Source organism: Micromonospora sp. BL1 (assembly GCF_003667485.1).
Classification (GTDB): domain Bacteria; phylum Actinomycetota; class Actinomycetes; order Mycobacteriales; family Micromonosporaceae; genus Micromonospora; species Micromonospora tulbaghiae.
This window is the reverse complement of the sequence record NZ_RCVK01000286.1, coordinates 1-41,019: the sequence shown is the minus strand read 5'-3', so window position 1 is coordinate 41,019 and position 41,019 is coordinate 1. Positions and strand designations below refer to the sequence as shown.

General features: G+C 72.3%; 35 protein-coding genes. 10 read left to right on the top strand and 25 right to left on the bottom strand.

The features are described from left to right. Positions 1-14: 14 nt before the first annotated feature. Positions 15-1,622 carry an ABC-F family ATP-binding cassette domain-containing protein gene (locus EAD96_RS21390; protein ID WP_121685548.1) on the bottom strand — a complete coding sequence of 536 codons (1,608 nt, stop codon included), beginning with the start codon at positions 1,620-1,622 and terminating at the stop codon, positions 15-17. A 247-nt stretch (positions 1,623-1,869) separates the two neighbouring features. Between EAD96_RS21390 and EAD96_RS21385 the strand changes: the two genes are divergently transcribed. Continuing rightward, positions 1,870-2,784, top strand: a complete 915-nt coding sequence (locus EAD96_RS21385) for a neutral zinc metallopeptidase (protein WP_120573680.1) — start codon at positions 1,870-1,872, stop codon at positions 2,782-2,784. Between the two features lie 70 nt (positions 2,785-2,854). Here the strand turns inward: EAD96_RS21385 and EAD96_RS21380 are convergent, their stop codons facing one another. The 12 genes from EAD96_RS21380 to EAD96_RS21325 form a co-directional block, all read right to left on the bottom strand. Further along, a complete protein-coding gene (locus EAD96_RS21380; RefSeq protein WP_121685547.1) occupies positions 2,855-4,072 on the bottom strand; it encodes a hypothetical protein in 1,218 nt (405 codons plus the stop codon). A gap of 159 nt (positions 4,073-4,231) precedes the next feature. Further along, a complete protein-coding gene (locus EAD96_RS21375; protein WP_199733253.1) occupies positions 4,232-4,870 on the bottom strand; it encodes an acVLRF1 family peptidyl-tRNA hydrolase in 639 nt (212 codons plus the stop codon). 86 nt (positions 4,871-4,956) lie between these two features. After that, positions 4,957-8,652, bottom strand: coding sequence for a M12 family metallo-peptidase (locus EAD96_RS21370; RefSeq protein ID WP_233586120.1), 3,696 nt, complete (start codon positions 8,650-8,652; stop codon positions 4,957-4,959). A gap of 352 nt (positions 8,653-9,004) precedes the next feature. After that, a complete protein-coding gene (locus EAD96_RS21365) occupies positions 9,005-9,727 on the bottom strand; it encodes a LysE family transporter (protein ID WP_121685545.1) in 723 nt (240 codons plus the stop codon). Positions 9,728-10,132: 405 nt separating this feature from the next. Further along, the gene (locus EAD96_RS21360) at positions 10,133-10,570 is read right to left on the bottom strand and encodes a metal-sulfur cluster assembly factor (RefSeq protein ID WP_120568934.1); all 438 of its coding nucleotides are present in this window, start codon (positions 10,568-10,570) and stop codon (positions 10,133-10,135) included. Continuing rightward, entirely contained in the window at positions 10,567-11,040 is a 474-nt protein-coding gene (gene sufU / locus EAD96_RS21355) for a Fe-S cluster assembly sulfur transfer protein SufU (RefSeq protein ID WP_121685544.1), read from the bottom strand. The genes EAD96_RS21360 and sufU overlap by 4 nt, the downstream gene beginning before the upstream one ends. Further along, positions 11,040-12,344 carry a cysteine desulfurase gene (locus tag EAD96_RS21350; RefSeq protein ID WP_121685543.1) on the bottom strand — a complete coding sequence of 435 codons (1,305 nt, stop codon included), beginning with the start codon at positions 12,342-12,344 and terminating at the stop codon, positions 11,040-11,042. Before EAD96_RS21350 ends, sufU begins: the two co-directional genes overlap by 1 nt. Before the next feature lie 8 nt (positions 12,345-12,352). Continuing rightward, positions 12,353-13,126 (bottom strand): Fe-S cluster assembly ATPase SufC, encoded by a 774-nt coding sequence (gene sufC, locus EAD96_RS21345; protein ID WP_120568931.1) that lies wholly within the window; start codon positions 13,124-13,126, stop codon positions 12,353-12,355. Continuing rightward, a complete protein-coding gene (locus tag EAD96_RS21340; protein ID WP_120568930.1) occupies positions 13,126-13,470 on the bottom strand; it encodes a non-heme iron oxygenase ferredoxin subunit in 345 nt (114 codons plus the stop codon). The genes sufC and EAD96_RS21340 overlap by 1 nt, the downstream gene beginning before the upstream one ends. Further along, the gene (sufD, locus tag EAD96_RS21335; RefSeq protein ID WP_121685542.1) at positions 13,470-14,612 is read right to left on the bottom strand and encodes a Fe-S cluster assembly protein SufD; all 1,143 of its coding nucleotides are present in this window, start codon (positions 14,610-14,612) and stop codon (positions 13,470-13,472) included. The genes EAD96_RS21340 and sufD overlap by 1 nt, the downstream gene beginning before the upstream one ends. Before the next feature lie 56 nt (positions 14,613-14,668). After that, positions 14,669-16,099, bottom strand: coding sequence for a Fe-S cluster assembly protein SufB (gene sufB / locus EAD96_RS21330; protein WP_013287447.1), 1,431 nt, complete (start codon positions 16,097-16,099; stop codon positions 14,669-14,671). Then, the gene (locus EAD96_RS21325; RefSeq protein ID WP_091420402.1) at positions 16,096-16,872 is read right to left on the bottom strand and encodes a metalloregulator ArsR/SmtB family transcription factor; all 777 of its coding nucleotides are present in this window, start codon (positions 16,870-16,872) and stop codon (positions 16,096-16,098) included. The genes sufB and EAD96_RS21325 overlap by 4 nt, the downstream gene beginning before the upstream one ends. Positions 16,873-16,970: 98 nt before the next feature. On the opposite strand from EAD96_RS21325, the gene EAD96_RS21320 reads away from it, so the two are divergent. Further along, on the top strand, positions 16,971-17,933 hold the full coding sequence (locus EAD96_RS21320; RefSeq protein ID WP_199733252.1) for a heme A synthase: 963 nt from the start codon (positions 16,971-16,973) through the stop codon (positions 17,931-17,933). 74 nt (positions 17,934-18,007) lie between these two features. Continuing rightward, the gene (locus EAD96_RS21315) at positions 18,008-19,675 is read left to right on the top strand and encodes a right-handed parallel beta-helix repeat-containing protein (protein ID WP_121685540.1); all 1,668 of its coding nucleotides are present in this window, start codon (positions 18,008-18,010) and stop codon (positions 19,673-19,675) included. A 47-nt stretch (positions 19,676-19,722) separates the two neighbouring features. Here EAD96_RS21315 and EAD96_RS21310 read toward each other — a convergent pair whose 3' ends face one another. From EAD96_RS21310 to EAD96_RS21300, 3 genes are all read right to left on the bottom strand, one after another. Beyond that, positions 19,723-20,637, bottom strand: a complete 915-nt coding sequence (locus EAD96_RS21310) for a RimK family alpha-L-glutamate ligase (protein ID WP_121685539.1) — start codon at positions 20,635-20,637, stop codon at positions 19,723-19,725. Between the two features lie 10 nt (positions 20,638-20,647). Further along, positions 20,648-20,980, bottom strand: a complete 333-nt coding sequence (locus EAD96_RS21305; RefSeq protein WP_013287454.1) for a hypothetical protein — start codon at positions 20,978-20,980, stop codon at positions 20,648-20,650. A gap of 219 nt (positions 20,981-21,199) precedes the next feature. Continuing rightward, positions 21,200-22,159: a heme o synthase gene (locus EAD96_RS21300; protein ID WP_120568925.1), complete on the bottom strand. Its 960-nt coding sequence runs from the start codon at positions 22,157-22,159 to the stop codon at positions 21,200-21,202. 263 nt (positions 22,160-22,422) lie between these two features. On the opposite strand from EAD96_RS21300, the gene tkt reads away from it, so the two are divergent. From tkt to pgl, 6 genes are all read left to right on the top strand, one after another. Beyond that, the gene (gene tkt, locus EAD96_RS21295) at positions 22,423-24,561 is read left to right on the top strand and encodes a transketolase (protein ID WP_121685538.1); all 2,139 of its coding nucleotides are present in this window, start codon (positions 22,423-22,425) and stop codon (positions 24,559-24,561) included. Positions 24,562-24,577: 16 nt separating this feature from the next. Further along, the gene (gene tal / locus EAD96_RS21290; RefSeq protein ID WP_121685550.1) at positions 24,578-25,756 is read left to right on the top strand and encodes a transaldolase; all 1,179 of its coding nucleotides are present in this window, start codon (positions 24,578-24,580) and stop codon (positions 25,754-25,756) included. Between the two features lie 101 nt (positions 25,757-25,857). Next, a complete protein-coding gene (locus EAD96_RS21285) occupies positions 25,858-27,429 on the top strand; it encodes a glucose-6-phosphate isomerase (protein ID WP_121685537.1) in 1,572 nt (523 codons plus the stop codon). Between the two features lie 50 nt (positions 27,430-27,479). Next, the gene (gene zwf / locus EAD96_RS21280; RefSeq protein ID WP_091331180.1) at positions 27,480-28,994 is read left to right on the top strand and encodes a glucose-6-phosphate dehydrogenase; all 1,515 of its coding nucleotides are present in this window, start codon (positions 27,480-27,482) and stop codon (positions 28,992-28,994) included. Between the two features lie 31 nt (positions 28,995-29,025). After that, the gene (locus tag EAD96_RS21275; RefSeq protein ID WP_091331179.1) at positions 29,026-30,042 is read left to right on the top strand and encodes a glucose-6-phosphate dehydrogenase assembly protein OpcA; all 1,017 of its coding nucleotides are present in this window, start codon (positions 29,026-29,028) and stop codon (positions 30,040-30,042) included. 69 nt (positions 30,043-30,111) lie between these two features. After that, positions 30,112-30,882: a 6-phosphogluconolactonase gene (pgl, locus tag EAD96_RS21270; protein WP_120568921.1), complete on the top strand. Its 771-nt coding sequence runs from the start codon at positions 30,112-30,114 to the stop codon at positions 30,880-30,882. A 140-nt stretch (positions 30,883-31,022) separates the two neighbouring features. Here the strand turns inward: pgl and EAD96_RS21265 are convergent, their stop codons facing one another. The 8 genes from EAD96_RS21265 to rapZ all read right to left on the bottom strand — a co-directional run bounded on the left by EAD96_RS21265 (position 31,023) and on the right by rapZ (position 38,084). Continuing rightward, the gene (locus EAD96_RS21265; protein WP_091420426.1) at positions 31,023-31,367 is read right to left on the bottom strand and encodes an RNA polymerase-binding protein RbpA; all 345 of its coding nucleotides are present in this window, start codon (positions 31,365-31,367) and stop codon (positions 31,023-31,025) included. 130 nt (positions 31,368-31,497) lie between these two features. Then, positions 31,498-31,758 carry a preprotein translocase subunit SecG gene (gene secG / locus EAD96_RS21260; RefSeq protein ID WP_013287463.1) on the bottom strand — a complete coding sequence of 87 codons (261 nt, stop codon included), beginning with the start codon at positions 31,756-31,758 and terminating at the stop codon, positions 31,498-31,500. Positions 31,759-31,853: 95 nt separating this feature from the next. Beyond that, complete coding sequence (tpiA, locus tag EAD96_RS21255) at positions 31,854-32,645, bottom strand: triose-phosphate isomerase (protein ID WP_120568920.1); 792 nt, start codon at positions 32,643-32,645, stop codon at positions 31,854-31,856. Next, positions 32,646-33,845, bottom strand: coding sequence for a phosphoglycerate kinase (pgk, locus tag EAD96_RS21250; protein WP_121685536.1), 1,200 nt, complete (start codon positions 33,843-33,845; stop codon positions 32,646-32,648). 52 nt (positions 33,846-33,897) lie between these two features. Then, on the bottom strand, positions 33,898-34,902 hold the full coding sequence (gene gap, locus EAD96_RS21245; RefSeq protein ID WP_120568918.1) for a type I glyceraldehyde-3-phosphate dehydrogenase: 1,005 nt from the start codon (positions 34,900-34,902) through the stop codon (positions 33,898-33,900). A gap of 264 nt (positions 34,903-35,166) precedes the next feature. Further along, positions 35,167-36,147, bottom strand: a complete 981-nt coding sequence (whiA, locus tag EAD96_RS21240; protein WP_018788213.1) for a DNA-binding protein WhiA — start codon at positions 36,145-36,147, stop codon at positions 35,167-35,169. A 54-nt stretch (positions 36,148-36,201) separates the two neighbouring features. Beyond that, positions 36,202-37,206, bottom strand: a complete 1,005-nt coding sequence (gene yvcK / locus EAD96_RS21235) for a uridine diphosphate-N-acetylglucosamine-binding protein YvcK (protein WP_120568917.1) — start codon at positions 37,204-37,206, stop codon at positions 36,202-36,204. Further along, positions 37,203-38,084, bottom strand: a complete 882-nt coding sequence (gene rapZ, locus EAD96_RS21230) for an RNase adapter RapZ (RefSeq protein WP_120573677.1) — start codon at positions 38,082-38,084, stop codon at positions 37,203-37,205. The genes yvcK and rapZ overlap by 4 nt, the downstream gene beginning before the upstream one ends. A 229-nt stretch (positions 38,085-38,313) precedes the next feature. Here rapZ and recQ point away from each other — a divergent pair, with 229 nt between their 5' ends. Further along, entirely contained in the window at positions 38,314-40,167 is a 1,854-nt protein-coding gene (gene recQ, locus EAD96_RS21225) for a DNA helicase RecQ (protein WP_121685535.1), read from the top strand. Positions 40,168-40,324: 157 nt separating this feature from the next. On the opposite strand, the gene EAD96_RS21220 is transcribed toward recQ, so the two are convergent. After that, positions 40,325-40,975, bottom strand: a complete 651-nt coding sequence (locus EAD96_RS21220; RefSeq protein ID WP_121685549.1) for a C39 family peptidase — start codon at positions 40,973-40,975, stop codon at positions 40,325-40,327. Between the last annotated feature and the right edge of the window lie 44 nt (positions 40,976-41,019).

Sequence of the window (41,019 nt, the reverse complement as noted above, 5' to 3'; positions counted from 1 at the left end):
GGGCGGGGACGGGGTCAGGCCAGCTCTACCAGCTCCAGGAGGTCGTCGGACCAGGCGTCCTCGTCGCCGTCGGGGAGCAGGATGGCGCGGTCCGGCTTGAGCGCGGTGACCGCGCCCGGGTCGTGCGTGACCAGCACGATCGCGCCCGGGTAGCGGGCGATGGCGTCGAGCACCTGCTCGCGGCTGACCGGGTCCAGGTTGTTCGTCGGCTCGTCCAGCAGCAGCACGTTGGCGCCGGAGCAGACCAGCGTGGCCAGCGCCAGCCGGGTCTTCTCGCCGCCGGACAGCACACCGGCCGGCTTGTCCACGTCCTCGCCGGAGAACAGGAACGCGCCGAGGATCTTGCGCAGATCGGTGTCGGTCTGGTCGGACGCGGCACTGCGCATGTGCTCCAGGATCGTCCGGTCCACGTCGAGCGTCTCGTGCTCCTGGGCGTAGTAGCCCAACCGCAGCCCGTGCCCGGGGCGCACCTCGCCGGTGTCCGGCTCCAGCAGCCCGCCGAGCATCCGCAGCAGCGTGGTCTTGCCGGCGCCGTTGAGGCCGAGGATGGCCACCCGGGAGCCGCGGTCCACCGCCACGTCGACGTCGGTGAAGATCTCCAGCGACCCGTACGACTTGGACAGGCCGGTCGCGGTCAGCGGCGTCTTGCCGCACGGCGCGGGGCTCGGGAACCGTACCTTCGCGACCTTGTCCGCGACGCGGACCTCGTCCAGGCCGGAGAGCAGGCGCTCGGCGCGCCGGGCCATGTTCTGCGCGGCGACGGTCTTGGTGGCCTTGGCCCGCATCTTGTCCGCCTGCGCCATCAGCGCGCCGGCCTTCTTCTCGGCGTTGGCCCGCTCCCGGCGGCGGCGCCGCTCGTCGGTCTCCCGCGCCTCCAGGTACGCCTTCCAGCCCAGGTTGTACGTGTCGACCACGGACCGGGTGGCGTCCAGGAACCAGACCTTGTTGACCACGGCCTCCAGCAGCGAGGCGTCGTGGGAGATCACGATCAGGCCGCCCTTGTGGTTGGCGAGGAAGCCGCGCAGCCAGGTGATCGAGTCGGCGTCGAGGTGGTTGGTGGGCTCGTCGAGCAGCAGGATGCCGCCGCCGTTCTCGCCGGCGTCGCGGAACAGGATCCGGGCCAGCTCGATACGGCGGCGCTGACCACCGGAGAGCGTGCCGATGGTCTGCGCCAGGGCCCGGTCGGGCAGGCCCAGGTTGGCGCAGATCCGGGCCGCCTCGGCCTCGGCCGCGTAGCCGCCGAGCGAGGCGAACTGGTCCTCCAGCGCGCCGTAGCGGCGGACCAGCCGCTCGTCGTCGGCGCCCTCGGCGAGCTTGTCCTCCAGCTCCTTCATCTGCGCCATTAGCACGTCCAGGCCGCGGGCGGAGAGCACCCGGTCCCGGCCGGTGACGTCCAGGTCACCGGTACGCGGGTCCTGCGGCAGATAGCCGATGGCGCTGCGCCGGTCGATCTGGCCGCCGTACGGCTGGCCCTCCCCGGCGAGCACCTTGAGTGTGGTGGTCTTGCCGGCGCCGTTACGGCCGACCAGGCCGATCCGGTCCCCCGGCTGCACCCGCAGGGTGGTGTCGGACAGCAGGATCCGGGAACCGGCGCGCAGTTCCAGGCCGGTGGCAGTGATCATCTCGGAGTACTCGCTCTCGGGTCCGGCAAGGCTGATTCAGGGCACGCGAAAGCGCCGGCGGGTGGTGATTTCCCGTCGGCGCGGGGCCGTTCAGCCTTCGCAGCGCAGCACGGGAGCAAGTGTACCGGGCTCCGCGGACCCCTTCCGCCGGATTACCGTTCAAGATCATCGGGTACGGAAACCGCCGTCCGGACCCGGTCCGGTACCGCAACCACCACAAACGGACACATCGGTGATCGGGGTCAACATGGAGCTGAACGAGAACGCGCGGGTCGACACCAGCCAGGTGGACGACCGGCGAGGGTCCGGCGGAGGCGGCGGGATGGGCATTCCGATCCCGATCGGCGGCGGCCGCGGCGGGATCGTGGGCATCATCATCGCCGTGCTCGTCGCCCTGGTGGGCGGCGGGTTCGGCCTCAACGCCGCCACCAACGGCGGCGGCTCCGAGCAGGGTGACAACACCTCGCTGGAGCAGAAGTGCTCGGCGCAGGACGCGCTGGAGCAGCTCGACTGCCGCAACACCCTCTACGTCAACTCGATCCAGGCGTACTGGCGTACCGCCATGCCGGAGGCGTTCGGCGAGCAGTACAAGCCGTCGAAGACGGTGTTCTTCAGCCAGAACGTCAGCACCGCCTGCGGCGCCGCCGACTCCGGGGTGGGCCCGTTCTACTGCCCGGCCGACGACCAGGTCTACATCGACCTCACGTTCTACCGGCTGCTCGCCGACCAGCTCGGCGCCAAGGGCGAGTTCGCCCAGCCGTACGTGCTGGCCCACGAGTACGGCCACCACGTGCAGGACCTGCTCGGCACCGAGGCGCAGATGCGCCGCCAGCAGCAGCGCGACCCGCAGAGCGCGAACGCGCTGTCGGTGAAGCTGGAGCTGCAGGCCGACTGCTACGCCGGCGCGTGGGCGAAGAACGCCACCGGCACCGCAGACGAGCGCGGGCAGAAGATCTTCAAGAGCATCACCGAGGAGGACATCTCGCAGGCCATCGACGCCGCCGAGAAGATCGGCGACGACGCGATCCAGGAGCGCTCCGGCCGGCCGGTGAACCCGGACGAGTTCACCCACGGCACCTCGGAGCAGCGCAAGCAGTGGTTCACCAAGGGCTTCACCACCGGTGACCCGAAGTCCTGCGACACCTTCGGTTCGGGGGCCTGAGCCGCTCCGTGCACCGGCCCGCACCGCTGACGAAGTCGGCGGTGCGGGCCGATGTCGTTTCCGGGGCCGGTCAGGCCGGCAGGGTCACCTGACCCGGGGTGGACCGGTTGACGGTCGTCCCGTCACCGAGCTGGCCCCCGCTGTTGTCACCCCAGCACCACAGGCCGGCGTCGGTACGGATCGCGCAGCCGTGATCGGTGACCGCGAGTCCGCCGGTCCAGCTGGTGGCCGTACCGACCTGGGCGGGCGCGGACCGGTGGGTGGTGCTGCCGTCGCCCACCTGGCCGGCCGAGTTCTTGCCCCAGCACCACAGGCTGCCGTCGGTGCGGGACGCGCAGGTCGTGTCGCTGCTGGCGGCGATCCGGTTCCACGTGGTGGCGGTGCCGATCTGCACCGGCGCGGTCCGGTACGTGCCGCTCACGCCGAGCTGCCCGTACCCGTTCTCACCCCAGCACCACAGCGCGCCGGAGCGGACCCCGCAGGTGTGCGCGTACCCGGCCGCCACGCCGGTCCACCCGGTCGCGGTGCCTACCTGCGCGGGCGCCGTCTGGGGCGCGAGGTTGCCGAGCCCGAGCTGGCCGTCCGAGCTGGACCCCCAGCACCAGAGCGTGCCGCCGGTCCGGATACCGCAGGTGTGCCCGTAGCCGGTCGAGACGCTCACCCAGTCGGTGGCCGCGCCGACCTGCAACGGGGTGTTCGCGACGTACGGCGAGGCGCCGACGCCCAGCTGGGTGGTCCGGTTGAAGCCCCAGCACCAGAGCGTGCCGTCGGTGCGTACCGCGCAGGTGTGCTGAGGGCCGGCGTCGACCCGGGCCCAGGTGGTCGCGGTGCCGACCTGCACCGGGGCGCTGCGGCTGGTGGTGGTCCCGTCGCCGAGCTGGCCCCGGAAGTTCGAGCCCCAGCACCACAGCGTCCCGTCCGCGCGGACCGCGCAGGTGTGCCCGGAGCCGGCGTCGACGCCGGTCCAGGTGGCGGTGCCGACCCGCGCCGGGGCGCTGCGGTTCGTGGTGGTCCCGTCGCCGAGCTGGCCGCCGTAGTTCGAGCCCCAGCACCACAGTCCCCCGTCGGTGCTGATCGCGCACGTGTGCGCGCCGCCCGCGGTGACGCTGGTGACGGTGGGCGCGGCGAGCGCGGCGCGCTCGACCGGGCCCGCGGCCGCATTCGCCGTACCGGCCGTCAGTGTCGCGGTGAGCACGAGGCTTCCGGCGCTCATCGCCGCCGCGGCGACGAGGAGCCTCGTCGCACGGCGCCACCGGGCCCGCAGCCGGCCGTCCTGATATCCGCTCATGAAGTTGTTCTCTCCCAACGATGTCGGATGGCGGAGGCGAAGCGGGCCCTGCGGGTCGCCCGGAGACCCGCCGCTTCGTGACACCGACCTTATGCATCGAGTCGATTCGATGCATCATCGACGAGCGGGATTGAGCCGTCTTGAGGTGATCTTTCCTGTTCAGCGGACCAGGATGTGGACCGCCCGGGCGGCGGCGACGGCGGCCACCAGCACCGCGTGCCGGGGCTCCGGCACGTCGAGCAGGCGCGGCGCGCGCAGCGCCGCGAGCGGGGCCAGCCGCCGGTCGGCCAGCACCGTGTCCACCGCGCGCCGGTCGCCGCCGCACACCAGCGCCGCCAGCGTGCCCGCCTCCGGCAGCAGCAGGCGTACGGCCAGCTCGGCCGCGTCGCCCAGCGCGGCCTTCGCCTGGTTGTCGCGCCGCCGGGCGAACCGCTGCTGGGACCAGCCGCCCGCCGCGGTGCGGCCCTGCACGTACCGGGTGTCCACCTTGGAGATCACCAGATCGGTGCCGTCGGCGACACCGACCGCCACAGCGCCCTTGCGGGCCAGGAGCAGACCGAGCCGGCGGGCCGCCGTGGCGGAAGCGACGAATCCGGGTACGTCAGCCGACGCGCTCGCGCCGGGCGGGGTGTGCAGCTCGGCGGTGGCGTCGTCCGGGGCGGTGAGCAGCAGCCCGTACTCCTGGACCGTCGTGGTCGGCGGGCCGTGCCGGTCGGTGAAGCCCTCGACCCAGCGGGCGACGCGGCCGGGGTCGACCTCGACCCACCGGCCGCCCCCGGCGGCGGGTCGGCTGCTCATGGCCCGACGGTACGCCATCGACGGAACCCGAGACGCAACGCGGGAGGACACCGGTGCCGGTGCCCTCCCGCGCGTCTGCCGCGTGATCAGTGGACGGTCAGGTTGCCGCCCTTCAGCTTGACCTCGGCGGTCGCGCCGCCCGTCCAGTCGGACGAGAAGAGCAGCGAGCCGCCCCGCCACAGGGTCACCCCGACGGTGTCGTTCCTGCCGGGTGCGCCCCGGTCGGTCACCGTCACGGCCAGGGTCAGACCGGAGGCCACCAGCTTGCCCCTGTTGTCGTACAGGGCGGCCTGGTAGCGCACCTGGGCGGCCTTGCCCGCCGAGGTGACGCCGAGCGCGTCGACGGCGCCGGCCTCGATCGTGTACGACTTCCCGCCGGAGCGGAACTCGACCTCGGCCTTGCCCGTGGCGGGCTTGTTCGCCTTGCCCGGCTTCGCGTTCAGCTCCACCTCGACCGTGGAGTTCACTTCGGCCGGGTAGGTCCCCGCCGAACGGGAGGCGGTGAACTCGCCGCCGCCGGTGAGGAACCCGCCGTCGGAGACGGCGACCGTCACCTGGGCGATGGTGCTGCCCGTGTAGTTGCCGCCCACTGTCGCGGTGACCGTGTGCGTGCCCTTCGGCAGGGTGGCCGTGCACGCCGCGGACGCGGTGGTGGTGGCCGTGCCGAGCAGGTCGAGCACACCGGTGCAGAGCGCCACGCCACCCGAGGTGAAGGTGACCGTGGCGGTACGGATGTCACCGGCTGTGGTGTCCGTCGCACCGGGCAGCACCGAGCCGTCCCGGACCACGGCTCGCAGCAGCGCCTGGCCGGACGCGCCGCCGGCCGCCGTGTTGACGAGCGTGTCACCGGCCCAGCTGACCGCCGCGTCCTCGGCGGCCACGGTGACGGTGAACGACGTGCTGCCGGTCAGCCCGGAGCCGTCGGAGACGGTCACGGTGACCGGGTAGTCGCCCGGGACCGCCGTGGTGGTGCCGGCGACCGTCCAGGTACGCGTACCCGGGCGGGCGTCGGCCGCCGAGGTGCTCGTGACGGCCAGGGACAGGCCGGCGGGCAGCCCGGTGGCCGCAGCGCTCAGGTCCGCGCCGGCGGTGTCGCCGTCGATCGCGGTGACCGTGACGGCCGGCGAGAGCGCGTCGCTGTACTGGACGTGTACGCCGCCGGCCGGGGCGGTGCTGGTGACGGCCGGGGCGGACCGGATGGTGAAGTCGGCGTCGTTGACGTCGAAGAAGACGTTGCCGACCGCCTCGATCTTGATCCGGGCCTTCCCGGTGGCCACGTTCGGCAGCGTCACCGTCGCCGAGCCGGTGTTGGCGGTCTGCTCCGCCAGCACGTACGGGAAGGTCAGCCCGCCGTCGGCGGACAGCGAGATCTTCACCTGGGCGGCGTTCACCGGCGCCACGTCGGTGCCGGCCACGTCCCACGTCACGGTCTGGGTCGAGCCGCCGTCCAGGACGGCCGCGGTGTCCTGCGAGGTCACCAGGAACGGACCCGCGTCCGGCGCCAGCACCACGGCGACGTCGGCGCTGCCGATGCCGCCGCCACCCAGTCGCCCGTCCCGGGCGGTGAGCTTGAAGTGCAGGGTCCGGTCACCGGCCATGCCGACCCAGTCGCGGGTGGGCAGGAACTCCGAGTAGCAGTCGACCAGTTCGGCGGGCACGTTCGAGGCGCCACCGGTGGCCGGCGGCGCAGGCGGGGCCGGGCAGGTGCCGTTGGCGGCGTTGGTGTTGCCGGCCAGGATCTGCGCCATGTCCGGGAAGACCCGGGTCGAGTCGGTGGTGACCGAGTTCAGACCCGGCGAGTGGTACTTCAGCGTGTCGGTCGGCGACACGATCGCCGCCTCGCCGAACACCCGGAACAGCGGACCGTTGACCTTCGTGTTGTTCGTCAGCGCGGTGCCGGTCGTGGCGCCCCTGTCGTTCTGCTCCCACAGGTACGTGACCGTGTCGCCGTCGGCGTCGGTGGCGCTGCCGGTCAGCGCGAACGGCGTACGCACCGGAATGGTGACGGTCTCCGGGACGGTGACCACCGGGGCGTGGTTGGTGGTCTCCTCGACCAGCCAGCCGCCGTTGTCGATGGCGCCGCCCTTGGCCGTCTCGCCGACGAAACCGGAGGCGCCGGAGACGTTCGTCAGCTCCAGCGACGCCACGTTCGTGGTCGCCAGCGTGCCGCCGAAGGTCACCTGGAAGCCGTTGTCGTTGAGCGTGCCGCTGCCACCGAACGCGGCCACGGTGACCGTCGCACCGGCCGGCCAGCCGGCGATGCCCTCGATGGCGGCCTTGATGCCGGCGGTGGTGTAGTTGACGCCCCGCACGATCGGCGCCGAGTCGCTGCCCGCGTAGCTGACGGTGAACGAGTCGCCGTCGGCGTCGAACCCGTACAGCGAGACGTTCTGCACCTCGTTGATCGCCGGACGGTTCGAGGTGACGTAGTTGGTGATCTCGGTGTAGCTGCGGTGCGACCAGTACGGGTCGCTGTGCGGCTGGAGGTTGTCCTGCTGGCAGATGCCCGCGTACGCCATGATCGACGAACCGCTGCCCGGCTCGTACGAGTTGGCCGCGCTGCGGTTGCCGCCCGAGCAGTTGTACTGCGTGCCGTTGAACGTGTGGTTGCCGGCGAACTGGTGACCCATCTCGTGCGAGACGTAGTCGACCGCGTAGAAGTCGCCGACCGGCGTCGGCAGGCCGGTGCAGCCCTGCGCCTTGCCGTTGCCGCCGATCACGCCGAGGCTCGCCACGCCGCCACCGTTGACGCCCAGGCCGACGTGGCCCACGTCGTAGTTGCTCGCACCGACGAGCTGGCCGAGCACGATCCGGTTACGGCTGAGCGTGCCGCTGCCGCAGGACGTGAGCTGCGCCGGCGTGAAGCAGGCCGCCGCACCGCACGGGCCGTTCGGCTCGGTGGCCAGGGCCGGCGTGTTCAGGTTCGTCTTGTCGGTGTCGTTGATCAGCACGAGCCGGATCGCGGTCTCGTCCTCGTAGATCTGAGTCACCCGGTTCATCAGCGTCACCTTCGCGGCGGTGACGTTCTCCGCGCCGAAGTAGGTGGCGTACGACGGGTCGGTCACCAGCGCCACCCGGTAGGTGCGCAGCTTCACCAGCGGCCCGGCCGGAACCTCCGCCTCGGCGATCTCCTCGGCCAGCGCGTGCGCCTCCTGCGTGACGTCCTCACGCTCGACGAACTCCCCCTCGGGGTGCTCCAGGTCGCGGGCGAAGTAGCTCGCGTAGAGGCTCTGGTCGCGCTGGTAGTACGGGTCGATGTACCAGTTGCCCTCGGCCGAACGGACCGAGGCGTGGAACCCGAGCGGGGTGAGGTCCGCGCGAATGGCCGCCGTCGGGTCGTCCAGGCCCTTGCCGGCGTACGTGGTGATCTCCGGGTGCTTCGCGGCCAGGCCGGCCTCCATGACCGGCGAGTCGACCAGCTCGAAGCGCTGGAACGTGCCGTCCGGAGCGGGCAGCGACACCACCTGCTTCGCCACCCGGGCCACCGCCACGCGGTCCTCGGCCGGCGCCTTGTCCAGCAGGCCCTTCATGGTGCCGCGGTCCAGCTTGTACGCGGCCAGCCGCTTGGCCTTGACGGCGGCGTTGCGGCCCGCCCTGGTGGCCGCCGGTTTGCCGTCCACCTTCTGCCACGGTCCGTGGACGGCGGGCGCCGCGGAGACGGGCGCGGGCGCCGCGAGAACGGGAAGCGTCGCCGCGGCCAGCGCGGCGACGAGGAGGGCAGCGGTCCGTCCGCGCCGGGCGGGTTGCCGGTCGCGCGGCGGGCGCCCGAGGGTGATCCTCAAGTCTTCTCCCTGTTCGGTCGGGTGTGGACCGGCACACGACCGGCGGGGATGACCGGACGTACGTGAACGGTCCACGGATTGTTCCGTGACCCTAGGACCACTCGGGAGCCCGAACATCACCCGCAAAGACGATGTGGTTCTACCTGGACGGTGATCCGGCTCGTCCCGGCCTACGGGATCCGCGCTTCGCGCAGCCAAGACGGCCGACCTGACGGCCGAGCACACCTGTGGTCGGACGCGGGACCGGAACGGTGCCTTCCGTCAGCCGCAACCGCCGGTTCGGCCGATCCCCGGGTAACGGATCATGAACCGGTCCGCAATCGGCCCGACACATTGGCCGTGTCCACGTCGGTCACACGCCGAGCACCGTGGCGACGGCGAGAGCGGCGATGATGACGCTGGACAGCAGCGCGGTGACCCGCCGCCCCCGGGCGCCGGTGAGGGCCCGGCCGATCAGCGAGCCGCCCCCGGCGATCAGCACCTGCCAGCTCGCCGAGGCGAGGAACACGCCGAGGGTGAAGGCGGCGGCCGGCGGGCCGGAGTCGAGCACTTCACCACGGCCGAGGACGAGCGCCACGAAGTAGACCACAGTGGCCGGGTTGAGCAGGGTCAGCGCGAGAACCGCGCCGAACGCCCGTACCGGCGTGTCCAGGCCACCCCGCGCGCCCGGCTCCTGCGTCGTGCCCGGCGGGTGCGTGGTGGCCGACGGGCTCGGCGGGTGCGTGGTGGCCGACGGGCTCGGCGGGTGCGTGGTGGCCTGTGGGCTCGACGGGTGCGTTGTGGCCGGTGGGCGCAGCGCGCGCCAGGCGGTGAGGCAGGCGAGAGCCAGCAGCACCCCCGCGGCGACCAGCCGCAGCGGACCCGCGAACGGCGCGAGCCCGCTCGCCACCGCGGCCCCGCCGAGCGCCGCCACGGCGGCGTAGAGCCCGTCGGCGGTGGCCACGCCGAGCGCCGCGGCCGCACCGACCCGGAACGAGGTACGCGCGCTGAGTCCGAGAATGAGGATCGCGATCGCGCCGACCGGAATGGCGACGCCGTAGCCGGCGACCAGACCGGCCAGGAACGCCCCGGTCACGACGACGGGTGATGGGTCGAGGCGGCCGAGTGCAGGGTGCGCTGTCGACGCGCGGCGGTGGCCGCACGGACAGGAGCCTGCTTCGGGTACGCCTCGATCACCCGCTCATCCTGCGCCCCACTCCCTCACCCCGCGACCGCTTTTCCCTCGCGCCCGCACGCGCACCCCGCGGCTGGGCTGGAGACCTTGGTACTCGTCGTTCCCGGTCCCGCCGCCCACGGTCCCGCCGCCGGTGGCAGTGCCGTCAGCCCACCTTGATCGACACCACCACACCGAGGTGGCGGCATCAGACCCACTCCGACCACACCACTTCGGCGTAACGGTGTCGATCAAGCCCGCGAACACCACGGGCGCGGCACCCCCTTGTCAGGGGTGCCGCGCCCGTGGCGGTGACCGGGAGAACGGTCAGACGTTGAAGCCGAGCGAGCGGAGCTGGTCGCGCCCCTCGTCGGTGATCTTGTCAGGGCCCCACGGCGGCAGCCAGACCCAGTTGATCCGGATGTCGTTGACCAGGCCGCCGCCGGGACCGGTGGTCAGCGCCTGCCGGGCCTGGTCCTCGATCACGTCGGTCAGCGGGCAGGCCGCCGAGGTCAGCGTCATGTCCAGGGTGGCGACGTTCTCGTCGTCGACGTGGACCCCGTACACCAGGCCCAGGTCGACCACGTTGATGCCCAGCTCGGGGTCGACGACGTCCTTCATCGCCTCCTCGATGTCACCGATCGCGGCCTTGCCGCCGGCCGGCGCCGCCGCACCCGCGGCCGCACCGTCGGCAACAGTCCCGTTGACGGCGGTGCCGTCCGTCGCCACCGCGCCGGCCTCGGGGGTCATGTTCTCGTCGCTCATGCCTTCACCTCCGGGCTCACGCCCACCCCGGCGCGTGCCGCGGCGTCCTTGAACGCCATCCACGACAACAGCGCGCACTTGACCCGGGCCGGGTAGCGCGCGACACCCGCGAACGCCACCCCGTCTCCGAGCACGTCCTCGTCCGGCGTGACCTGGCCCCGCCCGGACATCAACTGCACGAACGCCTCGTGCACCACGGCGGCGTCGCTCGCGGCCCTGCCGCGCAGCAGCTCGTGCAGGATGCTCGCCGACGCCTGGCTGATCGAGCAGCCCATCCCGTCGTACGAGATGTCGGTGAACACGCTGCCGTCGGTCGCCACCCGTACGGTGATCTCGTCGCCGCAGGTCGGGTTGACGTGGTGCGCCTCGCCGACCCGGGCCGCCGGGTCCGCCGCGTCCCGCAGACCACGGCCGTGCGGGTGCTTGTAGTGGTCCAGGATGATCTCCTGGTAGAGGGATTCAAGTTGCATCAGTCGAATACCTTCCGCACCTGCTCCAGACCCGCCACCAGGGCGTCGATCTCCGCGGTGGTGGTGTAGAGGTAGAACGACGCCCGCGTCATGGCCGGCACCCCGAACCGGGTGCACACCGGCTTGGCGCAGTGGTGCCCCACCCGCACCTGCACGCCGAGCGAGTCGAGCACCTGCCCGACGTCGTGCGGGTGCACGTCACCGAGCGCGAACGAGATCGTCCCGCCCCGGCCCACCGGCACGGTCGGGCCGAAGATCCGCAGGCCGGGCACGGTGGCGAGGGCGTCCAGCGCGTACGCCGTCAGCTCCTTCTCGTGCCACTGGACGGCCGGCATGCCGATCGCGGTGAGGTAGTCCACGGCCGCGCCGAGCGCGACCGCCTCGGCGATCGGCGGGGTGCCCGCCTCGAACCGGGCCGGCGGCGCCGCGAACGTCGAGCCCGCCATCGTCACCGTCTCGATCATCGAGCCGCCGCCCATCACCGGGGGCATCGCGGCGAGCAACTCGCCCCGGCCCCACAGCACGCCGATGCCGGTCGGGCCGCACATCTTGTGCCCGGTGAAGACGATGAAGTCGGCGTCGTAGTCGACCACGTCCATCGGCAGGTGCGGCACCGACTGCGAGCAGTCGAGCAGCAGCAGCGCGCCGACCTCACGGACCCGCGCGGTGATCCGCGAGGTGGCGTTGACGGTGCCGAGGATGTTCGACATGTGCACCAGCGAGACGATCTTCGTCCGTTCGGTGACCAGGTCGTCCAGACCGGACTCGTCGAGCCGGCCCTGGTCGGTGACCGGGAACCAGCGCAGCGTCGCGCCGGTGCGCTCCGCCAGAAGCTGCCACGGGACGATGTTCGAGTGGTGCTCCATCTCGGAGATCACGATCTCGTCGCCGGGGCCCAGCCGGAACCGGGGGTCGCCGTCCGCGCGCAGCGAGGCGTTGGAGAACGCGTACGCCACCAGGTTGATCGCCTCGGTGGAGTTCTTGGTGAACACCACCTCGTCCACGCTCGGCGCGTTGATGAACGCGGCGATCTTCGCCCGCGCGCCCTCGTACGCCTCGGTCGCCTCGGTGCCCAGCGTGTGCACCGAGCGCGACACGTTGGCGTTGTGCAGCGCGTAGTGCTCGGCGAGCACGTCGAGCACCTGCCGCGGCTTGTGCGAGGTGTTCGCGCTGTCCAGGTAGACGAGCGGGTGACCGTTGACCTCCCGGTCGAGGATCGGGAAGTCGGCCCGCACCTTCGCCACGTCGAAGCGCGGCACGTCGTCGTACTGCGGCATGCCCGCCGGGATGGCCATCGAGGTCATGTCGAGTCTCAGGCCCGCGCCGCGCCGGCCCCGGCGACGTACCGCTCGTAGCCCTCTTCCTCGAGCTTGTCGGCCAGCTCGCGGCCGCCCTGCTCGACGATCCGGCCGGCCACGAAGACGTGCACGTAGTCGGGCTTGATGTAGCGCAGGATGCGGGTGTAGTGGGTGATCAGCAGCAGGCCGGTGTCACCGGTGTCGCGCACCCGGTTCACGCCCTCGCTGACCACGCGCAGCGCGTCGACGTCCAGGCCGGAGTCGGTCTCGTCGAGGATGGCCATCTTCGGCTTGAGCAGCTCCAGCTGCACGATCTCGTGCCGCTTCTTCTCGCCGCCGGAGAAGCCCTCGTTGACGTTGCGCTGGGCGAACGCCGGGTCCATCTGGAGCTTCTCCATGGCGCCGCGCAGCTCGCCGGCCCAGGTGCGCAGCTTCGGCGCCTCGCCGTCGATGGCGGTCTTGGCGGTACGCAGGAAGTTGGCCACCGACACGCCGGGGACCTCGACCGGGTACTGCATGGCCAGGAAGAGGCCGGCGCGGGCGCGCTCGTCGACGGACATGGACAGCACGTCCTCGCCGTCGAGGGTCACCTCGCCACCGGTGATCTCGTACTTCGGGTGACCGGCGATCGAGTACGCCAGCGTGGACTTGCCGGAGCCGTTCGGGCCCATGATGGCGTGCGTCTCGCCGGAGCGCACGGTCAGGTCGACCCCGTGCAGGATCGGCTTGAGCTCACCCTCGGGCAGCTTGACCGACACCTTCAGGTCGCGGATCTCCAGGGTGCTCATCAGCGGGTCACTCCATTGCTCGGCAGCGGACGGCCGTCGCCGTCCACGGAAAGGTAGATGTCACCGTCACGGACTTCGACGGCATAGACGGGTACGGGTTCGGTCGCGGGCAGTCCGGTGGGCTCACCGGTACGCAGGTCGAAACGGGATCCGTGCAGCCAGCATTCCAGCGTGCAGCCCTCGACCTCGCCCTCGGACAGCGCCACGGCGGCGTGCGAGCACTCGTCGTGCACGGCGTAGAACACGTCGTCCTCGCCGTGCACGATCGCGACCTGCACGCCGTCCACGTCGGCGCTGATCGCGGTGCCCTTCGGCACGTCCTCGGTGGAGCAGATCTTGAGCATCAGGCGCCGGCCTTCGCCAGCCGGGCCTCGATGGCGTCGCCCAGGCGCTCGCGCAGGTCCTCGACCGGGATCTTGTTGATCAGCTCGGCGAAGAAGCCGCGCACCACAAGGCGCCGCGCCTCGGCCTCCGGGATGCCCCGGGCCATCAGGTAGAACAGCTGCTCGTCGTCGAACCGGCCGGTCGCGCTGGCGTGCCCGGCGCCGGCGATCTCGCCGGTCTCGATCTCCAGGTTGGGTACGGAGTCGGCCCGCGCGCCGTCGGTGAGCAGCAGGTTCCGGTTGATCTCGTACGTGTCGGTGCCGGTGGCCTCGGCGCGGATCAGCACGTCGCCGACCCAGACCGTGTGCGCGTCGTCGCCCTGCAGCGCGCCCCGGTAGCCGACGTTGCTGCGGCAGTCCGGCACGGTGTGGTCGACCAGCTGACGGTGCTCCAGGTGCTGGCCGGAGTCGGCGAAGTAGACGCCGTACAGCTCGGCCTCGCCGCCGCGCTGGGTGTACTCCACCGACGTGTACTGCCGGACCAGGTCGCCGCCGAGGCTGACCTGCACGTGCAGGATCCGGGCGTCGCGGCCCAGCCGCACCTTGAGGTGCTGCGCCTGCACCGCGTCGTCGGCCCAGTCGGCGACGGTGACCAGGGTCAGCTTCGCCCCGTCGCCCACGGTCACCTCGACGTTGTCGGCAAGCGTGGCCGAGCCGACGTGCTCGATCACCACGGTGGCCTCGGCGAACCGGTCCACCTCGACGAACGTGTGGCCGAAGGCGAGCGCCTCGGCGTTCTCGCCGACCACCCGCAGGCGCACCGGCTGCTGCACCACCGCGTCGCGGTCGACGCGCACCAGCAGCGCGCCGTCGGCCCCGCCGTACGCGAGCGCGCTGACCCGGTCGAACGGGGTGAGCACGCTGCCCATCCGGGGGTCGTCCCGGCCGATCCGGTCGACGGTGACGCCCTCGGGCAGGTCACCGTACTCGTGCCGGACCGCGCCGGTCGCGCCCTGCGCCGACCCGGTCAGGCCGCGCAGGCGCTTGAGCGGGGTGAAGCGCCACTCCTCCTCCAGGCCGGTCAGGGCCGGGAAGTCGGCGACGTCGTACGAGCGGAGCGCCTGCGACTTGGTCGTGGGCGGTGCGGAAGCCTGGGTAGTCATCTCTTCCTTGGTCTGTTCTACGACGAGGTGTCAGGTGAGGCGGAGGGCGGGCGGCGTCAGCCGACCGCGCCCTCCATCTGCAGCTCGATCAGGCGGTTGAGCTCCAGCGCGTACTCCATCGGGAGCTCCTTGGCGATCGGCTCGATGAAGCCGCGCACGATCATCGCCATCGCCTCGTCCTCGCTCAGGCCCCGGCTCATCAGGTAGAAGAGCTGGTCCTCGCTGACCTTGGAGACGGTCGCCTCGTGCCCCATCGACACGTCGTCCTCGCGGATGTCGACGTACGGGTAGGTGTCGGAGCGGGAGATCGTGTCGACCAGGAGCGCGTCGCACTTGACGGTGCTCTTGCTGCTGGTCGAGCCCTCCAGCACCTGGACCAGACCGCGGTACGAGGTGCGGCCGCCGCCCCGGGCGATCGACTTCGACACGATGGTCGAGGAGGTGTGCGGCGCGGCGTGCACCATCTTGGCGCCGGCGTCCTGGTGCTGGCCCTCGCCGGCCATGGCCACCGAGAGCACCTCGCCCTTGGCGTGCTCGCCGGTCATGTAGACCGCCGGGTACTTCATGGTGACCTTGGAGCCGATGTTGCCGTCGACCCACTCCATGGTCGCGCCCTCGTGGCACACGGCGCGCTTGGTGACCAGGTTGTAGACGTTGTTCGACCAGTTCTGGATGGTCGTGTACCGGCACCGGGCGTTCTTCTTGACGATGATCTCCACGACGGCGCTGTGCAGCGAGTCGGAGGAGTAGATGGGCGCGGTGCAGCCCTCGACGTAGTGCACGTACGCGCCCTCGTCGACGATGATCAGCGTCCGCTCGAACTGGCCCATGTTCTCCGTGTTGATCCGGAAGTAGGCCTGCAGCGGGATGTCCACGTGCACGCCCTTCGGCACGTAGATGAACGAGCCACCGGACCAGACGGAGGTGTTCAGCGCGGCGAACTTGTTGTCGCCGACCGGGATGACCGTGCCGAAGTACTCCTTGAACAGGTCCTCGTGCTCCTTGAGCGCGGTGTCGGTGTCGAGGAAGACGACGCCCTGCTCCTCCAGGTCCTCACGGATCTGGTGGTAGACGACCTCGGACTCGTACTGCGCCGCGACGCCCGCGACCAGGCGCTGCTTCTCCGCCTCCGGGATGCCGAGCTTGTCGTAGGTGTTCTTGATGTCCTCGGGCAGGTCCTCCCAGGAGGTGGCCTGCTTCTCGGTGGACCGCACGAAGTACTTGATGTTGTCGAAGTCGATCCCGGTGAGGTCGGCGCCCCAGTTCGGCATCGGCTTGCGGCCGAACAGGCGCAGGCCCTTGAGCCGCAGGTCGAGCATCCAGGCCGGCTCGTTCTTCTTGGCCGAGATGTCCCGCACCACCGCCTCGCTGAGGCCGCGCTGGGCGGACGCCCCGGCGACGTCGGGGTCGGCCCAGCCGTACTCGTAACGGCCGAGGGCCGCGAGCTGCTCCTCCTGGGTCAGGGGCTGGACGATCTGCTCGGTCATCTATCTGTCCTCACAGTGGTGACGGTGGAACCGGACTGGGCGGGAATGTGCGTGGTGCACACGCCGTCGCCGTGCGCGATGGTGGCCAGGCGCTGTACGTGAGTGCCGACCAGACGGGAGATCACTTCGGTCTCGGCCTCGCACAGCTGAGGGAACTCGGCGGCCACGTGCGCCACCGGGCAGTGGTGCTGGCAGAGCTGGCCGCCGGAGGCGATCGTGGACGCGTTGGCAGCGTAACCCTCGGCGGTCAGCGCGCCGGCGAGTGCCTCCGCCCGCGCGAGCGGGGCGTCTCCGGCGTCCTCCATGGCCGCCCGGCAGCGGGTCTCCAGCGCGGAGACCTGCTCGGCCGCGAACGCCGCGACCGCCTCGGTGCCGCCGGTGCGGGCGATCCACCGCAGCGCGGCGGTGGCCATGTTGTCGTAGTGGTGGGTGCCACAGCGACCGCGGCCCGCCTCGGTGAGCGCGAAGACCTTGGCCGGGCGGCCGCGCCCGCGACTGCCGCGGACGGTCTGGTCGCGGGCGACCACGTCACCGTCGGCGAGCATCGCGTCGAGGTGGCGGCGGATCGCGGCCGGGCTCAGGCCGAGCGCCGTGCCGAGCTGCGCGGCGGTGGTGGGACCACGCTCCAGCAGCAGCTGGGTGACCCGGTCCCGGGTCGACAGGTCAGCCGGGGCGGTCTCCCGCTCGCCGGGCCGTACGCCGCGACGTGCGCGCGAACCACCGGCGACCGGACCGGTCACCGGCGTTCGGGAGAGCGCCGCCGCGTTTTTCACAACAGCAACGTTACGTAATTCGCGGAGGGCCCGCAAACCCGGGGTCCGGTGATTCCGACCACCGGGGTGCCGGAGTCACCCGATCGGGATCAACTACGGTGCGTAGGATTCGCTCCGTGAAGCGATCCGTCCGGTTTCCGGTCTCCGCCACGCTGCTGCGCCGCCTCGCGCTCGCCTCGATCATCGCGAACGTCGCGATCGTGGTCACCGGCGGGGCCGTCCGGCTCACCGCCTCCGGCCTCGGCTGCCCCACCTGGCCCCGGTGCACCGAGGACTCCTACACCACCACACCCGAGATGGGCGTGTACGGGGTGATCGAGTTCGGCAACCGGCTGCTCACCTTCGCGGTCGGGATCATCGCGCTCGCCGTGGTGCTGGCCGTGCTGGCGCACCGTCCGCGCCGCCGCGGGACGCTGCCGCTGGCCGTGGGCGTGCTGTTCGGCATCCCGGCCCAGGCGATCATCGGTGGCATCACCGTGCTCACCAACCTCAACCCGTGGGTGGTCGGGCTGCACTTCCTCGCCTCGATGGCGGTGATCGCGGTCGCGTACGCGCTCTGGCGGCGCATCAAGGACCCGGACGGGCCGGTGTCCCCGACCGTGCCGGCGCCGCTGCGTACGCTCGCCTGGATCACCACGGCGGTGAGCGCGTCGGTGCTGGTGGTCGGCACGTGGGTGACCGGCAGCGGACCGCACGCCGGCGACCACGGCGCGGCCCGCAACGGCCTGGACCCGGCGGCGATCTCCCAGGTGCACGCCGACGGCGTCTTCCTGCTGATCGGCCTGTCGGTGGCGCTGTACTTCGCGTTCCGGGCGGTCGGCGCGGCGCGGGCGGCGCGGGCCGCCGCGGTGCTGATCGCGGTCGAGCTGGGCCAGGGCGTGATCGGCTTCGTCCAGTACTTCACCCACCTGCCCGCCGTGCTGGTCGGCGCGCACATGCTCGGCTCCTGCCTGGTGCTGCTGGCCACGCTGGGCGTGCTGTGGGCGACCCGGGAGCGGCTGCCGGCCACCCCGGAGGCCCCGGCCGTGCCCGCCGAGCAACGGGTGGGCGCCGCCGCCTGAGTGCGGGCGTTACCGCACGGCTGGAGCGGGAAAGCGGTCCGGGCCACCGACCGTCCGCCCGAGGGGAGCTCCCCGTGTCCCGCAAGAGCCTCTCCACCACCACCCCGCAACGGCTGACCCCGGTCGCCGGCGCGCCGCTGTGGTGCGACGCCCGCGAGTACGGCCTCACCGGCGACGGGGTCACCAACGACCAGCCCGCCCTGGCGGCGCTGGTGGACCGCCTCGGCGCCGGGTACGACGCCGACGGCCGGGCCCGGGTGATCTACTGCCCGCCCGGCCTGTACTCGATCCGCGACGCGGGCACCGTCTGGCGCAGCGGCGTCTCGCTGCTCGGCGCCGGTCCGGCGGCGACCCGCTTCCTGCTCAGCAACGAGGGCAACCGCAGCGCGCCGGTCCCGCTCGCCTACTGGACCACGGTGCAGCACGGCGCGGACCGGGACCGGCACATCGCCGACTGCTCGTTCACCGACTTCGAGATCGACGGCTCCGGCGTGGCCCAGACCGCCTACGACTACCTGGCCAAGGGGCTGGGCCTGCAGTACGTGGTGCGCGGCGTGTTCCGCAACCTCTACATCCACCACACCGGGGCGACCGGCCTGGGCTGCGACTTCCTCCAGGACAGCCTGATCGACGGGGTGGTCGCGGTGGGGTGCGGCCGGCTGGACAACGGCGACCAGATGGGCGGCGCGGGGATCGGCGTCGGCATCGGCGGCTGGGGCGACGTGGAGCGCCTCACCATCGCCAACTGCACCACCATCGGCAACGGCACCAACGGCATCTTCCTGGAGCTGCAGAAGGACTACTGGACCCCGCCCCGTGGCATCCGGATCATCGGCTGCCACAGCCAGGCCAACCGGTTCGGCATCTCTGACTGGGGCGCGGACGGGCTGATCGTCTCCGGCTGCACCATGACCAACAACCTGGAGGCCGGCTTCGACGTGTCGGGCAACGGCACCGCCGGGGTGGCCGGGCGCGGCGGCCTGGTCACCGGCTGCGTGATCGACTACAACGTCGGCGACGGCATCAGCATGGGCAACACCCCCGGCCCGTACGCGGTCCAGGCCAACCGGATCAGCCGCAACGGCGGCTTCGGCTACCACGAGCACGACCTGGGCCACGGCTACCGGGGCGCGGCGGCCGACGTGGTGATCCAGGACAACGACATCCGGGAGAACGCGCTGGACGGCATCCGGATCGACCGGCCGATGCTCGACACGTCGATCGTCGGGAACCGGATCCGGGACAACGGCCGCCGCTCCGCCCCGGCCGGCACCGGCTCCGGCGAGGCGGTGCGGTACGGCCCCCGCGAGGTCACCGACGGCAACGCCGACTGGCCGGCCGGTGGGCACCGGGGCAAGGTGGTGCGGGTCGGCTCCCGGGACGCCGTGGTGTCCGACAACAGCGCCGACCGGCTCTCCCTGGCCGAGGTGCGCCCGGACGGCTCCACCGGCTGGAGCGCCGCCACGCCGGGGCCCGGCACGGCGTACGAGCTGCCCGACTCACCGCCCGCGTGCGGCGGCATCACGATCGCCGCGCCGTTCGACTCGGCCACCGTGCGCGGCAACCGGATCTGGCACCGGGACGCCGACACCCAGGCGTACGGCATCTGGGTCACCGAGGCGGGCAGTTGCGTCTCCTGCGCGTTCGAGGACAACGACCTGGCCGGCACCGAGGCCGCGCTGCGGCTGGACACGCCGCCGATCGGTGGCCGCTGGGCGCGCAACCACAGCGACCGCGACTGAGCGTCGTGCCGGTGCGGGCCGTCGCGGCGGTCACCCGGCCGGTGGCCTCAGCGGCGGGCCAGGTGGGTGAGCACCGCGTCGGCGAGGCGGTCCGGGGCGCCGTCGGCGTACCCGACGAACAGGCTCGGCTCGGTCAGCTCCAGCTCGACCAGCACGGGCGCGCCGTCCGGGCCGGGGATCAGGTCGACCCGGGCGTAGAGCAGGCGGTCCGGGCCGCCGGGCACCACCGCCAGCACCTTCTCGGCCACCGCGCGCTGCTCCGCCGTGGCGGCGCGGGCGTCGATCCGCTCCTCCTTGTAGAGCGCGGCCTCGCCCAGGTCCGGCCCGGTCAGCATCGGACCCTTGCGGATCGCGTGGCTGAACGCCAGGCCGCCGGGGCCGGCCAGGAACAGCAGCGCGGTCTCCCCGGCGGTGTCCACCGCGCCGAGGTACGGCTGGACCATGGTGACCCGCCCGGCGGCGGAGAGCCGCCGTACGTGGGCCACCGCGAGCTCACGGTGCTCCGGGTCGGTCAGGTCGTAGCGGCCGGTGTCCTGGCTGCCGGCGCTCACCGCCGGCTTGATCACGTGCTCGCCGCGGGCCGGGGGCGTCCACGCCTGCCCCGGCTCGACCCACTCCGTCGGGACGGTGGGCACTCCGGCGGCGGCCAGCTCGGACAGGTAGCGCTTGTCGGTGTTCCAGGCGACCACGTCGGCCGGGTTGACCAGGGCCGGCACGGTACGCGCCCAGGCCACGAACTCGTCCCGCCGCCGCGCGTAGTCCCACGGGGAGCGGAGCACGACCAGGTCGTACCCGGGCCAGTCCACCGAGGGGTCGTCCCAGACCGCGATCTCGGTCGTGACGCCGCGGTCGGCGAGCGGGCCGAGCGCGAGCCGGTCGTCCGGGTCGAGGCCGGGCAGTTCGGCGCAGGTGACGAAAGCGACCCGGGGTCTCCCCCGGGTCGACTGGTGGTGGTTGGTCATTCGGTATATGTCAACGGGCCATCGTGCGCCGGGCCATCGACCGCCACAGGTCGTTGCTCGGACGCATCTGGTCCATCAGTTCACGCTCCCAGGCGTTCTCGACGTCGACCCCGGCCTTCGCGCAGGCCTGCCGCGCGACGTCCGTGCCGTCGGCGAACTGGTCTGCCCATACCCCGTCGGAACCCACGAGGACGATCCGTGCGCCGCGCTTGCCGACGTACTCGATGACCGCCTTCGCGCCGCCGTGCCCGGCGGCGAACGACTTGATGCCCGCGACCAGGCCGTTGGGGGCCTGCTCGGCGGTCTTGTCAGCCGTCAGCGTCGTATCGGAACCATCTGCCATGACGCGAAGCCTAAGCAGAGTTCCACCCGGATGTGCGAGAACCATGAACTGAATGTGATGCCAATTACCCGTCGGTTTAAGAAGAACCACAGGTAATTCGCCCGTACATGTCGCTTATATCTGGGTGAAACGGGCGGGCGGGATCGTCACAATCTGTCCGGGTTGGACCCGTCCGGGAAAGCCCGAAAAAAATTTCTGATGAACCGCCGGACGGGCGGGTCAGAGCAGCGCGTCGAGCGCGACGGCCGCGAACAGGATCGTGAGGTACGTGGTGGACCAGTGGAACAGCCGCATCGGCTTGACCGCCTCGCCGCGCGTCGCGCGCCGGCACAGCTTGTGCGCCTCGACGAGGAAGATCCCGCCGACCACGAGCGCCGTGACCCCGTAGATCGGGCTCATCCCGAGCGGCCAGACCGCCAGCGAGGAGAGCACCGTCAGCCAGGAGAAGCCGATGATCTCGGCGTTGACCCGCCGGACCGAGGCCACCACCGGCAGCATCGGCACCCCGGCGCGGGCGTAGTCGGCCTTGTACTTGATGGCCAGCGCGTAGAAGTGCGGCATCTGCCAGAAGAACACCACAGCGAACAGGCCCCACGCGGCCGGTGCCAGCGAACCGGTGACAGCGGCCCAGCCGATCAGCACCGGCGCGGCCCCGCAGATGCCGCCCCAGAACGTGTTGGCGGCCGTGGTCCGCTTCAGCCACAGCGTGTAGACCAGGTCGTAGTAGGCGATCGCGGCCAGCGTCAGCACCGTCGCCAGCCAGTTCGTCGCCGCCGCCATCAGCGCCACCGAGACGGCCGCCAGCACCAGGCCGAAGACCAGGGCGCTGCGCGGCGACACGGTGTGCGCGGGCAGCGGACGGCGCTTGGTGCGCCGCATGAGCTGGTCGATGTCGCGGTCGATGTAGCAGTTGATGACGCTCGCCGCGCCGGCCGCGAGCGACCCGCCGACCAGCACCACGGCGACCAGCCACAGCGACGGCATCCCGCCGTGGGCGAGCATCATCGCCGGCACGGTGGTGACCAGCAGCAGCTCGACGATCCGCGGCTTGGTCAGCGTCACGTACGCCGCCACCACGGCGCGTACGTCCCGCCGGCCGCTCGCCGGCGCCTCCGCCACCGCGCCCACCGGCGACTGCCCGGCAGGGTTGCTGACGGGGCGCTCGGTGATCATGCTCACGGATTGCCACCTTCCGGCATCGGCGGGGGAGGTCGTTCGGCCCGGACCGCTGCGGGTCCACACACCGCCCCACACACTACGCGGCGTCGTTTTCGCTGCCCCGTGGACCCGGCAACGGTGCGAGCCGTCACACCTGGGGTTGAACGACCGGACGTCCGCGATCCGTACAGAACAGCATGCTGAGATCCCCGGGCGGACGTTTAGCACCGCTCGATAGGGTCATCAGTGAGGGTTCCGCCCATCTGCCGAGGAGCACAACCATCGTGGCTGCCAACCGACCCGAGCTTCCCGCTCTCAACTGGTCCGACCTCGACCGCAGGGCCGTCGACACGGTCCGCGTGCTGGCCATGGACGCCGTGGAGAAATCCGGCAACGGCCATCCGGGGACGGCGATGAGCCTCGCCCCGGCGGCGTACCTGCTCTTCAACCGGGTCATGCGGCACAACCCGGCCGACCCGAACTGGGCCGGGCGCGACCGGTTCGTGCTCTCCGCCGGCCACTCCAGCCTGACGCTCTACATCCAGCTCTTCCTCTCCGGCTACCCGCTGTCGCTGGACGACCTGAAGGCGCTGCGCCAGTGGGGCTCGCTCACCCCGGGCCACCCGGAGCACGGCCACACCCCGGGCGTCGAGACCACCACCGGCCCGCTCGGCCAGGGCCTCGGCAACGCGGTCGGCATGGCCATGGCCGCCCGCCGCGAGCGCGGCCTGTTCGACCCGGAGCCGGACCGCGCCGACTCCCCGTTCCGGCACGACATCTGGTGCATCGCCTCCGACGGTGACATCGAGGAGGGCATCACCCACGAGGCCAGCGCGCTCGCCGGTCACCAGCAGCTCGGCAACCTCTGCGTGATCTACGACGACAACGAGATCTCGATCGAGGACGACACCCGCATCGCCAAGAGCGAGGACGTGGCGGCCCGCTACGAGGCGTACGGCTGGCACGTGCAGACCGTCGACTGGCGCAGCGGCGACGCCGACCAGGGCGACTACCACGAGGACGTGGAGGCGCTGTACCAGGCGCTGCTGGCGGCCAAGGCGGAGACCGGCCGGCCGTCGTTCATCGCGCTGCGCACGATCATCGGCTGGCCCGCGCCGAACAAGCAGAACACCGGCAAGATCCACGGCTCGGCGCTCGGCGCGGACGAGGTCAAGGCCACCAAGGAGATCCTCGGCTTCGACCCGCAGCGCACCTTCGAGGTCGACGAGGAGGTGCTCAAGCACGCCCGCCAGGTGCTGGAGCGCGGCGCGCAGGAGCAGGCCGAGTGGACCACCGGATTCGACGCGTGGGCGCAGGCCAACCCGGAGCGCAAGGCGCTGTGGGACCGGATGGCCACCCGTACGCTGCCGACCGGCTGGACCGACGCGCTGCCGACCTTCCCGGCGGACGCCAAGGGCGTCGCCACCCGGGCCGCCTCCGGCAAGATCCTGGAGGCCCTGGCGCCGGTGCTGCCCGAGCTGTGGGGCGGCTCGGCCGACCTGGCCGAGAGCAACAACACCACGATGAAGGGCGAGCCGTCGTTCGTCCCGGCCGCGCACGCCACCAAGGACTTCCCCGGTGACGAGTACGGCCGCACGCTGCACTTCGGCATCCGCGAGCACGCCATGGGCTCGATCCTCAACGGCATCGCCCTGCACGGCGGCACCCGCCCCTACGGCGGCACGTTCCTGGTGTTCAGCGACTACATGCGCCCGGCGGTGCGGCTGGCCGCGCTGATGAAGCTGCCGGTGACGTACGTCTGGACGCATGACTCGATCGGCCTCGGCGAGGACGGCCCGACGCACCAGCCGATCGAGCACCTGACCGCGCTGCGGGCCATCCCCGGCCTGGACGTGGTGCGCCCGGCCGACGCCAACGAGACGGTCTGGGCGTGGCGGCAGGCGCTGGAGCACACCGACCGGCCGACCGCGCTGGCGCTCAGCCGCCAGGCGCTGCCGACGTTCGACCGCACCGACCTGGGCGGCGCCGAGGGCGTCGCCAAGGGCGGGTACGTGCTGGCCGAGGCGTCGAACGGCAAGCCGCAGGTGATCATCGTCGGCACCGGCTCGGAGGTGCAGCTCTGCCTCACCGCGCGGGAGCGGCTGGAGGCCGACGGCACCCCCACCCGGGTCGTGTCCATGCCCTGCCAGGAGTGGTTCTTCGCCCAGGACGAGGCGTACCGGGAGTCGGTGCTGCCTCGCGGGGTAAAGGCACGGGTGAGCGTGGAGGCGGGCATCGCGATGTCGTGGCGGGCGATCGTCGGCGACAGCGGCGAGTGCGTGAGCATCGAGCACTACGGCGCCAGCGCACCGCACACCGTGCTCTTCGAGCAGTTCGGGTTCACCCCCGACCGGATCGTGGCCGCCGCGCACGCGGCGCTGACCCGGGTGGGCGACATCACCGGTTTCACGACCGGCAACTGAGGGGAGCGTGGACGGCATGACGGACAGGCTGAAGGAGCTCCAGGGCGCCGGTGTGGCGATCTGGCTCGACGATCTTTCCCGGGTACGGCTGAGCTCCGGCGGGCTGGACAAGCTGCGCCGGGAGAGCCACGTCGCCGGGGTGACCACCAACCCGACGATCTTCGCGAAGGCGCTGAGCGACGCCGACGAGTACGACTGGCAGCTTCGTGACCTCGCCGTACGCGGCGTGGACGTCGAGGAGGCGGTCCGCATGCTCACCACGTACGACGTGCGGTGGGCCTGCGACGTGATGCGCCCCTCGTACGACGTCAGCGACGGCGTGGACGGCCGGGTGTCGATCGAGGTGGACCCGCGCTCGGCGCACGACGCGGCGAAGACCGTCGCCGAGGCCAAGGCGCTGTGGTGGCTGGTCGACCGGCCGAACCTGTTCATCAAGATCCCGGCCACCGAGGAGGGCCTGCCCGCGATCACCGCGACGCTGGCCGAGGGAATCAGCGTAAACGTCACGCTGATCTTCGGCCTGGACCGCTACTCGCAGGTGATGGACGCGTTCCTGGCCGGCCTGGAGCAGGCGCAGGCCAACGGGCACGACCTGTCGAAGATCGGCTCGGTCGCCTCGTTCTTCGTCTCCCGGGTCGACACCGAGGTGGACAAGCGGCTGGAGAAGATCGGTTCGGACCGGGCCAAGGCGCTGCGCGGCAAGGCGGCGGTCGCCAACGCCCGGCTGGCGTACGAGCGCTACGGCGAGGTCTTCTCCTCGGCGCGCTGGCAGAAGCTGGCCGACGCGGGCGCCCACCCGCAGCGCCCGCTGTGGGCCTCCACGTCGACGAAGAACCCGGACTACCGGGACGTCATCTACGTCGAGGAGCTGATCGCGCCCGGCACCGTCAACACCATGCCGGAGCCGGTCGTCCACGCCTACGCCGAGCACGGCGAGACGAAGCCGGACACCGTCACCGTCGCGTACGACGACGCGCGTCAGGTCTTCGCCGACCTCCAGTCGGTGGGCGTGGACCTGTCCGACGTGATCGCCACGCTGGAGCGCGAGGGCGTGGAGAAGTTCGAGGCGAGCTGGGTGGAGCTGCTGGAGGGGGTCAAGAAGTCCCTCGCCGAGGCGGCCAAGGGCTCGGGCAGCCCGCACCGGGCCGCCGGGGAGAACGCGCAGGCGGCGCAGCAGGCCGGCGGCAACGCGTGACCGACGGCGTCCGACGCGTCCCGGGGCCGGGCCCCGGGACGCGTCGCGCCGTACCGTGGAACGGGTGAGGTGGTCTGCCTTGAACGAGCCGAGGTGGCGCGGTGAGTGACCTGCTGGCCGGGCGGGCGGACATGGCCGCCGGTCTGGCCGTGCGCGGGGCCGACGCCCTCGGTGCGGCCACCCGCGCCACGCTCGTCTCCCACGACGTCCCGGCCCGGCTCGCCGCCGCGGACCCGGCCCTCTGGGGGCCGGCCGCCGAGCCGGCGGCCCTCGCCCGGCTGGGCTGGCTGCACGCCCACCGGCACAGCCGGGACCTGCTCCCCCAGCTCGCCGAACTTGCCGCCGAGCTGGACGACCTGGACCACGTGGTGCTGGCCGGCGCCGGCGGCGACACGCTCGCCGCCGAGGTGCTGGCCGAGTGCCTGGGCCGGCCGGTGACGGTGCTCGACACCGCCGATCCGGGGCCGGCGCGGGCCGCGCTCGCCGACCGCCCGGCGCGTACCCTCCTCGTGCTCGCCGCCCGGCACGGCCTCGACCGGACCACCGACGCCCACCTGCGGGTCTACCGGCAGGCGTGGGCGGACGAGGGCCCGGATGCCGCCCGGCACGTCGTGGTGGTCACCGAGCCCGGCTCGGAACTCGCGGCGCGCGCCGACGAGCTGGGCGCGGTGGTGATCCCGGCCGAGCCCGGCGCGGCCGGGCCGTGGGCCGCGCTCACCGCGTTCGGCCTGGTCCCGGCCGCGCTGGCCGGCGCGCCGGTGGCCGAGGTGCTGGACGAGGCCGAGGCGCTCACCGGCGCGCTCGACCGGGATCGGGACAACCCGGCACTGGCGCTCGGCGCGGCCCTGGGCGCGGCGCCCGGCGCCGGCCGGGACACGATCGCGCTGGTACCCGACGGCACCGGCCTCGACGGCCTGGGCCGCTGGGCGGGCGCGCTGCTCGCCGACGCCACCGGTGGACGTCTGCTGCCGGTGGTGGCGGAGTCCCCCGACTCCCCCGGCGCCACCGGTCCGGGCGTGCTCACTGTCGGTCTCGGCGGCGCCCTCGGCGCCGGTGTCGGACCGGGCGTGGCCGCCGACGTCGCGGTCAACGGTCCGCTCGGCGCACACCTGCTCACCTGGGCCTACGCCGCCGCGACCGCCGCGGTGACGCTGCGGACCGACCCGTTCGCCGCGCCGCCGGACCCGGCGGACGACGACGCGGCGCCGGAGAGCGGGCCGCCGTCGTCGGTCGAGGGCGCGATCGAGGTGTACGCCCCGAGCGGCGCACCGGCCGACCTGACCGGCGCGCTGCGCTGGCTGCTCGACGGGCTGGGCGAACGGGAGCACCTCGTGGTGACCGCGTACCTCGACCGGCACGCCGACGCGGCGATCGCCGGGCTGCGCCCGCTGCTGGCGCGGGCCGCCGGACGCCCGGTCACATTCGGCTGGGGACCGCGCCGGCCGCACCACACCGACCCGCGCGGCCGGCACCTCCAGATCACCGGTGCGGTCACCGATGATCTGGAGGTGCCCGGCCGTCCGTACACCTTCGCGCAGCTCCAGGCGGCCCAGGCCGCCGGCGACCGGCGGGCCCTGGCCGGCCGGGAGCGACCGGTGCTGCGACTGCACCTGACCGAGCGGGCGGCGGGTGCCGCCCAGCTCCTGGACACGGCCGGACGGACACGCACGTGACGATCAATGACCTGGAATCAGCGGACCGAGACGCAGGAGGAGGTGGCCCGGTGAACCCGCTGCGCGATCCGCAGGACCGGCGGCTGCCCCGGATCCCCGAGCCGTGTGCCCTGGTGATCTTCGGGGTGACGGGTGACCTGGCCCGCAAGAAGCTGCTGCCGGCGGTCTACGACCTGGCCAACCGGGGGCTCCTGCCGCCCGGCTTCGTGGTGCTGGGCTTCGCCCGACGGGACTGGGGCGACGGCGACTTCGAGTCGGTGGCGCACGACGCGGCCAAGAAGCACGCCCGTACCCCGTGGCGGGAGGAGGTGTGGGCCCGGCTCGCCGGCAACATCAAGTTCGTCGGCGGCTCGTTCGACGACGACGCCGCGTTCGACCACCTCGCCGCCACGCTCGACGAGCTGCGCGACACGCACGGCATCCCCGGCAACGCCGCCTTCTACTTCTCCATCCCCCCGGCGGCCTTCCCCGTGGTGCTCAAGCAGCTCGCCCGCACCGGCATGGCGGACAACGCCAAGTCCGGCGGCTGGCGGCGCGTGGTGGTGGAGAAGCCGTTCGGCAACGACCTGCCCTCGGCCAAGGCGCTCAACGACCTCGTCGACGACGTCTTCACCCGCCAGGACGTGTTCCGGATCGACCACTACCTGGGCAAGGAGACGGTCCAGAACATCCTGGCGCTGCGCTTCGCGAACAACCTGTTCGAGCCGCTGTGGAACTCCAAGTACGTCGACTCGGTGCAGATCACCATGGCCGAGGACGTCGGCATCGGCACCCGCGCGGCGTTCTACGACTCCGTCGGCACCGCCCGCGACGTGCTCCAGAACCACCTGCTCCAGTTGCTCGCCCTGGTCGCCATGGAGGAGCCGACGAGCTTCGACGCCGACGAGATCCGCGCCGAGAAGCTCAAGGTGCTCAAGGCGATCACCGTGCCGCACGACGTCTCCGAGGACACCGTGCGCGGCCAGTACCTGCCCGGCTGGGTGGGCGGCGAGCGGGCCAAGGGCTACCTGGAGGAGGAGGGCGTCCCGGAGGGCTCCACCACCGAGACGTACGTGGCGGTGAAGCTGGGCATCCAGAACCGCCGCTGGGCCGGTGTGCCGTTCTACATCCGGGCCGGCAAGCGGCTGCCCCGGCGGGTCACCGAGGTCGCCATCATGTTCAAGAAGGCGCCGCACCTGCCGTTCAACGCCGCCGACATGGAGTCCCTCGGCCCCAACCAGCTCGTCATCCGGGTGCAGCCGGACGAGGGCGTGGTGCTGAAGTTCGGCTCCAAGGTGCCGGGCACCACGATGGAGGTCCGCGACATCGCGATGGACTTCCAGTACGGCGAGGCGTTCACCGAGTCCAGCCCCGAGGCGTACGAGCGGCTGGTGCTGGACGTGCTGATCGGCGACCGGACGCTGTTCCCGGACGCCGCCGAGGTGGAGCAGAGCTGGCAGGTCGTCGACCCGCTGGAGCACGCCTGGGAGGGCACGACCCCGGAGCCGTACCGGGCCGGTGAGTGGGGGCCCCGGGCCGCCGACGAGATGCTGGCCCGCGAGGGCCGGGCTTGGCGAAGAGCGTGAGCGAGCACTGCGAGCGAACCAGGAGGCTCCATTGATCGGGCTGTGGGACACCACCGGCAACGAGGTGGTCAAGGCGCTGGCCGCGGAACGGCGCAGCGCCGGCGGAGTGGCCAGTGGCATGGCGCTCACGCTGATCGTGGTGGTGGACGAGAAGCGGGTACGCGAGGCGGAGGCGGCGGCCACCATCGCCGCGGCGGCGCACCCGTGCCGGCTGCTCGTGGTGGTCCGCTCCGATGTGGAGCGCGACCGCAACCGGCTGGACGCGGAGATCGTCGTGGGTGGCCGGCTCGGGCCGTGCGAGGCGGTGGTGACCCGGATGTACGGGCGCCTCGCGCTGCACGCCGAGTCGGTGGTGATGCCGCTGCTGGTGCCGGACGTGCCGGTGGTGACGTGGTGGCACGGTGAGCCCCCGGCGGAGATCTCCACCGATTTCCTCGGCGTGGTCGCGGACCGGCGGATCACCGACTCGGCGCAGGCCGCCGACCCGATCGCCGCGCTGCGGCAGCGGGCCCACGACTACGCCCCGGGCGACACCGACCTGGCGTGGACCCGGATCACCCCGTGGCGCACGCTCGTGGCCGGCGCGTTCGACACCACCCAGGCCCGGGTCACCGAGGCCAGCGTGGTGGCTCCCCCGTCGGACCCGACGGCGGCGCTGATGCGCGGCTGGCTGAAGGCCCGGCTCGGCATCGACCCGGTCCTGACCGCCACCGACGAGTTCCCCCGGATGCGCCAGGTGCAGTTGCGCTGCGCCAACGGCGACGAGCTGACGCTCACCCGGGACGACAGCATCGCGGTGTTCCGGCGTACCGGGCAGGAGGACCGCACGCTGCCGCTGGTCCGCCGGCCGCTCGGTGACGAGCTGGCTGAAGAACTGCGCCGCCTCGACGCCGACCAGGTGTACGCGGAGGCGCTCGGCGCTGCGGCCGGGATCACCGGGCTCGACCAGCGCCCGGCCCAGCGGGTGCACGTGTGGAAGGATCCGGCGACCGCCCAGCGGGCCGAGGCCGGCGTGACCGCGCACGCGGGCGCGACCGCGAACGAGTGACCGCCCGGACCGGGCGGTCGGAGGCACAGGTGACCGCCGGTGGGCGGTCGGAACACGAGGGCACGACGGATGACTGAGGCGAGTGTCGCCGTACACGCCGACCCCGACCTGCTGGCGCAGGCGGTGGCGGCCCGGCTGGTGGTGAAGCTGCTCGACGCGCAGGCCGAGCGCGGCCAGGCATCGGTGGTGCTGACCGGCGGGCGGATCGCCGCGGCGGTGTACCGGGCGGTCGGGCAGCTGCCCGCCCGGGACGCGGTCGACTGGTCCCGGGTCGACGTGTGGTGGGGAGACGAGCGGTTCCTGCCCGCCGGCGACCCGGACCGCAACGAGACGCAGGCGCGGGCGGCGCTGCTGGACACGGTGCCGCTCGACCCGGCCCGGGTGCACCCGATGCCGGCGTCGGACGGCCCCGCGGGTGACGACCCGGAGGCGGCTGCCGCCGGGTACGCGCGGGAGCTGGCCGCCGCCGCGCGGCCCGGGAACGCGGTGGTGCCGCACTTCGACGTGCTGATGCTCGGCGTCGGCGAGGACGGGCACGTGGCGTCGGTGTTCCCGGAGCACCCGGTGCACCACGACAACCGGCCGGTCAGCGCGGTGCGGGGCAGCCCGAAGCCGCCGCCGGTGCGGACCACGCTGACCCTGCCGACGATCAACACGGCCGAGGAGGTCTGGCTGATCGCCGCCGGGGCGGACAAGGCCCGGGCGGTGGGCATGGCGCTGGCCGGGGCCGGGCCGGTGCAGCTGCCGGCCGCCGGGGTGCGGGGCGTCTCGCGTACCCTCTGGCTGCTGGACCGGGCCGCCGCGGCGAACGTGCCGCCGCGGCTGCGCAGCCTCCGCTGATCCCGGTCGTGGCGGGCCCCTGCCGGGGCCCGTCCACGATCTGGCGATCGACGACACCAGCTCGCCGAAGTGGCGGCATCCGGGGCACTCCGACACGACCACCACCCCGAACTGGCGATCGGCGACGCCAACTCGCCGGATCAGGCGCGGCCGCGACGCCGGCGCAGCGCGTCGAGGGCCTCGGCGAGCAGTGCCTCACCCTCCTCCGGCGTGCGCCGCTCCTGCACGTACGCCAGGTGGGTCTTGTACGGCTCGGCGCGCTGGCGGCCCGGCGGGTCGCCCGGGTCGGGGCCGGCCGGCTCGCCGCAGCGGGGGCACTCCCAGGAGGCGGGCGTCTCCGCCTCGGCCGCGATCAGGAACTCGACCCGGTGCCCGTGGCGGCACCAGTAGACGACCGGTCGGCGCGGCGCGGGCTCGACCCGCTGGTCGAACCGCTCGGGGGCGGACCCGACCCGGGTGCCGCGGATGACGTTGTTGCTGGGCACGGTTGCTCGCTCCCTGTCGTCGGAGGGGACCGCCGCCGGAGGGGGTGGGCGACGGGCGACGCGCGGAGAAACAAAACTGCGCGCGGTCCGTGACGGACCGCGCGCAGATTGTACGCTTCTCAGCGCCGACTCAGGTGCCGCTGGCCATCTGCAGCCGCAGCCAGAGCCCGAGCCCGACGATGCACGCGAACCAGACGATTCCCACCAGAACGGTGTAGCGGTCGAGGTTCTTCTCGGCCACCGACGAACCGGCCAGGCTGGAGCTGACGCCGCCGCCGAACATGCTCGACAACCCGCCGCCCTTACCGCGGTGCAGGAGGATCAGCAGGGTGAGCAGGACGCTCGTGATGACCAGCAACACGATCATCGTGTAGGCGAACCAGATCGGCATGGCGGGGGTCAGTCCTCTCGTTGCGATCACTGCCCGGACCTGTCGGGCACTGCGGCACCGACCGGTGGACGGGCAGCGTCAAGGATAGCGAGCGATCAGCGGGCGATGTGCTCCGGGAACCGGCAGATCTGCGCGAACTCCTCCGCGTCCAGGCTGGCGCCCCCGACCAGAGCCCCGTCCACGTCCGGCTGCGCCATGATCGCAGCGACGTTCGACGCCTTGACCGACCCGCCGTACAGGATCCTGACCTGCTCGGCGGTGCCCTCGTCGTAGGTCTCGGCGATGCGCTTGCGCACCGCGCCGCAGACCTCCTGGGCGTCGTCCGGGGTCGCCGTCTTGCCGGTGCCGATCGCCCAGACCGGCTCGTACGCCACGACGACCTTGGTGACCTGCTCGGCGGTGAGCCCCTTCAGCGCGCCGTCGAGCTGGTCGCAGCAGTGCCGCACCTGACCCGACTGCTCCCGGACCTCCAGGCCCTCGCCGATGCAGAGGATCGGGGTGAGCCCGTTCGCCAGCGCCGCCGACACCTTCGCGTTGACCAGCGCGTCGTCCTCGTGGTGGTACTGCCGCCGCTCGGAGTGGCCGACCACCACGTAACCGCAGCCCAGCTTGGCGAGCATCGGACCGGCGATGTCACCGGTGTACGCGCCCGACGGGTGCGGCGACAGGTCCTGCGCGCCGTAGCCGATCAGCAGCTTGTCGCCGTCCACCGCCGTCTGCACGGTACGCAGGTCGGTGAAGGGCGGCAGCACCACGCACTCGACGTCGGTGAGCTGCTTCTCGTTCAGGCTCGCGGCCAGCTTCTGCACCAGCAGGTTGGCCTCGAGGTGGTTCAGGTTCATCTTCCAGTTGCCGGCCATCAGTGGCCGGCGGGTCGTGCTCGCCATTCAGTTCTCCAGGGCCGCGATGCCGGGGAGGGTCTTGCCCTCCAGGTATTCCAGGGAGGCGCCACCACCGGTGGAGATGTGCCCGAACGAGGACTCGTCCAGGCCCAGCGCGCGCACCGCCGCGGCCGAGTCGCCGCCGCCGACCACGCTGAACGCGTCGGCCTTGGTGATCGCCTCGGCCACGCCCCGGGTGCCGTTGGCGAACGCCGCCATCTCGAACACGCCCATCGGGCCGTTCCAGAAGACGGTCTTCGCCTGCGACAGCGCGGCGGCGAAACCGGCCACCGTCTCCGGGCCGATGTCCAGGCCCAGCCGGTGACTGGGGATGCCGTCGGCCGGCACGGTGTCGTGCGCGGCGTCCGGCGCGAACGCGTCGGCGGCCACCACGTCGACCGGGAGCATGATCTTGCCCGGCGCGCGCTCCATCAGGTTGCGGCAGGTCTCGACCATGTCCTTCTCCAGCAACGACGTGCCCACCTCGTGGCCCTGGGCCTTGAGGAAGGTGAAGCACATCCCGCCGCCGATGAGCAGCCGGTCGACGGTCGGCAGCAGCGCCTCGATCACGGCGAGCTTGTCGGAGACCTTCGAGCCGCCCAGCACCACCACGTACGGCCGCTCCGGCTCGCCGGTGAGACGGCTGAGCACCTCGACCTCGCGCAGCACCAGCCGGCCCGCGAAGTGCGGCAGCCGGGCCGGTACGTCGTGCACGCTGGCGTGCTTGCGGTGCACCGCGCCGAACGCGTCGTCGACGTAGGCGTCGCCGAGCGCGGCGAGCTGGTCGGCGAACGCGCCCCGCTCCGCGTCGTCCTTGCTGGTCTCGCCGGCGTTGAAGCGCAGGTTCTCCAGCAGCGCGACCTGGCCGTCGGCCAGGTCGGCCACCGTGGACCGCGCCGAGTCGCCGACGGTGTCCTCGGCGAAGTGCACCGGGGCGCCGAGCAGCTCACCGAGCCGCCCGGCGACCGGGCGGAGGCTGAACTGCGGGTCCGGCGCGCCCTTCGGGCGGCCCAGGTGCGAGCAGACGACCACCTTCGCGCCGGCCTGCACCAGCGCGCTCAGCGTCGGCAGGACGGCCCGGATCCGGCCGTCGTCAGTGATCTCCCCGGTCTGCTTGTCGAGCGGGACGTTCAGGTCGGCGCGCACCAGCACGCGCCGACCCGACACCCCCTCGGCGAGCAGGTCGTCGAGGTTGCGGATCGTCACAGAGCCAGCCCTCCGTTCGTGACTGCGGGGCTCGCAAGCTCGCTCCTCGCACTCACAGGGACTGACCCACCAGCTTGACCAGGTCCACCAGGCGGTTCGAGTAGCCCCACTCGTTGTCGTACCAGCCGACGACCTTGACCTGGTTGCCGATCACCTTGGTCAGCGGCGCGTCGAAGATGCACGACGCCGGGTCGGTCACGATGTCGGCGGAGACGATGGGATCCTCGTTGTAGGTGAGGATGCCCCGCAGCGGGCCCTCGGCGGCGGCCTTGAGCGCGGCGTTGACCTCGTCCACGGTGGTCTCCCGGCCGACCTCGACGGTCAGGTCGGTGGCCGAGCCGGTCGGGATCGGCACGCGCAGCGCGTAGCCGTCCAGCTTGCCCTTCAGCTCCGGCAGCACCAGGCCGATGGCCTTCGCGGCACCGGTCGAGGTCGGCACGATGTTGAGCGCGGCGGCCCGGGCCCGGCGCAGGTCCTTGTGCGGCGCGTCCTGCAGGTTCTGGTCCTGCGTGTACGCGTGGATGGTGGTCATCAGACCCTGCTTGATGCCGAACGTGTCCTGCAGGACCTTCGCCATCGGCGCGAGGCAGTTGGTGGTGCAGGAGGCGTTCGAGATGATGTTGTGCTTGGCCGGGTCGTACTGGTCCTGGTTGACGCCCATGACCACTGTGACGTCCTCGTTCTTCGCCGGAGCGGAGATGATGACCTTCTTGGCCCCGCCGTCGAGGTGCGCCTTCGCCTTGGTGGCGTCGGTGAAGAAGCCGGTGGACTCGATGACCACGTCGGCGCCGACCTCGCCCCACGGCAGCTTCGCCGGGTCCTTCTCGGCGTACGCCTTGATGGTCTTGCCGCCCACGGTGATCTCGTCGGCGGTTGCCTTCACCTCGTGCGGGAGGCGGCCCAGGATGCTGTCGTACTTGACAAGGTGGGCGAGCGTCGCGTTGTCGGTCAGGTCGTTGACCGCCACGACCTCGACGTCAGCGCCGGACGCCAGCACTGCCCGGAAGAAGTTGCGGCCGATCCGGCCGAAGCCGTTGATGCCAACCCGGATGGTCACAGGTCCCATCTCCTCGCGTTCTGGTCCGCCGGCGTCAGACCGCGGCCGGCGGAGGTGTGTGCGCCGACCGTTGGAGCCGGCCGTCGACATGTCATCTCGGCCACCCCGCCGCGGTCACGGAGACCTGACCGCCCGAGGCGGTGAGCACGGCGAGGAGCGCCTGTTCCGGCCCCCTTGCCGTACGCAGCGACCATATCCGAGCGCGCGGCGTCGCGCTGCGGCGGGTGGTGATCCCGCTCGCGGTGCACTGCCGCCCGAGTCCTATCAGACCACGAGCATGTCCGGCGTGACTGCCGCTTCCGTATCCGGGATGCCCAGGTCACGGGCACGCTTGTCGGCCAGCGCGAGCAGCCGGCGGATCCGGCCGGCGATGGCGTCCTTGGTCAGCGGCGGCTCGGCGAGCGCGCCCAGTTCCTCCAGGGAGGCCTGACGGTGCTCCAGGCGCAGCCGCCCGGCCGAGGTCAGGTGGTTCGGCGCGTCGTCGGCGAGGATCTCCAGCGCACGGGTCACCCGGGCGGCGGCGGCCACCGCGGCGCGCGCGGAGCGGCGCAGGTTCGCGTCGTCGAAGTTCGCCAGCCGGTTCGCTGTCGCGCGCACCTCCCGGCGTACCCTCCGCTCCTCCCAGGCCAGCACGCTGGAGTGCGCCCCTATGCGGGTGAGCAGCGCGGCGATCGCGTCTCCGTCCTTGACCACCACCCGGTCCACGCCGCGCACCTCGCGGTTCTTGGCGGTGATGCCGATGCGGCGGGCGGCGCCGACCAGCGCCAGCGCCGACTCCGGACCCGGGCAGGTGATCTCCAGCGCGCTGGAGCGGCCCGGCTCGGTGAGCGAGCCGTGCGCCATGAACGCGCCCCGCCAGGCCGACACGGCACAGCAGACGTTCGCGGCCACCACGTGCGGCGGCAGGCCGCGCACCGGGCGGCCCCGCACGTCGAGCAGGCCGGTCTGCCGGGCGAGCGCCTCGCCGTCCTTGACCACCCGCACGATGAAGTGGCTGCCCTTGCGCAGCCCGCCGGAGGCGAGCACGTGGATCTCGCTCGGGTAGCCGTACACCTCGGCGATCTCCCGCCGCAGCCGCCGCGCCACCGCGCCGGTGTCCAGCTCCGCCTCGACCACGACGCGGCCCGACACGATGTGCAGGCCGCCGGCGAAACGCAGCAGGGCGGCCATCTCCGCCCGCCGACAGCAGGGCTTGGGCACGTCGACCCGACTCAGCTCGTCCTTGACCGCAGCCGTCATCGCCATAGTGCGCCCCCTCACGGACCGGTTCCGGCGTGTCGCCGGTGATTACGTACGTGTCTAACGATCGGCGCGCAGGACAGGCACCAGCGCGGCGCCCAGGGCGGCTGGATCATGACGGGGCGTGCCGTCCAGGACGGCGACGGGAGCGAGGACCAGCCGGGCACCCAGCGATTCTGCCGCACGTTCGACCGCCGCGGGATCACCCACCGCCGTGGAGTCGGCGAGCACCCGGTCCACCTTCAACTCGGGCAGATAGCGCCGCAGTGTGTCCAGATGGTCGGGCAGGGAGAGCCCCGAGGTCTCCTTCTCGGCCACCAGGTTGAGCGTCACCAGCCGCCGCGCCGGGCTGGACACGATCGCGTCGGCCAGGCCCGGCACCAGCAGGTGCGGCAGCACGCTCGTGTACCAGCTGCCCGGCCCGAAGATCAGCCAGTCCGCGGCGCGTACCGCGGTCACCGCCTCGGCGCACGCGGCCGGCGCGGACGGGTTGAGCCGCAGCGACTCGACGGTGCCCGGGGTGACCGCGACCTGGTGCTGGCCGCGCACCGTGGACACCTCGTCCGGGTGCTCCGGGTCGGCGCCGCGGACCCGGGCCTCGATGCCCACCGGCTGGCGGGACATCGGCAGCACCCGCCCCACCGCGCCGAGCATCGCCCCGGCGTGGTCGAGCGCGGCCACCGGGTCGCCGAGCAGCTCGGTCAGCCCGTGCAGCAGCAGGTTGCCGACCGCGTGGCCGGCGAGCGAGTCGCCGACCGCGACCGGCACCGGCGCGGCGATCGTCGGCGCCGGCGGCACCGCGGCGGCGAAGCGGTGCTGAAACAACGCCGCGCTGCGCCGGGTGGCCGGATGGTCGCCGGCCAGCGCGACGAGCGCCTGCCGCAGGTCGCCGGGCGGCAGGCCGCCGCGCTCGGCGCGCAACCGGCCGCTGGAGCCGCCGTCGTCACCGACGGTGACCACCGCGGTGATGTCCAGGTCCAGTTCGGGTACGCAGTGACGCAGCGCCCGCAGCGACGCCGAGAGCCCGTGCCCGCCGCCGAAGGCGACCACCCTGGTCGGGGTCACTCCCGCCCCAGGTCCCGGTGCTGGGCGTTGGCGGCGATGCCGGAGTGGCGCAGCCGGGAGGCCAGCTCCTCGGCGATGGCCACGCTGCGGTGCTTGCCGCCGGTGCAGCCGACCGCCACGGTCAGGTAGCGCTTGCCCTCCCGCTCGAACCCGGCGGTGGTGGCGTTGACCAGGTCGGCGTAGCCGGCCACGAACGCGTCGGCGCCCTCCTGGCCCAGCACGTACGCGCTGACCGCCTCCTCGCGGCCGGTGTGCTCGCGCAGCTCCGGCACCCAGTACGGGTTCGGCAGGAAGCGGGCGTCCATCACGAAGTCGGCGTCCGGCGGCAGACCGTACTTGAAGCCGAACGAGATCACGGTGATCCGCAGCCGGCGGGCGTCCTCGCCGCCGAACAGCTCCTCGACCCGGCGGCGCAGCTGGTTCACGTTCAGGTGGCTGGTGTCGATGATCACGTCGGCCTGCTCGCGGGCCTCCTCCAGCAGCGCCCGCTCGACCGCGATGCCGTCGGCCAGCCGCCCGTCGCCCTGAAGCGGGTGCGAGCGGCGCACGCTCTCGAACCGCCGGATCAGCACCTCGTCGTCGGCGTCGACGAAGACCACCCGGGGCTGGAAGCCGCGCTCACGCAGCTCCCGGATCGCCCCGGCCAGGTCGGTGGAGAAAGCGCGCGAGCGCACGTCCAGCACCATCGCCGTACGCCGGGCCGCGCCGCCGGCCTTGAACGCCAGCTCGGCCATGTCCAGCAGCAGCGCCTGCGGCAGGTTGTCGACCACGTAGTAGCCGACGTTCTCCAGCGCCCGCGCCACGGTGCTGCGCCCGCCGCCGGACAGGCCGGTCACCACCACCAGGGAGGTCTCCGACTCGGCCGGCGCCGGTCGCACCGGCGTCGTCTCCGCCTCGGTCGGCCCCAGGTCACCCGCTGTACGCGCCTCGCTCACCCGCTACCCCCAGCCGTGGCGCCGCGGCCGGTCGGCCGCGCATGGTCAATCAGCGACTCTAACGGCTGCGACCCCGCCCGGGATTCCACGGGGTGACGACCGGAACATGTCGGCGGCCCCGGGACGGCTCGCCGGGACGGGCGGTGTCGGGGGACGCTCGTAGACTGCGCGGATGGTCTCCCCCACCGACGAGCGGACCGACGCCCCCCGGACCGCCGACGCGCTCGAGGTGCTGCGCCGGGTCTTCGGGTACGACGCCTTCCGCGGCTTCCAGCAGGAGGTCGTCGAGCACGTGGTGGCCGGCGGCGACGCGCTGGTGCTCATGCCCACCGGTGGCGGCAAGTCGCTGTGCTACCAGATCCCGGCGCTGGTCCGCGACGGCGTGGCGGTGGTGGTCTCGCCGCTGATCGCGCTCATGCAGGACCAGGTCGACGCGCTCACCGCGGTCGGCGTCCGGGCCGGGTTCCTCAACTCGACCCAGGACCCCGCGCAGCGGCGCCGGGTCGAGGCGGCCTACCTCGCCGGTGAGCTGGACCTGCTCTACCTCGCCCCGGAAGGGCTCGCCGTGCGCTCCACGCTCGGCCTGCTGGAACGCGGCCGGATCGCGCTGTTCGCGATCGACGAGGCGCACTGCGTCTCGCAGTGGGGGCACGACTTCCGCCCCGACTACCTCAACCTGTCGATGCTGCACGAGCGCTGGCCGGACGTACCGCGGATCGCGCTGACCGCCACCGCGACCCGGGCGACACGCACCGAGATCGCCACCCGGCTGCGGCTCACCGAGGCCCGGCACTTCGTGGCCAGCTTCGACCGGCCCAACATCCAGTACCGCATCGTGCCCAAACGGGAACCGCGCAAGCAGTTGCTCAGCCTGCTGCGCGACGAGCACCCCGGCGACGCCGGCATCGTCTACTGCCTGTCCCGGGCCTCGGTGGAGAAGACCGCCGAGTTCCTGGTCGCCAACGGCATCCCCGCGCTGCCGTACCACGCCGGGCTGGACGCCACGACCCGCGCCACCAACCAGCAGCGCTTCCTGCGCGAGGACGGGCTGGTCATGGTCGCCACGATCGCGTTCGGCATGGGCATCGACAAGCCTGACGTACGCTTCGTCGCCCACCTCGACCTGCCCAAGTCGGTGGAGGGCTACTACCAGGAGACCGGCCGCGCCGGGCGCGACGGGCTGCCGTCCACGGCCTGGCTGGCGTACGGGCTCCAGGACGTGGTGCAGCAACGCAAGATGATCGAGACGTCGGAGGGCGACCTGGCGCACCGGCGCAACCTCGCCGCCCACCTGGACGCGATGCTGGCGCTCTGCGAGACGGTCCGCTGCCGCCGCGCCCAGCTGCTCGAATACTTCGGCGAGACCGAGGTGGCCGACTGCGGCAACTGCGACACCTGCCTCGACCCGCCCGAGTCCTGGGACGGCACCGTCGCCGCGCAGAAGCTGCTGTCCACCGTCTACCGGCTCGACCGCGAACGCAACCAGCGCTTCGGTGCCGGGCACAGCATCGACATCCTGCTCGGCAAGCACACCGACAAGATCGACCAGCACGGCCACGACGCGCTGAGCACCTTCGGCATCGGCACCGAACTACGCGAGGCCGAGTGGCGTGGCGTGGTGCGCCAACTGCTCGCCGAGGGTCTGCTGGCCGTCGAGGGCGACTACGGCACGCTGGCGCTGACCGAGGCCAGCGCGGACGTGCTCGGCCGCCGCCGTACGGTCACCCTGCGCAAGGAGCCGGAGCGCCCGGCCGGCCGGTCCGCCAAGCCCCGGGGCGCGGCCACCGTCGTCGCCGACCTCTCCCCCGCCGCCGCGCCCGTCTTCGAGCGGCTCCGCGCGTGGCGCGCGGCCACCGCCAAGGAACAGGGCGTCCCGGCGTACGTCATCTTCCACGACGCGACGCTGCGGCAGATCGCCGCCGAGCCGCCCGCCTCACTGGCCGAGCTGTCCCGGGTGAACGGGGTCGGCGAGAACAAGCTCGCCAAGTACGGCGAGGCGATCCTGGCCGTCCTCGCCGAGTCCTGACACACGCGAAAGGGCCCGACCCCGTGGTGGGGTCGGGCCCTTCCGGTGTGCTGTGGCCTCGCTCTGGTTCACGCGGTGGTGCTCTGGCCCGCGAGGTCGTGCTGGCCGCATTGGCTGCGTTTCTTGCTCTGCAGCCATCGGTGCGGCGGTGTTGGTCTTAGCTGGTGCTGTAGCCGCGGGTGGCGATCCAGTCGGCGAGGTTGTCGATGCTCATCCGGTAGGTGGCGGTGTTGGGGTTGGCGCTGTCGGCGATGGTGACGGTGTGGCCGTCGTCGCGGTAGCCGATGACGCTGATGTAGTGGCCGCCTTCGAAGGAGTGGGTGGTGCCGTCGGTGTCGGTGGCGGTGCCGGCGATGTTGGCGACCACGGCCCGGCCGGCGTCGACGGTCTTGACGACGTCGGTGCGCAGGGTGTCGGTCTGCTTGTCGTCGGCCTTGGGGGTGCTGATCTCGACCGACTTGTAGGCGTTGCTGGCGCCGGTCTCCTTGTTCAGCACGGGGGTGATGTCGTTGATGCTGTTGGTGCCGGCCTCGGTGGTGCCCATCTCCTTGGCCATGGCGTGCACGTCGATGTTCTTGCCCTGCACGGACAGGGCGTTACGGGCGGCGGCGGGGCCGCAGAAGTAGAAGTTGGGCTGGGCCTCGTAGCGCACGTCGAGTTCCCGCTCACCGTGACCCTTACGGTCGGCCACCACGCTCGTGGTGGTGGGGGCGGCGTGGGCGGCGATCGCGGGTCCGGCGATGCCACCGGCGGTGGCGGCGATACCGGCAGCGGTCAGAACGGTCTTACGCAGCAGAGTGGTAGCCATGATGGTTGCCTCCCTGAAGTGGGGGATGACCGCGGCGGGGGTGC

Bases quoted from the DNA above. Each gene is read 5' to 3' on its own strand.
- EAD96_RS21390 (WP_121685548.1), bottom strand. From the start codon at position 1,622: ATGATCACTGCCACCGGCCTGGAACTGCGCGCCGGTTCCCGGATCCTG.
- EAD96_RS21385 (WP_120573680.1), top strand. From the start codon at position 1,870: ATGGAGCTGAACGAGAACGCGCGGGTCGACACCAGCCAGGTGGACGAC.
- EAD96_RS21380 (WP_121685547.1), bottom strand. From the start codon at position 4,072: ATGAGCGGATATCAGGACGGCCGGCTGCGGGCCCGGTGGCGCCGTGCG.
- EAD96_RS21375 (WP_199733253.1), bottom strand. From the start codon at position 4,870: ATGAGCAGCCGACCCGCCGCCGGGGGCGGCCGGTGGGTCGAGGTCGAC.
- EAD96_RS21360 (WP_120568934.1), bottom strand. From the start codon at position 10,570: ATGAGCGACGAGAACATGACCCCCGAGGCCGGCGCGGTGGCGACGGAC.
- sufU (WP_121685544.1), bottom strand. From the start codon at position 11,040: ATGCAACTTGAATCCCTCTACCAGGAGATCATCCTGGACCACTACAAG.
- EAD96_RS21350 (WP_121685543.1), bottom strand. From the start codon at position 12,344: ATGACCTCGATGGCCATCCCGGCGGGCATGCCGCAGTACGACGACGTG.
- sufC (WP_120568931.1), bottom strand. From the start codon at position 13,126: ATGAGCACCCTGGAGATCCGCGACCTGAAGGTGTCGGTCAAGCTGCCC.
- EAD96_RS21340 (WP_120568930.1), bottom strand. From the start codon at position 13,470: ATGCTCAAGATCTGCTCCACCGAGGACGTGCCGAAGGGCACCGCGATC.
- sufD (WP_121685542.1), bottom strand. From the start codon at position 14,612: ATGACTACCCAGGCTTCCGCACCGCCCACGACCAAGTCGCAGGCGCTC.
- sufB (WP_013287447.1), bottom strand. From the start codon at position 16,099: ATGACCGAGCAGATCGTCCAGCCCCTGACCCAGGAGGAGCAGCTCGCG.
- EAD96_RS21310 (WP_121685539.1), bottom strand. From the start codon at position 20,637: ATGACCAACCACCACCAGTCGACCCGGGGGAGACCCCGGGTCGCTTTC.
- EAD96_RS21305 (WP_013287454.1), bottom strand. From the start codon at position 20,980: ATGGCAGATGGTTCCGATACGACGCTGACGGCTGACAAGACCGCCGAG.
- tal (WP_121685550.1), top strand. From the start codon at position 24,578: ATGACGGACAGGCTGAAGGAGCTCCAGGGCGCCGGTGTGGCGATCTGG.
- pgl (WP_120568921.1), top strand. From the start codon at position 30,112: ATGACTGAGGCGAGTGTCGCCGTACACGCCGACCCCGACCTGCTGGCG.
- secG (WP_013287463.1), bottom strand. From the start codon at position 31,758: ATGCCGATCTGGTTCGCCTACACGATGATCGTGTTGCTGGTCATCACG.
- tpiA (WP_120568920.1), bottom strand. From the start codon at position 32,645: ATGGCGAGCACGACCCGCCGGCCACTGATGGCCGGCAACTGGAAGATG.
- whiA (WP_018788213.1), bottom strand. From the start codon at position 36,147: ATGGCGATGACGGCTGCGGTCAAGGACGAGCTGAGTCGGGTCGACGTG.
- recQ (WP_121685535.1), top strand. From the start codon at position 38,314: ATGGTCTCCCCCACCGACGAGCGGACCGACGCCCCCCGGACCGCCGAC.
- EAD96_RS21220 (WP_121685549.1), bottom strand. From the start codon at position 40,975: ATGGCTACCACTCTGCTGCGTAAGACCGTTCTGACCGCTGCCGGTATC.